Source organism: Rhizobium atlanticum (assembly GCF_030182485.1).
In the GTDB taxonomy this organism is placed as follows: Bacteria; Pseudomonadota; Alphaproteobacteria; order Rhizobiales; family Rhizobiaceae; genus Rhizobium.
Genome location: NZ_JAQJCJ010000015.1, coordinates 115,343 through 171,918, shown reverse-complemented (window position 1 = coordinate 171,918; position 56,576 = coordinate 115,343). Strand labels below are relative to the sequence as shown.

56 protein-coding genes and 2 pseudogenes (2 of these 58 running past the window's edge) are annotated in these 56,576 nt (G+C 59.0%); 31 read left to right on the top strand and 27 right to left on the bottom strand.

Going from position 1 to position 56,576, the window contains the following annotated elements; genetic code table 11:
- Window positions 1-70: the beginning of a LysR family transcriptional regulator gene (locus PH551_RS22055; protein WP_285194977.1), read on the bottom strand. Its footprint begins 854 nt before the window's first position; only the first 70 of its 924 coding nucleotides appear in the window; its start codon is at window positions 68-70; its stop codon lies off the left edge, out of view.
- 96 nt (window positions 71-166) lie between these two features.
- On the opposite strand from PH551_RS22055, the gene PH551_RS22050 reads away from it, so the two are divergent.
- Complete coding sequence (locus tag PH551_RS22050; RefSeq protein WP_285194976.1) at window positions 167-1,252, top strand: aldo/keto reductase; 1,086 nt, start codon at window positions 167-169, stop codon at window positions 1,250-1,252.
- Between the two features lie 603 nt (window positions 1,253-1,855).
- On the opposite strand, the gene PH551_RS22045 is transcribed toward PH551_RS22050, so the two are convergent.
- A complete protein-coding gene (locus tag PH551_RS22045; RefSeq protein WP_285194974.1) occupies window positions 1,856-2,503 on the bottom strand; it encodes a hypothetical protein in 648 nt (215 codons plus the stop codon).
- Window positions 2,504-2,699: 196 nt separating this feature from the next.
- Here PH551_RS22045 and PH551_RS22040 point away from each other — a divergent pair, with 196 nt between their 5' ends.
- A complete protein-coding gene (locus PH551_RS22040; RefSeq protein WP_285194973.1) occupies window positions 2,700-3,029 on the top strand; it encodes a hypothetical protein in 330 nt (109 codons plus the stop codon).
- Window positions 3,030-3,689: 660 nt separating this feature from the next.
- On the opposite strand, the gene PH551_RS22035 is transcribed toward PH551_RS22040, so the two are convergent.
- Window positions 3,690-3,857, bottom strand: a complete 168-nt coding sequence (locus PH551_RS22035) for a hypothetical protein (RefSeq protein ID WP_285194972.1) — start codon at window positions 3,855-3,857, stop codon at window positions 3,690-3,692.
- A gap of 271 nt (window positions 3,858-4,128) precedes the next feature.
- Here PH551_RS22035 and PH551_RS22030 point away from each other — a divergent pair, with 271 nt between their 5' ends.
- Window positions 4,129-4,584: a hypothetical protein gene (locus PH551_RS22030; protein ID WP_285195000.1), complete on the top strand. Its 456-nt coding sequence runs from the start codon at window positions 4,129-4,131 to the stop codon at window positions 4,582-4,584.
- Window positions 4,585-4,647: 63 nt separating this feature from the next.
- On the opposite strand, the gene PH551_RS22025 is transcribed toward PH551_RS22030, so the two are convergent.
- From PH551_RS22025 to PH551_RS33055, 5 genes and pseudogenes are all read right to left on the bottom strand, one after another.
- Window positions 4,648-4,965 carry a sunset domain-containing protein gene (locus PH551_RS22025; RefSeq protein ID WP_285194971.1) on the bottom strand — a complete coding sequence of 106 codons (318 nt, stop codon included), beginning with the start codon at window positions 4,963-4,965 and terminating at the stop codon, window positions 4,648-4,650.
- Between the two features lie 117 nt (window positions 4,966-5,082).
- Window positions 5,083-5,457 carry a thermonuclease family protein gene (locus PH551_RS22020; protein WP_285194999.1) on the bottom strand — a complete coding sequence of 125 codons (375 nt, stop codon included), beginning with the start codon at window positions 5,455-5,457 and terminating at the stop codon, window positions 5,083-5,085.
- A gap of 561 nt (window positions 5,458-6,018) precedes the next feature.
- Window positions 6,019-6,261: pseudogene (gene istB / locus PH551_RS22015) on the bottom strand (IS21-like element ISRel3 family helper ATPase IstB); the annotation flags it as partial.
- Window positions 6,262-6,743: 482 nt separating this feature from the next.
- On the bottom strand, window positions 6,744-6,983 hold the full coding sequence (locus PH551_RS22010) for a DUF2934 domain-containing protein (RefSeq protein ID WP_097597907.1): 240 nt from the start codon (window positions 6,981-6,983) through the stop codon (window positions 6,744-6,746).
- 25 nt (window positions 6,984-7,008) lie between these two features.
- Complete coding sequence (locus PH551_RS33055) at window positions 7,009-7,224, bottom strand: hypothetical protein (RefSeq protein ID WP_483315442.1); 216 nt, start codon at window positions 7,222-7,224, stop codon at window positions 7,009-7,011.
- A gap of 256 nt (window positions 7,225-7,480) precedes the next feature.
- Between PH551_RS33055 and PH551_RS22005 the strand changes: the two genes are divergently transcribed.
- The gene (locus PH551_RS22005; protein ID WP_097601403.1) at window positions 7,481-7,720 is read left to right on the top strand and encodes a DUF982 domain-containing protein; all 240 of its coding nucleotides are present in this window, start codon (window positions 7,481-7,483) and stop codon (window positions 7,718-7,720) included.
- 510 nt (window positions 7,721-8,230) lie between these two features.
- Here PH551_RS22005 and PH551_RS22000 read toward each other — a convergent pair.
- Entirely contained in the window at window positions 8,231-9,253 is a 1,023-nt protein-coding gene (locus PH551_RS22000; RefSeq protein WP_285194970.1) for a PAS domain S-box protein, read from the bottom strand.
- 87 nt (window positions 9,254-9,340) lie between these two features.
- On the bottom strand, window positions 9,341-9,574 hold the full coding sequence (locus tag PH551_RS21995) for a hypothetical protein (RefSeq protein WP_246721686.1): 234 nt from the start codon (window positions 9,572-9,574) through the stop codon (window positions 9,341-9,343).
- 351 nt (window positions 9,575-9,925) lie between these two features.
- Here PH551_RS21995 and PH551_RS21990 point away from each other — a divergent pair, with 351 nt between their 5' ends.
- On the top strand, window positions 9,926-10,102 hold the full coding sequence (locus PH551_RS21990) for an S-adenosylmethionine:tRNA ribosyltransferase-isomerase (protein ID WP_285194968.1): 177 nt from the start codon (window positions 9,926-9,928) through the stop codon (window positions 10,100-10,102).
- Here PH551_RS21990 and PH551_RS21985 read toward each other — a convergent pair.
- From PH551_RS21985 to PH551_RS21965, 5 genes are all read right to left on the bottom strand, one after another.
- A complete protein-coding gene (locus tag PH551_RS21985) occupies window positions 10,099-10,272 on the bottom strand; it encodes a hypothetical protein (RefSeq protein WP_285194967.1) in 174 nt (57 codons plus the stop codon). The genes PH551_RS21990 and PH551_RS21985 overlap by 4 nt on opposite strands.
- Before the next feature lie 210 nt (window positions 10,273-10,482).
- Window positions 10,483-10,698, bottom strand: coding sequence for a hypothetical protein (locus tag PH551_RS21980; RefSeq protein WP_285194966.1), 216 nt, complete (start codon window positions 10,696-10,698; stop codon window positions 10,483-10,485).
- A 271-nt stretch (window positions 10,699-10,969) separates the two neighbouring features.
- Window positions 10,970-11,596: a response regulator transcription factor gene (locus PH551_RS21975; protein ID WP_285194965.1), complete on the bottom strand. Its 627-nt coding sequence runs from the start codon at window positions 11,594-11,596 to the stop codon at window positions 10,970-10,972.
- Window positions 11,597-11,647: 51 nt separating this feature from the next.
- Window positions 11,648-17,596 (bottom strand): AAA family ATPase, encoded by a 5,949-nt coding sequence (locus PH551_RS21970; RefSeq protein ID WP_285194964.1) that lies wholly within the window; start codon window positions 17,594-17,596, stop codon window positions 11,648-11,650.
- Between the two features lie 728 nt (window positions 17,597-18,324).
- On the bottom strand, window positions 18,325-18,948 hold the full coding sequence (locus PH551_RS21965; protein ID WP_245362238.1) for a CGNR zinc finger domain-containing protein: 624 nt from the start codon (window positions 18,946-18,948) through the stop codon (window positions 18,325-18,327).
- Between the two features lie 65 nt (window positions 18,949-19,013).
- Here PH551_RS21965 and PH551_RS21960 point away from each other — a divergent pair, with 65 nt between their 5' ends.
- On the top strand, window positions 19,014-19,994 hold the full coding sequence (locus PH551_RS21960; protein WP_285194998.1) for a DMT family transporter: 981 nt from the start codon (window positions 19,014-19,016) through the stop codon (window positions 19,992-19,994).
- 9 nt (window positions 19,995-20,003) lie between these two features.
- Here the strand turns inward: PH551_RS21960 and PH551_RS21955 are convergent.
- The 3 genes and pseudogenes from PH551_RS21955 to PH551_RS21945 form a co-directional block, all read right to left on the bottom strand.
- Window positions 20,004-20,126: pseudogene (locus tag PH551_RS21955) on the bottom strand (aldehyde dehydrogenase family protein); the annotation flags it as partial.
- A gap of 40 nt (window positions 20,127-20,166) precedes the next feature.
- Entirely contained in the window at window positions 20,167-22,260 is a 2,094-nt protein-coding gene (locus PH551_RS21950; RefSeq protein WP_285194963.1) for an ATP-binding protein, read from the bottom strand.
- Complete coding sequence (locus PH551_RS21945; RefSeq protein ID WP_483315441.1) at window positions 22,257-23,015, bottom strand: response regulator; 759 nt, start codon at window positions 23,013-23,015, stop codon at window positions 22,257-22,259. The genes PH551_RS21950 and PH551_RS21945 overlap by 4 nt, the downstream gene beginning before the upstream one ends.
- A gap of 198 nt (window positions 23,016-23,213) precedes the next feature.
- Between PH551_RS21945 and PH551_RS21940 the strand changes: the two genes are divergently transcribed.
- The 9 genes from PH551_RS21940 (at window position 23,214) to PH551_RS21905 (ending at window position 33,270) form a co-directional block, all read left to right on the top strand.
- The gene (locus PH551_RS21940) at window positions 23,214-24,233 is read left to right on the top strand and encodes an ABC transporter substrate-binding protein (protein WP_285194961.1); all 1,020 of its coding nucleotides are present in this window, start codon (window positions 23,214-23,216) and stop codon (window positions 24,231-24,233) included.
- A gap of 120 nt (window positions 24,234-24,353) precedes the next feature.
- On the top strand, window positions 24,354-25,382 hold the full coding sequence (locus PH551_RS21935) for an ABC transporter substrate-binding protein (RefSeq protein WP_285194960.1): 1,029 nt from the start codon (window positions 24,354-24,356) through the stop codon (window positions 25,380-25,382).
- 68 nt (window positions 25,383-25,450) lie between these two features.
- Window positions 25,451-27,673 carry an ABC transporter permease gene (locus PH551_RS21930; RefSeq protein ID WP_285194959.1) on the top strand — a complete coding sequence of 741 codons (2,223 nt, stop codon included), beginning with the start codon at window positions 25,451-25,453 and terminating at the stop codon, window positions 27,671-27,673.
- Window positions 27,670-28,731 (top strand): ABC transporter ATP-binding protein, encoded by a 1,062-nt coding sequence (locus tag PH551_RS21925; protein WP_285194958.1) that lies wholly within the window; start codon window positions 27,670-27,672, stop codon window positions 28,729-28,731. Before PH551_RS21930 ends, PH551_RS21925 begins: the two co-directional genes overlap by 4 nt.
- Before the next feature lie 115 nt (window positions 28,732-28,846).
- Complete coding sequence (locus tag PH551_RS21920) at window positions 28,847-29,488, top strand: HAD family hydrolase (protein ID WP_285194957.1); 642 nt, start codon at window positions 28,847-28,849, stop codon at window positions 29,486-29,488.
- A 94-nt stretch (window positions 29,489-29,582) separates the two neighbouring features.
- Entirely contained in the window at window positions 29,583-30,377 is a 795-nt protein-coding gene (locus PH551_RS21915) for an inositol monophosphatase family protein (RefSeq protein ID WP_483315440.1), read from the top strand.
- 479 nt (window positions 30,378-30,856) lie between these two features.
- Window positions 30,857-31,069 (top strand): hypothetical protein, encoded by a 213-nt coding sequence (locus PH551_RS21910; RefSeq protein ID WP_285194956.1) that lies wholly within the window; start codon window positions 30,857-30,859, stop codon window positions 31,067-31,069.
- Window positions 31,069-31,650 carry a DUF6894 family protein gene (locus PH551_RS33050; RefSeq protein WP_483315439.1) on the top strand — a complete coding sequence of 194 codons (582 nt, stop codon included), beginning with the start codon at window positions 31,069-31,071 and terminating at the stop codon, window positions 31,648-31,650. The genes PH551_RS21910 and PH551_RS33050 overlap by 1 nt, the downstream gene beginning before the upstream one ends.
- 192 nt (window positions 31,651-31,842) lie before the next feature.
- The gene (locus PH551_RS21905; protein ID WP_285194955.1) at window positions 31,843-33,270 is read left to right on the top strand and encodes an aldehyde dehydrogenase family protein; all 1,428 of its coding nucleotides are present in this window, start codon (window positions 31,843-31,845) and stop codon (window positions 33,268-33,270) included.
- Here PH551_RS21905 and PH551_RS21900 read toward each other — a convergent pair.
- Window positions 33,264-34,193, bottom strand: a complete 930-nt coding sequence (locus PH551_RS21900) for a LysR family transcriptional regulator (RefSeq protein WP_285194954.1) — start codon at window positions 34,191-34,193, stop codon at window positions 33,264-33,266. The genes PH551_RS21905 and PH551_RS21900 overlap by 7 nt on opposite strands.
- Window positions 34,194-34,511: 318 nt before the next feature.
- Between PH551_RS21900 and argE the strand changes: the two genes are divergently transcribed.
- Genes argE through PH551_RS21885 form a run of 3 tightly spaced genes read left to right on the top strand, consistent with a single transcriptional unit; the run spans window position 34,512 to window position 36,952 of the window.
- Window positions 34,512-35,636, top strand: a complete 1,125-nt coding sequence (gene argE, locus PH551_RS21895) for an acetylornithine deacetylase (RefSeq protein WP_285194953.1) — start codon at window positions 34,512-34,514, stop codon at window positions 35,634-35,636.
- A 9-nt stretch (window positions 35,637-35,645) separates the two neighbouring features.
- Window positions 35,646-36,569 carry a 2-hydroxyacid dehydrogenase gene (locus PH551_RS21890; RefSeq protein ID WP_285194952.1) on the top strand — a complete coding sequence of 308 codons (924 nt, stop codon included), beginning with the start codon at window positions 35,646-35,648 and terminating at the stop codon, window positions 36,567-36,569.
- Window positions 36,570-36,598: 29 nt separating this feature from the next.
- Window positions 36,599-36,952 carry a cupin domain-containing protein gene (locus tag PH551_RS21885; protein ID WP_285194951.1) on the top strand — a complete coding sequence of 118 codons (354 nt, stop codon included), beginning with the start codon at window positions 36,599-36,601 and terminating at the stop codon, window positions 36,950-36,952.
- 386 nt (window positions 36,953-37,338) lie between these two features.
- Here PH551_RS21885 and PH551_RS21880 read toward each other — a convergent pair whose 3' ends face one another.
- The 7 genes from PH551_RS21880 to PH551_RS21850 form a co-directional block, all read right to left on the bottom strand.
- On the bottom strand, window positions 37,339-37,782 hold the full coding sequence (locus tag PH551_RS21880; RefSeq protein ID WP_285194950.1) for an Lrp/AsnC family transcriptional regulator: 444 nt from the start codon (window positions 37,780-37,782) through the stop codon (window positions 37,339-37,341).
- A 19-nt stretch (window positions 37,783-37,801) separates the two neighbouring features.
- The gene (locus PH551_RS21875; protein ID WP_285194949.1) at window positions 37,802-38,587 is read right to left on the bottom strand and encodes a homoserine kinase; all 786 of its coding nucleotides are present in this window, start codon (window positions 38,585-38,587) and stop codon (window positions 37,802-37,804) included.
- 28 nt (window positions 38,588-38,615) lie between these two features.
- A complete protein-coding gene (locus PH551_RS21870) occupies window positions 38,616-40,013 on the bottom strand; it encodes an aspartate ammonia-lyase (protein ID WP_285194948.1) in 1,398 nt (465 codons plus the stop codon).
- 11 nt (window positions 40,014-40,024) lie between these two features.
- A complete protein-coding gene (gene dapA / locus PH551_RS21865; protein ID WP_285194947.1) occupies window positions 40,025-40,903 on the bottom strand; it encodes a 4-hydroxy-tetrahydrodipicolinate synthase in 879 nt (292 codons plus the stop codon).
- A gap of 50 nt (window positions 40,904-40,953) precedes the next feature.
- Window positions 40,954-42,366 carry an aldehyde dehydrogenase family protein gene (locus PH551_RS21860; protein ID WP_285194946.1) on the bottom strand — a complete coding sequence of 471 codons (1,413 nt, stop codon included), beginning with the start codon at window positions 42,364-42,366 and terminating at the stop codon, window positions 40,954-40,956.
- Window positions 42,366-43,427: a homoserine dehydrogenase gene (locus PH551_RS21855; RefSeq protein ID WP_285194945.1), complete on the bottom strand. Its 1,062-nt coding sequence runs from the start codon at window positions 43,425-43,427 to the stop codon at window positions 42,366-42,368. Before PH551_RS21855 ends, PH551_RS21860 begins: the two co-directional genes overlap by 1 nt.
- A gap of 242 nt (window positions 43,428-43,669) precedes the next feature.
- A complete protein-coding gene (locus tag PH551_RS21850; protein ID WP_125846413.1) occupies window positions 43,670-44,146 on the bottom strand; it encodes an Lrp/AsnC family transcriptional regulator in 477 nt (158 codons plus the stop codon).
- A 172-nt stretch (window positions 44,147-44,318) separates the two neighbouring features.
- Between PH551_RS21850 and PH551_RS21845 the strand changes: the two genes are divergently transcribed.
- The 9 genes from PH551_RS21845 to PH551_RS21805 all read left to right on the top strand — a co-directional run bounded on the left by PH551_RS21845 (window position 44,319) and on the right by PH551_RS21805 (window position 52,690).
- Entirely contained in the window at window positions 44,319-45,719 is a 1,401-nt protein-coding gene (locus tag PH551_RS21845) for an aspartate aminotransferase family protein (protein WP_285194944.1), read from the top strand.
- Between the two features lie 29 nt (window positions 45,720-45,748).
- Window positions 45,749-46,525, top strand: a complete 777-nt coding sequence (locus tag PH551_RS21840) for an amino acid ABC transporter ATP-binding protein (RefSeq protein ID WP_285194943.1) — start codon at window positions 45,749-45,751, stop codon at window positions 46,523-46,525.
- A gap of 33 nt (window positions 46,526-46,558) precedes the next feature.
- Window positions 46,559-47,377 carry a transporter substrate-binding domain-containing protein gene (locus PH551_RS21835; protein WP_285194942.1) on the top strand — a complete coding sequence of 273 codons (819 nt, stop codon included), beginning with the start codon at window positions 46,559-46,561 and terminating at the stop codon, window positions 47,375-47,377.
- Window positions 47,378-47,437: 60 nt separating this feature from the next.
- Window positions 47,438-48,151: an ABC transporter permease subunit gene (locus PH551_RS21830; RefSeq protein ID WP_285194941.1), complete on the top strand. Its 714-nt coding sequence runs from the start codon at window positions 47,438-47,440 to the stop codon at window positions 48,149-48,151.
- 1 nt (window position 48,152) lies between these two features.
- Window positions 48,153-48,833 carry an ABC transporter permease gene (locus tag PH551_RS21825; RefSeq protein ID WP_285194940.1) on the top strand — a complete coding sequence of 227 codons (681 nt, stop codon included), beginning with the start codon at window positions 48,153-48,155 and terminating at the stop codon, window positions 48,831-48,833.
- Between the two features lie 23 nt (window positions 48,834-48,856).
- Window positions 48,857-49,210, top strand: a complete 354-nt coding sequence (locus PH551_RS21820; protein ID WP_092754245.1) for a cupin domain-containing protein — start codon at window positions 48,857-48,859, stop codon at window positions 49,208-49,210.
- A gap of 42 nt (window positions 49,211-49,252) precedes the next feature.
- Window positions 49,253-50,572: an NAD(P)/FAD-dependent oxidoreductase gene (locus PH551_RS21815; RefSeq protein ID WP_285194996.1), complete on the top strand. Its 1,320-nt coding sequence runs from the start codon at window positions 49,253-49,255 to the stop codon at window positions 50,570-50,572.
- A gap of 139 nt (window positions 50,573-50,711) precedes the next feature.
- Complete coding sequence (eutB, locus tag PH551_RS21810) at window positions 50,712-51,695, top strand: hydroxyectoine utilization dehydratase EutB (RefSeq protein WP_285194939.1); 984 nt, start codon at window positions 50,712-50,714, stop codon at window positions 51,693-51,695.
- Window positions 51,695-52,690, top strand: coding sequence for a cyclodeaminase (locus tag PH551_RS21805; protein WP_285194938.1), 996 nt, complete (start codon window positions 51,695-51,697; stop codon window positions 52,688-52,690). The genes eutB and PH551_RS21805 overlap by 1 nt, the downstream gene beginning before the upstream one ends.
- Window positions 52,691-52,716: 26 nt before the next feature.
- Here the strand turns inward: PH551_RS21805 and PH551_RS21800 are convergent, their stop codons facing one another.
- Complete coding sequence (locus tag PH551_RS21800) at window positions 52,717-53,601, bottom strand: LysR substrate-binding domain-containing protein (RefSeq protein ID WP_285194937.1); 885 nt, start codon at window positions 53,599-53,601, stop codon at window positions 52,717-52,719.
- Between the two features lie 412 nt (window positions 53,602-54,013).
- Here PH551_RS21800 and ltaE point away from each other — a divergent pair, with 412 nt between their 5' ends.
- From ltaE to PH551_RS21780, 4 genes are all read left to right on the top strand, one after another.
- On the top strand, window positions 54,014-55,051 hold the full coding sequence (ltaE, locus tag PH551_RS21795; RefSeq protein ID WP_285194936.1) for a low-specificity L-threonine aldolase: 1,038 nt from the start codon (window positions 54,014-54,016) through the stop codon (window positions 55,049-55,051).
- A gap of 273 nt (window positions 55,052-55,324) precedes the next feature.
- Window positions 55,325-55,516, top strand: coding sequence for a hypothetical protein (locus PH551_RS21790; protein WP_285194935.1), 192 nt, complete (start codon window positions 55,325-55,327; stop codon window positions 55,514-55,516).
- A gap of 189 nt (window positions 55,517-55,705) precedes the next feature.
- Window positions 55,706-56,176, top strand: a complete 471-nt coding sequence (locus tag PH551_RS21785) for an ATP-binding cassette domain-containing protein (protein ID WP_285194934.1) — start codon at window positions 55,706-55,708, stop codon at window positions 56,174-56,176.
- Window positions 56,177-56,232: 56 nt separating this feature from the next.
- Window positions 56,233-56,576, top strand: partial view of an NAD-dependent succinate-semialdehyde dehydrogenase gene (locus PH551_RS21780; protein WP_285194933.1) — the 5' portion only. Its footprint extends 1,159 nt past the window's final position; the window shows 344 of its 1,503 coding nt (coding positions 1-344); it begins with the start codon at window positions 56,233-56,235; its stop codon lies off the right edge, out of view.

The following is a 56,576-nucleotide window of genomic DNA, read 5'->3' as shown; positions in this document are numbered from 1 at the left end:
CGCGGGCAAAGTTGCCATGTTCGGCAACTGCCACGAAAGCCCTGAGTTCCGCATAATCGCTGCCGCGCATTATGCTATCTTCTCTAAAGAAGTCATGTCGATAATGTAGCATTGTGGCGAGTATCGGCAAGGCGCATCTTCTGTCTGCAACACAGGAGATTATCCAATGTCAGATAGAACAACGAACACCCTGTCCCTTGACCGCTATCGTCTCCTCGGCCGTTCCGGCCTGCGAGTCTCGCCGCTCTCGCTCGGCGCCATGACCTTCGGAACCGATTGGGGCTGGGGCGCCGACGAGCAGGAATCGCGTCGCATGTTCGACGCCTATGTCGATCGCGGCGGCAATTTCATCGATACTGCCAATCAGTATACAGGCGGAACCTCGGAAAGACTGATCGGTCGCTTTGCCGAAGGCCGCCGCGACGAGCTTGTCATTGCCACCAAATATACTATCACCTCACGCCCGAAGGATCCGAACTCCGGCGGCAATCACCGCCGCAGCATGGTTCGCTCTGTGGAAGACAGCCTGAAGCGGCTGAACACCGATTACATCGATCTTTTCTATCTGCATGCCTGGGACTTCACGACTTCGGTCGATGAGGTCATGAGGGGGATGGACGATCTCGTGCGTGCCGGCAAGATCGTCTATGCTGGCATTTCCGACACGCCGGCATGGCAGGTGGCGCGCATGCAGACGCTGGCGGATCTGCGCGGCTGGGCCCCTCTGGTAGCTCTGCAGATCGAGTATAGCCTGATTGAGCGCACGGTTGAGCGTGAGCTGATGCCGATGGCTCGTGAACTCGGCCTCGGCGTCATCCCCTGGTCACCGCTCGGCATGGGCGTTTTAACAGGGAAATACAGCCGTTCCGATCTTGACATCGGAGCCGGCACGGCAAGTGCCGTCGGCACCCGCAAGAATGTGGCTGCCGGCAACGGCTCGCTGAGCGAGCGCAGCCTCGGTATCGCAGATGTCGTGAAGCAGGTCGCGGCCGAGATCGGCAAGACGCCTGCGCAGGTGGCGATCGCCTGGACGCTTACCAATCCTGCCGTGACTTCTCCGATAATGGGTGTGAAGACGATGGCTCAGCTTGAAGACAATCTCGGTGCGCTCGATGTCGTATTGTCGGAGGAGCATCGCACCCGCCTCGCTGAGGCCAGCGCCGTCGTTCTCGGCTTCCCGCACGATTTCCTCGCCAAGCCACTGACGCGCGGCGTCATGTTCGGCGAAGCGACCATCGAGCCGCGACGCTGAGTACGATCGTTCGACGCAGAAAAACGCGGCGACGGTCGAAGAATCGAACGCCGCCGCCATACACCAGCGACTGAGTTCAGCGCCTTGTCGTAACGTCCGGCTCAGGCCAGTACGCCATGAATGTGGTGCAGCTCGCGCGACGATTCAACGCCGGAGGGCTACGATTGCTGCCGCTCCGATGTGATAGCTTACGACGCCAGTGATTGCTTTGGTGTGCGATGCCGGAGTTTGGAAGCTTGGTTGTTAAAGCAAGGTCGCTGCTGGCCGCCGTTACGATGTCGGCCGCAGTTGCTTCCGTGCCGAGGGTAACTGTCGCGCCGACCCGCTGACTGTTTGGCGCCTCCTGATGGCGCCGATGACTCTGGAGGCGAGGGGGCGGGACGACTGAACAGTATCCGCGACGAATACGTCCGCCGCTCCGATCTCGATGGCCAAATCACATCGGCTGGAATCCAGCATCAAGGATCTTCGCGAAGAGCACCGTGAGACGTCGAAGGAAACCACCCGACGGCTCGATGCCATCATTGCGTCACTGGCGAAAAACAACGCGTGAGTGTCGGGCGGCGACGCATCGCTTGGGCGGAAACGGGAAACTTCGACTGGTCAATGGACCGTGATTGGGCTCGGAGAGGTGAGATCAATGCAGATGGCTGGCGCAGTCTCCAGATCAAGGGTCCAACAGGGTGGGATTATCGGTTTCATTGCGTGGGTTCTGTCATAATCTATAATTTCCACAGCCACCTGAAATGGCAGATCTCCTGCACCCTGATCGTAGCGCCTGATTGTCTTGATGAATTTCCCGGAGGTCTTCGATATCCAGATTTCTATCGCCGCGCTCGATTCGTAGCGGTGCCAGTACGCGGAATAGTGAAGAGCAAGACCCACTTCGGTTTGCGCGTCTTCGAGCTCTTTACAAGACGTGAAGACTGGCAGTCCCGAATTTGCATCGAGTGGGGTAAGAATAGGCCGCCTTCCTTCACCCCAGCCGCCATTTTCGATTCTGTAATAGAGGAGATTGTCTATCGCTCGCGTCTCCATGTAAGGCCTGAGATGACCATCTTCTTGCAACTCCGATAAGGTATAGCTGTAGCGCCCGCTATTACGCGTATTTTCGTACGCGCGGTTGACGGCATAGCAGGATTTATCCTCCCCATTGAACGCCTGATGAGAAGAGCGACTATCTTCCGCGCCGTGAGCGGTTGCAATTTTGATCAGAAATAAACAAAAAGCGGCTGCAGCAATAATACGCATGGAAACCTGCGAATGAAATGACGGGTCGAGTCCCAATGATCTCACTTACCCGGAGCATTGATGTCTGCGCAATTTCATACCTTGGCGACGTCGACGTTAACCGCAAAATAGTTTCTACCACCAGGGTAAGGTGGTATGTTCATGACGCGCCACTGAAGACGGCTAATGCCTTAACAGAATCGCCAAGGGACTGAAGATGCGAAGATACGTTTTTAGTTTTCTAAGAATTTTGGTGATAAACGAAGAGAAATATGGCCTTTATGCTATAATAACTGGGCTTTTAATTTCCGTCCTTGCCTGGATTCCTCTTGTTGTCTTGGCGACCACTTTGTCATCTGAGTCATCGATCGGGCCAGGGCTCGCGATGTTGTGTGTGCTTTTTATATTTTCGCCCGTCGTTATTTTGTTTTACGCTTCATTTGCTTTGTTATCTGATGAGGTTTCTGGATATTTAACGGGGCGAACGCTGATTGGAAAAGAACCTGGTTCTCTTAAGCGCAAAATTCGGCAGATGGCGGGTATCTAAGACATGGGAACTAAAGCGGACGTCGCCGCGTAGCGCAGCTCCATCGATCCGGTGAGTTAACCTCATTGTCCCAATGTGGTTCCGGTACGATGCCGGACAAAAAGGCCCCGCCGAAGCGGGGCGAGTTTTAACAACAAAGAGGGACTGACCAAGTTCCACTACGGCGTTGGACATGGTTTAACTCAGCTTGGCAAACAAAGGTGTTATTTACTTCGCCAGGGAGGTTCTGACTGGATACACAGCAACATTGCTAAACCTCCCTGGCGTCCTCTCGACAAGGATGAAGAAAATCTAGCTTGAATCTTACCGAGAAAAAGACGGACTAAAGTCGGGCTATAGAGAGCGGTGGTTTGTAGTTCGCTTAAGTAGATGCCAGACAAAAAAGCCCCGCATTCTCGCGGGGTGAGCACCGTGGGGTTATTTTGTAGGCATTGCGCACTTAGGCGCCGCACAACTATGTTGCTCGAAATTCTGTCTAATAACAATAAGTATTACTTTATCATTTATGCTTATTGTACGATTTGGGACCAAGGCGGAAAACAACTGGATCTCGAAAGACCACTTCTTATTATTTATCATGCCGCTCAGCGCCGTTATTTGCTGACCCCAAGCAATTTGTCTCCTGTGTGTTGGGCGGCCCCTCGCGCTATATGAGTGACGTCAGATTCTCCGCCGAAGTTCTTTCTGAATACGTGTTGCTTGGCCGGCCGCGTAGGCTCGCGCGAATTCCTCTTTAATAAATTCTTTTTCCTGCGTTCCGCCGTGATCGACAATGGACACGACCCACACGCCGTGGCGTTCAAAGACGGTGACAGAATTCTCGATCATTGCCCGCTCCTCAACGCCTTTGACTGCTACCCACCGAGCCGGTTCTTTAAATTATAGGGGTTGACCGCGGTTGCTGTCGAATATCTCTAGATTGTGGAATTATCAGAATTTCTGCGCGCAGTAGCTGCGTCGATGGCGAGCCAATCGGCCCTGAATTTTGCAACAATAAACGTTCATTGGAGGTTCATCCGGCAGGTGTAACCGTAGCAGGGTTGGCGAACGTACCAAGGAGAGTGTCATGGTTTTCGTCGCATCGACTAAGTCATATCGCATCTCGCACAAACTTCTTCTCTCCGCTGCCGGCTCTCTGGTGGCTGCTTTCATGATGTCGTCGCCGGCGTATGCGCTGACGATGAAGGAATGCAGTACAAAATATCAGGCCGCCAAAGCCGACGGCTCTGCAAAAGACATGAAATGGAACGATTTCCGCGCGAAATTCTGCGGCGCGGACGCTGCAGCCGCCGATAAGGAAGACGAAGCGGATGTCGCAAAAACAACCGACAAAGAGCCGGAAAAGCCCACGACCGCGGCTCCGAAAAGCGTGAAGTTCCCGAAGGCAGTCGACAAGAAATACTCGAGCGAAACGCCTGCCAAGGGCCGGTTGCACACCTGCGTTGATGCCTATCACGCTGCCAAGGATGCCGGCACGCTCGGCGATCTGAAGTGGATCCAGAAGGGCGGCGGCTATTGGAGCCTCTGCAACACAAGTATTAAAAGCGCGGGCTGAACGGAGCCACGCTACTTCCAGAAATGGAGGCCGCTATGCAAGTGGCCTCTTTGTCTCCGTTCGCTAGGATTTCGATTTTCGCCAGCCGGCGGCCCAGGCTTCGAATTCCGAGCAGAACCACCGTTCTCCATACCTGGGGCTGATCTTCGTCTGCTCGTAGTATTTCTGCCCCGGCACGTGGAAGATGCGCTCGCCCGTGTCGATAGAGATGTTGCCCTTGATCCTGCACGATTGGCCGGAGCCGCCAGAAGCGCTCCATGAGGCCAGCATGTCGCTCGCGGTCCAGCCGCCGGCCGCACCAAACGCGACCGCGCCGATCACCAAACCCGGCGCCCTGAACAGCACCGGTCTCCTCTGCGGAAGGCGATAACCCTGACGCATGCCCCATCCCAGTCATTTCGCGCGAAGATGGTAACCGTGCTGGAGCACGACGAATATCTATCCAAAAGGCTTATGGGGACCTGCTGGCTCTGCGAGCGCTGGGGTAGGGCTCGCCAGCTAATCACACCAGTCGTTTCGTTGCTTCGGGCTCCATGCGCGCGCAAATCCTTCCCGAAGCAGCTTCTTCCCGATCTCTTCACCGTTCGTTCTGTAGATGTAAACGAGCCGCCGGTGCGATGGCGTACGATCCACCGCGCCGCTGAAGACGACCCTCAATCCCTTTTCAGCCAAAAGCTCGTTCAGCCTTCCCTTGGAGATCAGCGCCATCTTTCGTTCCTTGAGGCACTTCGCGTGGCTCCCGATCTCCGGCGTATCGATGCCCGAGACGAACGGAACACCTTCCGCCAGCAGTCGCATGTTCTGCCCATCGCATTTCACCGTGTCGCCGTCGACGGCCGTGAGCGAGGCGCAAAGGATCAGCCCAGCAATCATTTCAAATTGCTCCGGCTCTTGATCTCGTCCCAATAGGGGTAATGCTCGAAGCACCACCAGCGCGTTTCAACGGTCTTCGATTGGGAAAAGCCGAAGCTTCCCCACTTGGCGCAACCGGCGACACTGCAATAGTGCTCGGCGGACGTTCGCCCCCGGCGCCGTCGAATGTCCTTCAATGCTCGTTGCGGAATGATCCCCTCGTTCCATTTGGCTGCCGCCCGCCAGGCCTCGTGCTCACGTTGCCTGGCAAGATCCCGGAAGAAAGGCATTGTCTTCGCCGCAACTTCCGACCCACATTTCGTGCAAACGATCCGTGACGGGGCGTCGTAGACTACTTTCGCATTGCCGCCACATCCGCACTTGGTCAGCCGCGGCGTCGTATCTCCCTTCCGGTCCGGCTGCCACCGCATCAGTCACCCTCCACATAATAGCCGAACCTCAATTTCCCCGCCTTCGTGCCGCAGGTGGCGCATCTCAGATGCCGCTCGATCTCGCTGATCAGATGTTGCTGCATGCTCCGCGGCACAGCCTTACGATCGAATTCCCTCTGCTCTCCGCATGCAGGATCATCGCACCACGTTCATATCGCGCGTTGACGAGCTGAAAGAAGAGATTGCCGCCGCCCTGAACGACCAGCAGGTAGCCGATCTCGTCGACAATCAGCAAGCTTGGCCTGCAGAAGAAGCGAATGCGCTCCTGAAGCCTGCCTTCTCGTTCGGAACGGGCAAGCGAACCAATGAGGTCGGCGAGCGTCGTAAAATACACACTCTTTCCGGCCTTCACGGCTTCGACACCGAGCGCTGTGTTCTTGAGCGCGCCGGTCTTCCAATTGGCCGCGCTCAATAGTCAAACGGATTGAAGATTATCCTTCGTCGCTCCTGTGTCGCTTTGGAAATTGCCTCCGCACGACCCGATGGTGTGGTTCGCAAGAGTGCAAGGTCGACTGAACAGGATCCGCGACGAATACGTCAGTCGCTCCGATCTCGATGGCCAAATCACATCGGCTGGAATCCAGCATCAAGGATCTTCGCGAAGAGCACCGGGAGACGTCGAAGGAAACCACCCGACGGCTCGATGCCATCATTGCGTCACTGGCGAAAAACAACGCCTGAGAAACATCGAAAGTGTGGGGCCGCACGGAGACATGCTTGGAGAGCACTTCACTGGGAATTGCTGCACGACCCGACTCTTAGGTGGGCGGATTGCAAAGAGGAAGGCATTCCGCTGCCAACAAAGCGGCTGATCAATGTATCTGAGACCAGTGAGGCAAGCCGCTGGCCGTGGGATCAGCCGGCCTTGGCGGGCGGCGTGAGCCAGCCGTCGCGTGGCAGTTCCGGCCGTTGCGGCTTCGGACGGAACTTCACCAGCACCTCGCGCCCGTCGACGGAGGCCTGCGTGCGTTCCAGCGCGTCCCGCTCGGCGACTGCCTGGCGCCAATGTTCGCTGTCCCGGCCGTCAGGGCGGCCCTGTTCTTCCCAGATCGCATAGGCCCGTTTGCTGATCCACTCATGGCGTCTGTCGCTCATCTATCGAATCCGTTCGTGAAAGGCGTTATTCGGCAATTCTGTCCGGCAGAACAGGCGCGCGGCGCTTGGCTGCCATCAGCAAATCGAGTTCGATCGAGGAAGGCCCGAAACGGGTGAACAGGCTCTCGGCCTGGTCGCTGCGCAGTGACCTTCCTCCCGCGATCCGATGAGCTAACCTAGTTCTCTGCCTGCAGTTCCCGTCCGCTGGCGGACAAAAGAAGGGGGATAGGTGGAAGCTGATGGGGCTTGGAGGGTCAGGTATTGTTGAAATAGGGGCGTCGGCGCACACCTTCATCCTTACAAAGTTCGGCACGGCGGCAATGGGGTGGGCGACCGGAAAATAGCGGCGGCTGACCAAAAAGAGGCCCGCCGAGACGAGGCCAGTTGTGATGTGGGAAAGAAGGGATCATGACGCCCTTCAAAATTTCGGTAGGATCGTCCGCTTGGAACAGACTTTCCTAATATGCGTTGTAGGAAGCCTGCCCACGGAGGACGCCATGATCAGCATCTGGGACGCGAACGTCCAATTGAAGATAGATGATCGTGTTCACGTCATCAGGAACGCTAGAGAGGCGGTCGCATTCTTGAAGAAATACTGGCCCGACAAGAAAAACGCGAGCTATGCGACAGCGTGGAAGGTATGCCTGGACGCGGCGCATGGCGTTGTTCCCGATACGGAAGCGCGATCTGCGTTTGAGGCTGCGGCAAAGGAGGCGGGTATCCTTCAACAAACTTGAGGTCGCTTCGTTTGAAGTGAGAAACTGGATAATGCCGCCATCGGCCATCATGCGGCCTTGGGCCGTGCGAAGCACCTCCGAGAGAACTGGGAATTACCTCCGCACGGCCCAACTCTGGTTTGGATCTCTAAGAGGACGGGCACGTCGCGAGGACCTTCCTCGCGCGGTCCAGTGAGCTAACCTAATTCTTTCTCTGCTGTTCCCGTACGATGCCAGACAAAAAGGGCCCCGTCGAAGCGGGGGCCAAGGCGCGCGTACGGAAAGATCGGATCTAGATAGCTGTAAACGCAGTAACGCAACAAAGTTCCACGACCAACGCATGGTCGTGGGAGAGAAAGCCCCGCGCGGAAGCGGGGCAGAAAGGTAGGGGGTGTTTTGATGCGCCACTTGTGCGTCGCGCAAATAGCTTGCCTATTATTATCTTTTTGGCAATAAACTATGCTATTGACAAATACATAATTTAAGAGACGGACGTTCATTATTGTTCATGGCCCAGCATTGGTCCAGACATTACATGATCGCGAGGCGCGGAAGCAAAAGCTGAATGGATACTCCCCCTGGCTTCCATGATCGCTGGATATCAATTTTAAGGCTCCGTGCTATCCTTTGCTCCAGGATGCTTCCAAAGCCAGACGGAGCTTGGGTGGGGTCCGTAATCGACGGTCCGTTCGCTTCAAGCCAAACCAATTTGATGGTGTCCGGCGAAATTGCAGTGGCGATCTGGACGGTACCCTCGCTGACAGAGAGCGCGCCGTACTTAGCCGCGTTCGTCGCGAACTCGTGAAACAACAGCGCCAGAGAGCTGATCTTCGCTGGACCTACCTCGACGTCCCCGCCGCTCAGCGTCCATTGCCGGTTACCATAAGGTGCAAGGACATTCGAGAGAAGCTGAAACAGCGTGGCTGACTGAACCTCGACGGCCTGTTCGGTTAGACTTGGCAGCGTTATCTCGTGCGCTCGGGCCAGAGCCATGAGCTTCTCTTGGGTGCTGGCGGCGAGATCGCCGGGCGTTGCTGCGGTCCGGGCACCGAGAGTGATAATGCTGCTGATGATCGCGAACAGGTTTTTTACGCGGTGATGCATTTCCCGGAGGAGCAGTTCTCGGTGTTCGGCTGCCCGTCTCCGCTCCGAGACGTCGCGGGCAATCTTGGATGCTCCGATAATTTTGCCATTGCCGTCTCTGATCGGGGAGATTGTCAAAGAGATGTCGATGAGTTCGCCGTCTTTGCGGCGTCTTACGGTTTCAAAGTGATCGACGCGTTCACCGGTTTGGATTCTGGTAAGTATGGCGGGCTCTTCATCGAGGCGATTATCCGGGATAACAAGGGTGATGGGCTTTCCTATTGCCTCGTCTGCGGTATATCCGAAAATTCTCTCGGCGCCTTTGTTCCATGTCGTGACAATGCCGGACAAGCTCTTGCTGATGATGGCATCATCTGACGATTCGATAATGGCCGCAAGAAAGGCCGCCGCATCATAAGCAGGCGGTGCAGGCTCGGCGGTAGCCGGTTTTTCTCGATCACCCAAACCCATCTTCGCCCCTGTCTGATGTTTGATAAAGCCATCTCTCACGGTCGAAGATTATAGCATATCGCATTGCCGTTCGGTCGAAATGAATCCTCAAGCGCGGCTGCAAACCCGCGCGATCAGCAATGCAAGCTCATCACCAGAAATAATGTCATAAGATTTGTTGTTGCCGTGAACAAAGACCTCCAGGGCGTCGAGCTGGTCAGCGTGCTCGCTCGCATATTCGATAGCTTGCCTGAGAGAATCGAAGGTCTTGTTCGGAGTGTGGATTAACCAGCTATGAACCGTGCACGGAGTCGTCGTATAGACAGAGATTTTGTCCATCATTGAACACCGGTCCATCTGTGATGCAATTTAGGAGATTAATATATACCCCTGAGCAAATGAGCAGACCAACCGCAAGATGCAATTTGGTTGCTAATTAGTTAACGAAAAAGCCCCGCAGCCTTGCAGGCAATTCCTTCTCCCGATATCTCAGAACCAAAATGCCCCGCAGTGTCACCGTGGAGGCCGTCAGCGAGGCGCACAGGTCGATATGGACACCCGGCTGCACGCGTTGGCGCTCCCGGACGCTGATCCTTCGAGCTTGAAAGACCCGAAACTGGCCGCTGCCGAGATCCTCGAAACGATGATCGGGGCGTTGTCGGCTCACGCTGCGCTTACCGCCGGAGCCCACGCGTGATCGCCGCTGATCACCTCGATCGGCAATCGGCCAGGCTGTTCGTCGTTGAGGCGGAAGGCATGATGCGCGACCTGCCGCGGGCTCACCTCTGGACGTTATTCGATCCTGGCGATCTGGTTGTCGCCAACGACGCCGCGACCTTGCCTGCCAGTCTACACGGCACGCATCTCTAATGCGGAAAGGCGATCGAGATCCGCTTAGCCGGCTGGCTGTCAGCTTCCGCTCCAGTCCGCTTCATGGCGATTGCCTTCGGCTCCATTTCGAGCTGTTGCGCGCCTTTGCTGACGACGGCCTGCTCGCCAGCGCCTCCGCAGCTCTCACCGGATGCCGCTACCGCGCGCATGAATTCGGCGATTCTATGCTGCCCAATCGGCAACCACTGCTTTATCGGCGCGAACCTTCTCCCTCAGGCCACTGATCGTCGAGCATAGCTGCACATGCTTTTGGGGTTTTACTTCGACCACCGCTGATGCCCTCTAGAGTGTCAGCGCCCTCTATCGTCTTCTCGTCACAGTCTATAGGACGAGCGGTAGGCTAGATGGCGATCGAACAGTTACTGTCGTCTTCGATCGCGGTGCTCCCCGTGGGCAGGCGCAAGGATAGCATGGGATTCTGAACGGTTCAGCATGTTGACCAATTCTTCGCCCTCATCGGCGGTAAGCATGTCCATAACGAAGCCGTGGACGAGAGCTTTCCGGTCTGAAACCGTATCGATTACCGTCCAGTAGATGTTGAGGTTCTTCTGCAGGGCGTATCTCTGGTGTTGCATGGATGATACCTTTCCTCGATCTTTCGGTTACTCGCGTTGCATCAACATCGATGACGTCCGTCCATTGGTGGGGAGGCGCGGACCCGACGCAGATTCTTGCACCGAGACGCGATAACGTGCGTCCTGTCTCTGCATGTTTTTTCAGCTGGTAAGAGGATAGAGCCGACGGGCTTCGGAACGTATTGCCGAATGAGATAAGCGACCAGCCGAATTGGCACCCCGACTATCCACCCGTGGCAGACGCCCGATACTTTGGTCTAGATATGTGAGCCTACCTGACCCACGCCGGCTTCGTCGTCAATCCGAGGCTGTCCGCCATCCGGACCAGGTCAACGAGAGATCTCGCCTGCATCTTCTGCATGACGTGGCCGCGATGAACCTTGACGGTCACCTCGCTCAGGCCCACTTGAGCAGCGATTTGCTTGTTGACGCTGCCCGCGACCACCAGATTCATGATCTCGCGCTCGCGCGGCGTCAACGAATCATAGCGGGACCGAAGCTCGGCAATGAGCGCGACTTCCTGCCTGCGAGCGCAATCGCGCTCGATCCCGGCATAGGCGGCATCGAGCAATTCCTGCTCGCGCAGCGGCTTTGTCAGGAATTCGATAGCGCCGGCTTTCATCGCCCGCACAGAGATCGGAATGTCGCTGTGGGCACTGATAAAAATGACCGGAAGCTCAATTCCAAGGGAAGGGAGCATGCTCTGAAATTCCAGGCCGCTCCGCCCCGGCAGCCTTACATCGAGAATGATGCAGCCCGGAACGTCAGGGCGCTTACTATCCAAAAATTCCTGGCTGGACGCGAATGTCAGTACCTCAAGTCCAACCGAGCGCAGGAGATCGCCTAGGCCTTCGCGGACGGATGCGTCGTCATCAATGATGTAGACAATCTCCTTCATCCATGTCCCCAAGTTTTGCGCCGGTCAGGCGGCGCCCCGGACATGGATCAATTATTTCTCCTCGGTTGGCAATGTAAACTGAAAAATGGCACCGTGGGGCGCGTTTGGCGTGGCCCAGAGTTGGCCTTTGTGAGCCTCTATGATCGAACGACTGATCGTCAGGCCCATGCCCATACCCTTGGGTTTGGTACTAAAGAACGCCTCGAATATATCGCCGATCTTCGCCGGGTCGAGGATAGGGCCGCTATCGAGGACTGCCACTAAAACGGTGTTGGGTGCTGCCTTTTCAGTGCTTACGATGAGTTCGCGCGCTCCTTTTGGCATCGCCGCCATCGCGTCGTTGGCGTTCATGATAAGGTTCAGGATCACCTGCTGGATTTGCACTTGGTCCCCTACGATCTGGGGCAAGCCGTCGGAGAGGTTTGTACGAAGCGACACCGCACTGCGTTCAAGGTCCGTGGACACCAGGGCTATCGTCTCGGACACGATATCGTTGATGTTCAGCCGATCCCTGCGTTCGGGTGATTTCTTCGCCATTGCCCGAATCCGGTCGATGACCTCGGATGCACGAAAAGCGTCGCTGATCATGCGCTCGATGGCGCGACGGGCGGAGACGATGTCACGGGGATCCGCGTCGAGATAGCGAAGGCAGGCATTGCCGCTGCTGACCAGCCCGGTGAGCGGCTGTCTGACCTCGTGGGCGATGGAGGCTACAAGTTCCCCCATAGTGGTCAGCCTGCTTACATGGGCAAGTTCTGCTCGCGCAAGCTGAATGGCATCCTCGGCCTGCCTGCGGTCGGTGATGTCACGCGCCAGCGAAAGACGAAACCATTGCTCTTCCTGTCGGAATTTACCGACGCGAACCTCGACCGGAAACGTTGTTCCGTCCTTCCGCCGGTGGAGTGTTTCGAAAGTCATTGGGTGTCCTGCGTCGACGCGATCCACCAATGTCGCAAGCGCCTTTTCGTCGATAGCTCCGTCAAAGTCGCGCGGGTGCATGCCAATCAACTCCTCCCGGCTGTAACCGAGGCTTTCACAGGCTTGGCGGTTGACGTCTATGACGGTCAGATCGTCGGTATGGAGGAAAAAGGCATCGGTGGCATGGTCGACGAAGGTCCGAAAACGAGTTTCGCTTGCTCGCAGCCTCTCCTCTGCTCGCTTGCTCTCGGACAGGTCGAGCACGAAGGCCACGACCTGGCTCCCGGCCCCCTCGAAACTTGCCTCACCGATCATCACGGGTACGTGACCGCCGTCCTTTCGCTGGTACACCTTTTCAAAGGGGCGGACGCTGCCGGTCACTCTGAGCTCGGCCTCGGCCTCGGCGTCACGTTCGCGCCATTCCGGCGGTGTCAGCTCTTTATCGAGGAGCTGACCCGCCAAGAGTTCGTCACGGCTGTAGCCCACCATTTGCAGGAACGCCTCGTTGGCCTCGATTATCCGACCTTCGATGTCCCGGATAAAAATTCCGATGATGTTCGCTTCGACAAGCCGGCCTATTCGCGCTTCACGCTCTGCCAGGTCGTGGTAAAGTCCGGTGATTTCGAGCGTGCTGGCGGCTTGCGAGGCGATGAGCTTCAACACCGGAATGCGCCCCGGCGCGAAGACACGGCCCGCCAGAGTATTTTCCAGATACAGCGCACCGATCAGCTTCGCGTGATTGATCAGCGGCAAACAGAGAATGGATCTGGCCGCACGATGGCGGATATAGGGATCGGCCGCAAAGGCGTTTTCAGCCGACGCATCGTCGAGGCTGACGATTTCCCGCATACGCAGGACGTAATTGAGAACTGATTCCGGCATCACGCCGGCGACGGGCTCATTACGCAACTCTATGAGTACCGCTTCGCCGCGGATCGTCGCCTCAGCGGCAATCCGCGGTTCACCGCCGCGCGACAGGATCAGAAGGCCACGTTCGGCTCCCGCCTGCTCGACGGCCATTCGCAGCACCGTATCGATCAGCTTCTCGACAACGATTTCGCTGGAGACTGCTTGCGACACCTTGATAACGGTGGCGAGGTCGAGATGCTCGAGCGGCGCTTCGATCGTGCTTGTTGCAGCAGGTGCCGGTTGCCCATCCCGCAGTTGGGGATAGGCTTCTTCGAGCTGCCGGACCTTGCCGTCGGCTCCCCAACTGAGATAACAGCGACGGGCGCTTTCAAGATACAGGCGAGCAATCTGATCGAAGCCGCGCGCCCGGTAAAAGGCGGAAGCGCGCTCATACGCGATCGCTTCGTCGTGTGGGAGCGCGTGCGCACGCGCCAACTGGATCGCCTGTTCATAGAGGCGCTCGGCTTGCAACTCACGGCTTCCCAAGCGGGCGATCTCTGCGCCGAGCAATGTTGCGCGGCTTGCGAAATTCTCCGGGCTGTGCGCGGCCCAAGTGTCGAGTTGCCGGCGATGAGCGCGTAGGGCCTTGCGACAAAGAGCTGTTTCAGTCGTCGATCCTTGCAAAGCAGAGGCCAATGAAAGGCCGGTGTAAAAGTGATATTCCGCCCGCTCGAAAATAGCGGGAGTCATCCAGAGGAGGCTTTCTGCTTTCGCCGCTGCCGAAAGTGCTGTGAGGGTATCCCCGGCAAATACACATGCCTGTAGCTTGCGGATCCAGTACAGGCAACTGCCCGGCTTGCCGTCGGTCTTAAGTTCGAATTGCTGCTCGTCGAACCCTTCATCGTTGAAGCATCCGAAGATCGGCGTCAGCCCGCGAAGCGTTCGGATGAGTTGGAGCTGCCCGCTGATGAAACCGACGGCGACTCCGAAGCCGGCCTGACGCGCGAAGTCCAGGCCGGCTTCCGCATCGCGCTGGACCTGTGAGAGGGGCTCGCCAGCGGCCAGAAGATAGGTCACAAGGTTATTCCGGCTTAAGACGGCGTAGGTGAGATCGCCGACCTGCTGTGCCGTTTCGAATACGCGCTGCGCAAGCGCACGGCCGGTGCGGACATGACGCGATGATGATTTCGCAAGGTTACCGAAGGCGAGGTAGACTCGTGCCTTCAGGCGTTCCATTCCAGGCTTTTCCGTCAGGTCCAGACCGAGCAGGCCGAACCGAAAACCGGCTTCATAGTTGCCAAAATAGGGCCCGAGCACCGTGCCCACAGCAGTGAAGGCATAAGGCGATGTGTCGCTGTTGCCGTGCTTGAGGCTGATGTTGCCCATTCGCCCGATAACGAGACAGCGCAGATTCTCGTTGGTAAACAGGGCCGGAGTAACAAGTGAAGTCAGAACGTCCATGGTCGCGAGCGCGACCGGGTCCGCCATAGGGGGCGAGTTAAGCAGCGTTTCGATAGGGCGGCCCCCGAGTTGTCGCCAAAGCCGCGCGTATTCCTGGCGCACTTGGCTCCTGGTCGGGTGGGACGACCACGAAATGCCGACCCGGCGCAGGTAATCGAGGCCGAATATGATGGCCTGATCGCTCCGACCCAGGCTCATGAAAAGGTCGACGCGCAGGCGCGTGACGCGGGCAAGATCGGCGAGGCTGGCGGCTCGGCTTGCCAATTCCGCGAGGCGGGCCTGCGCCTCCGCCGGTGCCCCCGTCAAGAATTCGCATTCGGCCCTGTGGAGTTCCAGGGCGAAAGCGAGTTCGTATCGGCGCTCCCAGGCATCGTGTGGCAGGTAAGCCGCACCCGTGCCGGCATAAGCCAGCGCCGATTCGTATGCAGCCGACGCCTTGGCGCGGCGAGTGGCAAGAAGGTTCAAGTCCGCGAGACGCTCGCGCTCTTCACCGGGCGCGATGAGCGCGCCGCCGCAGTTGAGTTGGCCGACAATCTCGAAAATATTCTCCTCGAGTGCCTGCGGCGGTCTATGCTTCAGCAGGAGGCGGCCAATGGAAAGATGTGCTGCCGCCCGCTCATCTTCAGGGATCAGCCCATACGCGGCCTCCTGAACACGATCATGCAGGAAGCGGTAAGATGAGCCCTCTTCAAGCAGCACGAGTCCGGCCCGCGCCGCGGCCCAAAAGGCTTCATGAACCGCGTCGTGATTTTCGCTCCTGATCAGAGCCAAGGTATCAACCGCCGCGTGATTGCCGAGACACGCCAGCATGTTCAGGGCAGCCTGTGTGGTATCGGGCAGGCGCCGCAGCTTGCTTAGCATAAGATCCACGACGTTATCGGTATAGCCTTTCGCTCTTATGCGATCGAGATCCCAATCCCAGTGCGCCTGTTCGTGATTGAATTCGAGTAGGCCTTCGTCCGGCAGCGTGCTCAGGAACTGGAGCGCGAAGAAGGGATTGCCTCCGCTTTTCTTGTGCACTAGCCGCGCAAGCGGCTGGGCACGCTTGCTTCCGCAATGAAGAGCGTCGGCCAGCATCCGGGTCAGATCTTCCAGCCTGAGCGGTGTCAGTACGATTTCATGCACTTGGCCACCGGCCCTCCGGATCGCTGTCAGCCGGCGGATCAGCGGATGGGTGGACGATACTTCGTTGTCGCGATAGGCGCCAATGAGCAGCAGGTGACGCATATCCTGCTGGGTGCACAAATCTTCAAGCAGATCGAGCGTTGCTGCGTCCAACCATTGGAGATCGTCCAGAAACAGCGTAAGCGGATGTTCTGCTGTGGCAAACACGCGCAGCAGGCGCCTGATGTTCAAATGGAAGCGTCGTTTGGCATCCTGAGGCGGCAGATCCGCAACCGCCGGAAGCCGGCCGATGAGAGATTCAAGTTCCGGAATGAGCGTTACCAGCAGCCGACCGCCCGCGCCCAGCTCTTCGGTTAAAGCAGCGCGCCATGGCGCGAGTTCCGCTTCACTCTTGCCCAGCAGCACTCGGACGAGGGTTTGCAGGGCCTGCGCTAGGCTCGCATAAGGAATGTGACGCTGGTTCTGGTCGAATTTGCCGGAAGCAAACAGCCCACGTGACGGCACGAGCGCGCGGTGGAGCTCATTCACGACCATTGATTTGCCCACGCCGGCATGACCCGAAACCAGCACCAGCGTCGGACCAGCGCCCGCCACGGCCCGGTCGAATGCGGAGGTCAGGGCGGCGATCTCGCGTTCGCGACCGTAGGGCCGCTCGGGGATGACCAGTCTGTCCGGCACATCGCGCGTCCCGAGCGGAAATTCTGAGATCCTCCCATACTTCTCGCTCTCGACGAGGGCACGTCGCAGATCCGCCTCTAGCCCGGCGGCCGTCTGGTAGCGTTCCTCTGCGTTCTTGGCGAGCAGCTTCATCACGATTGCCGAGACAACGCCTGGTAGCTCTCTTGCACGCTCGGACGGCGGCACCGGTCGCCTGGCAACGTGGCAGTGCACCCATTCCATCGGCTCCGAAGCAGTGAACGGCAACTGGCCGGTAATCATTTCGTAGAGCGTGATGCCGACGGCGTAGAGGTCACTACGCGAGTCCACCGATCGGTTCATGCGGCCGGTCTGTTCGGGCGACATATATGCGAGGCTGCCAGCAATGACCTCAGGGGGCTCGGCGGCCTGGCGCTCACGAGAAAGATGCGATGCCACTCCGAAGCCCGTGAGTCGAACCCGTCCATCCGCCTCGTCCGCCAGTATATTCGCCGGCTTGATGTCCCTGTGAATGAGGCCGCATCCGTGAGCCTTGCCGACTGCCGCCGCAATGCCCCTGGCAAGGCGCAGAAAGACAGTGAGTTCGCCTGCCATGCCATGGCTGTGCCGTCCGATCAACTGCGGGAGGGGCACGCCGCCGCAATCTTCGAGGACGAGCACGCCACGACCATTTTCCGTGGTGAAATCCAGCGGTTTGGCTGCCCACTCCCGGTCGAGTTCGTCTTTCAGGCGATACTCGTGGGCCAGTCTGTCGAGGCTGGTTCGATTGGGATGTTCGGCTGCAAGCTGCACCCTCAGAACGGCTTTTGATGCGCCGTTGCCGCTCCGGATCAGCTCTCGTGTAAAGATGCGATCGCCGTCACTCCAGGAGGATTGTGGCTCGTGGTACCTAAGGTCGGTCGAAGTTTGCTGGCCGATGGAAGCGAGAGCGCGCTTCCGTCCGAACATGTTCTTCCTGGTCTTCTGCGCATCTTTGACCGTGTCGTCCATGGCACACCGCTCGCTTCGATGCTGCCCGCATACCATCGGAGGTGCAGGCATCGCAGATCCAATCAAGCTTCACCGACTTTCCTCTCATGTCAACGAGCCTATGCTTCGGATTATGAGGCGGTCGCAGCTCTGCTGATCTTCGCGACTGAGGTTCCAGTGCCTGTTGTTAAGCCAGTTCCGCGAAGAGCAAAGCTGCGGCAATGCGGTTTCATGCTATAAGAGGCGCCGCGCCGGCAGGGGTGAAGGTCTTACGGTCAAGCAAAACGCCGGCGCGGCAAGTCGGCCCGTGATGGGAGGGCGTTTCTTTTAGGGCCGTTGCAACAGTAACTCTGCCTGGAGCGCCCTCGCCATTATGCCAAAGTATATTTGTTTAGCCCTTTCGCACGATTTCCTAAACCAGACCAATTATGCCGTAAGTATCAGATCGCGGCCTTGAGAGCAGCACCGTCTCGATCCCGAGTTTTGACATCTTCTTCGCGGTCGCCGGCCCGACGCCGTGGAACCGGAGAGTGGCGGTGAGAAGGCGTTTGCCTGCCTACAGCCATGGAACCAAAGATACCGCCGTCGGCCGGCCGAACGGGAGCTCAACGCGCTTCAGATGGCGCGCAATATGCTCGAACGCGTCGGGGGAAGGCGCCGCAGCATGTTCCTGGTCACTCGCGCCTCCGTCAATCTGCCGATCTCCGGGGCGCTCAAGGCTTCCTATACTGATGAACTCACCGCCATCATCAACGGTCGTCGCCGTGCGCGCGAAAACGCTTCACTCGGCTGTGTACCCCGCAACTTGCCTCCGAGCACCATCGCCGCCGGCCACCCTTTGAACGATCAAGGAAGAGCCAACCGCAGTTATCGCCCTTACACTCACGCACGCGACGGCGGCCGCTCCGGTTGGTCAACAGATCAGTAGCAGCGATAGCGAATAGGTGAAAAATATCGGACAGATCGTCAAAGGGGAGTGCCCAGACGAAGTTCTGATTCGACTTTAGGAGGGTCTGTCTTGCGCGGCCTGCTCTCGCCATTTCTACCACTGTGCTCAATGCTGGCTCGGGATAAGGAGCATCGGTATCCTCGGCAATGAATAGGGTGTAGATAGTTTCTCTAAGCCTTATCAAATTCGCCAGGGCGTCTTCTGCCTTGCCGGGATCGACCGCCGCGCGTTCCCTCAAACTTGCCAATCCCCTTGCATCGATGAGCTGAAGCCTTTCAACGAACGCCAGCACGTCATCGAACGACCGCAGGAAATCGGGCCCCCAACGGCCGCGGCGGCTGTCGAGGGTGTTTACCAGTTCAAGGGCAGGATGGCCGCCGCTCAGACGCATGTCGAATATTGATGAGGCCATGGTGCGGAACAAAAAGCAGGTCGCCAGATTGTAACGATATAAATAATGTTTACTCGTTACAGAGCAAGGGCCCCTCTATGTCTCCTCGCAAGAACATGATCAAGTTCCTCATTGTTTGCCTCGTCTGGGGTCTGACGTGGATCGCCGTCAAGACCGGTATCGAAACCGTGCCGCCGATGATGTTCGCGGCGACAAGGTTTCTTTGCGCCGGCCTTCTGCTCTCAGGCTGGTCGCTGCGGTCCTGTCGCATATCGTTTGCGGCCGGTGAAGATTTGGTCAGGCTTGTCATTGCAAGCCTGTTGATGATCACACTCTGCTACGGTCCGCTGTTTTGGGGTATGCAGTTCGTTGCATCCGGGACAGCTGCCGTGATCGAAATGTCGCTTACGCCCTTGGCTCTGCTCGGGTTCGGAATGTTGCTGGGGGAGGAACGATGGAGTGGCGCCCGAGCCCTTGCGATGATCATCGGCATGATCGGCCTCTCATTCCTGTTTTCACCCACAGTCGAATTTTCCAGCCTCTCCGGCACAGCCGGCATTGTTGGACTTCTTGCGATCAGCTGGAGTGCAGTATCGTCGGCCTGGGGATCTGTTTTGGCCAGGCCGCTTATCACCCGTTACGGCAGTACCCTCGTATCCGGCTGCACGACACTCATCGGAGGTGGAGGTCTGTTTTTGAGTTCACTGGTCTTCGAGCCCGAAGCAACCGCAAGTCTGCAGACACCGTGGAATTGGCAGGCAGTCGCGAGTTGGCTGTTCCTCGTCCTCTTCGGATCGCTGATCGGTTACAGCATCTATCTTCAGCTTATTCGTGACATCGGGCCCGCCCGGGCGGGCAGCTTTGCGTTCGTGTCGCCCATCGTTGCTGTCGCCGTCGGCGTTATGATCGCTGGCGAGGCTTTGTCTGCGGCGGGAATGTTCGGAATGATCCTGATGCTAATGGCAGCAGCCATTTGTCTCTATGGGCACCAGGATTCCTCGAGAAGTGCCCGAATCGACAATGTCGAGTTGGCCGACGGGAGAGCCTTTAACCGTCGCTGTAGAACGTTGATGCGATAGGCAGCAATCGAAGACGGCCGCTGACAGCCCATGTTCGGTATCATTGGCAATCCGGATCGCTTCGTCCTCTCCGGAAACGCGAATGATCGGCTTTACCGGGGCGAAGGATTCTTCCGCGCAGACGCGCATTTTGGTGTAATTCCATTCCCGACAAGCTGGCGTAGAACGCAATTCACGCCGGAAACAGCAGTTCCACGACCGTTCCCTTACCCGGCGCCGAGGCAATGCGCGCGTCGCCACCGCTCTGGCGGACGAAGCCATATACCACGGCCAGGCCGAGACCTGCGCCGCCTTCAGCATCGCGGGTTGTGAAGTAGGGCTCGAACGCCTTATCGACCGCTTCGGCCGACATGCCGATACCGTCATCGATCACGCTGACGGTCACGCCGGCCTCGCTACGGGCGCAACGGATAAGGATCGTTCCGCCCGCCGGCATGGCTGCGGCGGCGTTAAGGCAGAGATTGAGGATTGATTGTTCGAAGAGCGCCGTATCGATAAGCACGGTGGGCAGGTCGCCACCTATTTCGAAGGAAAGCTGGCATTTTTCGCCGATCGCGATTTCCAGTACGTCAGCCATGCCGCGCAGCACGGTGCCGATTTCCACCGCGTCCGGATGGATCGGCTGCTGGCTGCCAATCGAAAGCATGCTCCCGGCCAAGGACCTGCCGCGGTCGGCCGCCTTGCGGATGCGAGCGAGGTGCCGCTTCTGCCGGTCGTTGAAGCCGGTCTCTCGTTCCAGCAGGCCGAGGCTGCCAGTGATGATGCCGATCATGTTGCCGACCTCGTGGCTCACCTGGTGGGTCATACGCATGATGCCATCGAGGCGTTGGATTTTTGCGGCCTCCGCCTCCTGCCGGTCCATATCGGTGATATCGCGCGCCAGCAGCACGATGCCGCCGTCGGGTTGGCGCGATAGCGACACTTCCGTCACCTGGCCGGCGTCGGAGCGGTGGCGTAGCACGGACCGGTCGGAGAGCAGGCCGGCGTCGTTCTCGGCCGGCAAGAGTGTCGGATCGATCTCCGGCAGCGGCGTCACGAAACTGCGGAGGGGCAGTTTCCTGGCCGAACCAGTCCAGCCGACCAGCTCGATAACGCGCCGGTTCATGGTGATTGGCCGGCCGCGCGGATCGAATAGCGCGATGCCCTCGTTCATGCTGCGGAAGGTGGAGCGGATGGTGCGCGCGGCCGCCTCCGCCGTGCGCCGCAGCCGCGTCACGCGCTCGACGCTCTCGCGGAACGCACGAAAGGCTTCGAGCAGGCGCACCAGCTCGGTTTCCGTGCCGTCATAGCGCGGCGCATCGACATCCTTGCGCCCTTCCGCCAGTGCGTTCATGCCGTTCGAAAGCGCGACAATGCCGCGTGAGACACGCATGACGGAGCGGATGGACACAATGGCCATTGCCAGGACCAGCAGCGAGGCGACGGCGACGATGACCAGGATGCGGCTCAAGGCGTCGGAAGTCGAGACGAGGTCGTCGCTGAGGCTACGGGCAACAGCCTCGCTTTGCGTTTCCGTCGCATGCGACAGATCGCGCGAGACCGTATGCAGGCGTGAGACGGCGGCGCGAATGGCAAACATTTCTAGGAGATAGCTTGTCTGTGCCTCGAACACCCGTTCGTAAGGCGCAAGCTCGGCGGCGGCTATCCGGATGTCCGGCGCGGCGGGTTCGAGGCGCGGCGCGGTTTCGGAGACGTAGCGCCGGCGCAACTCGCCGAGTTGGAAGAGGCTGTCCGAATTGGAGGCGGATTGCACGACGGCGTTCAGCCGACCGCGGAAGTCGGCATCCGCAATGCCGCTGCCGGTCGCGATCTCGCCGAGAGCTGCCGCAGCCTCCGCCTTGTGCTGCTGGGCGGATTCCGCGTCGCCTGCAAGCGCCGTCGTCTGCGTACGGATCGTTTCCAGCAGCTCGACGATACGGTTGCTCGCAAAACCCTTCACGACGGCCCCGTCGTTTTCAGGTTGCATGGCGCGCAGCAAAGTATCGACCTGCACGACGACCGAGCGGCTTTCGCTGGAGACCCGGTAGGGCGAGGTCGCATTCATCAGGAAGGGCGCGCTGGACACGAGATCGGAAACTTGCCGCGACACCAGCGAGGCCTTGGCAAGACTCGAAAACGCCTGCAGGCCATAGGCGGCCATCTCCTGGCGAGCCCGCTGCAGGCCATAGACGGCGATGGTCGCCAGGCTGAAGACGAGCACACAGATGAAAGCGATGGCGAAGGGCAGGCGAAAGGCGATGGAGGAAAGGAAGGGACGGCTGATCACGATGCGATCCCGCCATCGTCGGTGTCGAGAACATAGCCCTTGCCGCGGCGCGTCTTGATATGGCGCGGCAGGTCGGGATTGCGCTCTATCTTGCGACGCAAACGCAGCACCAGCACGTAGACATTGCGATCGATGTAGCGCTCGCTTTCGGCGCCCAGCCGGTCAAGGATGTGCGCGCGGCTGACGGGGGCGTTCGGCGTTTCGGCGAGGATTTCGAGCAGCGCGAATTCGGCGCTCGTCAGCGACTTGGCAGGATCGGTGCGGCAGGTGGCGCGGCGGCTCTTGAGATCGACCGACCAGTCGCCGAGCTTCAGGGACGTGGGCTCGTGCTCCCGTTCGCTTTCCCGCTCCGGCTTCAGCGAGGGGATGGTCCGGCGCAGCACGGCCTTGATGCGGGCCGTCAATTCGATCGGCTCGAAGGGTTTCACGACATAGTCGTCGGCCGCCGTTTCGAGGCCGAGCACCCGGTCTGCAGCGCTGCCGGCAGCCGTCACCATGACGATGCCGATATTGGTCTGAGCCCGCAGGCGCTGCGCGAAGGTACGTCCGGAGGTACCGGGTAGGTTATGATCGACGAGCACGAGATGCACTGTTTCGCGCGAAAGCACGATCGCCGCTTCCTCCGCCGACGGCGCGGTGAGCGGCGTCCACCCCTCCGCCTCCACGAGGTCGGAGATAAGCTCCGCCATGTCCGGATCGTCCTCGACGATCAGAATGCTGATCCTCTCATTCAACACATGCACGTCCTCCCGCATCCATTATAGGCAGGGCTGTCACGATCTTCAAAGCGGGCTCGTGTTATGCGCTTTGTCACATTTGTAACCTTTGTCATTTTTGAGGGGTACGTCGCGGGCAAAGCTGTAAGAACCGTAACCATTCTTCGATTGCGCAAGGCAGCAGATGTGACATCCTGACCGCGGAGATTGGAGCGCAAGGTCCAATGGGAGGAAATCGTGAGAGGCATCACCGCTTTCAGCGTCGCGGCTTTGTGGCTGGCGAGCACCGGCACCGGCACGGCTGCCCCGTCGCTCACTGTTTTGTGCGGTGTGGACGAGATGTGGTGCGCCGCGATGAAGACGGCCTATGAGGCAAAGAGCGGGCACGAAATCTCGGTAACCCGCAAGAGCACCGGCGATATCCTCAATGAGATCCGCGCGGAAAAAGATGCGCCGACCGTCGATGTCTGGTGGGGCGGCACGGGAGACACCCATCTGCAGGCCGGCTCTGAAAATCTTCTCGAAGCCTACCAGCCGGCCCATGAGCGCGACATGCTGCCCTGGGCGCAGAATTTTTTCGCCATGTCCGGCGGCCGCTCGGCGGGCATCTATGCCGGGGCGCTCGGCTTTGCCTACAATGCCGATCTCTTACGCGAGCTGAAGTTGCCGGCGCCGACTTGCTGGAAGGACCTGACGGATACCGCCTATCGCGGCCGTATCCAGAGCGGCAATCCGAATTCGTCCGGCACCGCCTTCACCACGCTTGCGACACTGGTGCAGCTCTTCGGCGAGGATGAGGCTTTCCGCTATCTCGCCGCGCTCAACCGCAATATCGAGCGGTACACCCCCTCCGGATCTGCACCTATCAAGGCGGCGGCGCGCGGAGAAACGCTCATCGGCATTTCCTTCATGCATGACGCCGTCACGCAGAAGCAGGCGGGCTTTCCGCTTGTGATCGTCGCACCCTGCGAAGGCACTGGCTACGAGATCGGTGCCGTGAGCATCATCAAGGGTGCGCGGAACATCGAGGAAGCAAAGCGCTTCGTCGATTTCGCGCTGAGCCCGGAAGGGCAGGGGACGGGAGCGGCGTCCGGCCAGAACCAGGTGCCATCCAACGCGAAATCCGGCCTGCCGCTCGCAGCCCCTGACATTTCGATGATCAAGATGGTGGACTATGACTTCGCCACCTTCGGCTCGCCGGAAGAACGAAGTCGACTGCTCCGCAGGTTCGATGCGGAAACCGCCGCGACGAACTGATCGAGCCCTTAGACAAACAGCAAATCCGAAATCGTGAACGCGCCGCCGCGGGCAGGCCGAAGGCCCCGCTGTGTCTCGTTCATGGGAATAATCAAACCCAGGCAACAGGAGGATGCCCGCATGAAAATCAACACCCTTTCCCTCATGCTCTTCGCCGGCACGGCGCTCGGGGCGCTGCCGGCGCAGGCAGCCGGCGAACTCAACCTCATCTGCTCGGCCGACGTCGTCATCTGCGAGCAGATGAAGGGCGATTTCGAGAAGGCGCATGGCGACATCAAGGTAAACATGGTGCGTCTCTCGTCCGGCGAGACCTATGCCAAGGTGCGCGCGGAGGCCCGCAACCCGAAGACCGACATCTGGTGGGCCGGCACGGGCGACCCGCATCTACAGGCGGCATCGGAAAATCTGACGCTGGAATACAAGTCGCCGAAGCTCGATGAACTCAACGACTGGGCGAAGAAGCAGGCGGAAAGCTCCGGTTACAAGACGGTCGGCGTCTATGCCGGCGCGCTCGGCTGGGGTTACAATACGGAAATCTTCAAAACCAAGGGCTACAAGGAGCCGGTCTGCTGGGCCGACCTTCTGGCACCGGAATTGAAGGGCGAAATCCAGATCGCCAACCCGAATTCTTCCGGCACCGCCTATACGGCGCTCGCCTCTCTCGTGCAGATCATGGGCGAGGACCAGGCCTTCGACTACCTGAAGAAGCTGAACGGCAACATCTCGCAATATACCAAGTCCGGCTCGGCGCCCGTCAAGGCGGCTGCACGGGGCGAGACGGCACTCGGTATCGTCTTCGTGCATGACGCGGTGGCGCAGACGGCGGAAGGCTTCCCAGTCAAGTCGATCACGCCTTGCGAAGGCACCGGCTATGAGATCGGCTCCATGTCGATCATCAAGGGTGCGCGCAACCTCGACAATGCTAAAATCTGGTACGACTGGGCGCTGACAGCGGATGTCCAATCGCGCATGAAGGATGCAAAATCCTTCCAGCTGCCTTCCAACAAGAGCGCGACCATTCCGAAGGAGGCGCCGCGCTTCGAGGACATCAAGCTGATCGACTATGACTTCAAGACCTATGGCGAACCGGCAAAGCGGAAGGCATTGCTGGAACGCTGGGATCACGAAATCGGCGCCGCCGCCAACTGATGTCCTGACGGGCGGCGCCTGCCTCCACAGGCGCCGCCTTCTTACACTCAAAAATAGCGAGGTCAGCCATGAGACATGGCAATCGCAGGCTGGACGTGGTCCTGCTCCTGGGCGTGGTCGCATTGACCCTGTTGCCCTGGTATCGGATCGAGAACGGCTTCTTCGGGCTCGGTTGGCTGGCCGGCTTCCCCCTTTCCACGGAGGCCGCACCCGGTCTCGTGCAGATCTTCGCGCATGGCCGGCTGTGGCTTGCCGCTGTGCTCGTGCTTGTTCTCCTGGCAGTCGCGGCTCGCGGCATGGCGGACCCGATGCGCCGCGGCGCCGTGCTCGCCTGGACCGGGGCGATCGGCGTTCTCTTCCTCTCGCTCCAGGGCCTCGCCATCGGCTTTTCCGGCTGGAACTGGACGGTGAGCGACACGCTCTTCGGCCCGCTCTCGAACGGTCAGCCCGCTATGGGGGCGGGTGCGGTCCTCTCTTCCATCACGTTCGTGCTGCTCTTCGCCCTCGGCCTTGCCGAGCGCGGCGTGATGAAAGGCGATGCCTTCGTCCTCAGCGCAATCGCGCTGCTGGTCTTCCTCGTCGCCGTCTTCGTCTTCTACCCGATCGGCAGCATGTTCGTCGGTTCGGTGCAGGATTTCGACGGCTCGTTCAATGCGGATAACTTCATCCGCGATATCCAGGATCCAAGCATCTGGAGCGTCAACTGTGTAATTGGCGCCGGCCGCTGCGGCGTCGCCTGGCGCACCCTATGGCTGGCCATCATGACCGGCCTCGGCTCGACCCTGCTCGGCCTTGCCTTCGCGCTCGTCGCCACCCGCACGCGCTTTCCCTTCAAGAAGGGGCTGCGGCTGCTGACGATCCTGCCGATCATTACGCCGCCCTTCGTCATCGGTCTGGCGCTGACGCTGCTCTTCGGCCGCGCCGGTGTCGTCACGCAGGGCCTGTCGCAACTGTTCGGCCTAGAGCCCGGCCGCTGGCTCTACGGCCTCACCGGCATCTGGATCGCGCAGGTGCTGTCCTTCACGCCGATCTCCTTCCTCGTGCTGATCGGCGTCGTCGAAGGCGTCAGCCCGTCGATGGAGGAGGCCTCCACGACGCTGCGCGCCGACCGTTGGCGCACCTTCTGGCGGGTGTCGCTGCCGCTGATGAGGCCCGGCCTCGCCAACGCCTTTCTCATCGGCTTCATCGAAAGCATGGCCGATTTCGGCAACCCGCTGGTGCTCGGCGGCAGCCATGGCGTGCTCTCGACGGAAATCTTCTTCGCCGTCGTCGGTTCGCAGAATGATCCATCACGCGCGGCCGTGCTCGCCATGGTGCTGCTCGCCTTCACGCTCTCCGCCTTCCTCACCCAGCGCGTCTGGCTGTCGGGCAAGAATTTTGCCACCGTCACCGGCAAGGGCGACAGTGGATCGCATATCGCCTTGCCGCGCGGGCTGTCGCTCGGCGTTCACGCCGTCGTCATCCCCTGGATCCTCTTCACCCTCGTCATTTACGGCATGATCCTGATCGGCGGCTTCGTGAAGACCTGGGGCCTCGACAATTCACTGACGCTCGACCACTACGCCAAGGCCTTCTCGATCAGCTTCGAAAACGGGATCGCCTGGACGGGTGTCGCCTGGAACTCGTTTTGGACAACGATGGAGATCGCGTTGATCTCCGCCCCGCTGACCGCCGCCGTCGGTCTGCTGACTGCCTACATCATCGTGCGCCAGAAATTCGCCGGCAAGAATGCCTTCGAGTTCGCCCTGATGATGAGCTTTGCCATCCCCGGGACGGTCATCGGCGTAAGCTACATCATGGCCTTCAACCTGCCGCCGCTGGAGATGACCGGCTCGGCGCTGATCCTGATCGCCTGCTTCGTATTCCGCAACATGCCGGTCGGTGTGCGCGGCGGCATTGCGGCGATGAGCCAGCTCGACAAGAGCTTGGATGAGGCCTCGCTGACACTTCGGGCCAACAGCTTCCGCACAATCCGCAAGGTCATTCTGCCGCTCTTGCGTCCTGCCATCACCGCCGCGCTGGTCTATTCCTTCGTACGCGCCATCACCTCCATCAGCGCCGTCATCTTCCTCGTCAGCGCCGAGTACAACATGGCGACCTCCTACATCGTCGGCCTCGTCGAGAATGGCGAATACGGAGTGGCGATTGCCTATTCCTCCATGCTGATCGTCGTGATGATCACCGTCATCGCCGGCTTCCAGCTCATCGTGGGCGAACGGCGCCTGCGCCGTGAAAACCGCGTCGCTGGCCTCGCCACCTCCGCTTCCTCTCGTCAGGAGAAAATCGCATGATCAACCAGAAAGCCGGTTCCGTCGTCTTCCAGAACGTGCGCAAGACGTTCGGCGCCTTCACCGCCATTGCCGACCTGTCGCTCACCATCGAGCCCGGCACCCTCGTCACCCTGCTTGGCCCTTCCGGCTGCGGCAAGACGACGACGCTGCGCATGCTTGCCGGCCTCGAACATCCTACGGCCGGAAAAATCCTGATCGGCGGCAAGGACGTCACCATGCTGCCGGCCAACGAGCGCGATGTCTCGATGGTCTTCCAGTCCTATGCGCTGTTTCCGCATATGAATGCGCGCGACAATGTCGCCTATGGCCTGGAATCCTCCGGGCTCAGCCGCAGGCAAGCGCGCGAGAAGGCGGAGGAGGGGCTGGCGCTCGTCGGCCTTGCCGGCATGGGTCATCGCCTTCCCGCCGAACTCTCCGGCGGCCAGCAGCAGCGCGTCGCCGTCGCCCGCGCGCTGGTGCTGGAGCCGCAGGTGCTGCTGCTCGATGAGCCGCTCTCAAATCTCGATGCACGCCTGCGCCGCAAGGTGCGCACGGATATCCGCCAACTCCAGCAGCGCCTCGGCTTCACGGCCGTCTATGTTACGCACGATCAGGACGAAGCGCTTGCCGTGTCCGACCGCATCATCGTAATGAAGGATGGCGAAATCGCCCAGTCCGGCGCCCCGCGCGACCTCTATGAAGCGCCGGCTTCCGCCTTCATCGCCGATTTCATGGGGGAAGCGAATGTCATCCCATGTGAGGTGGTCGGCATCGATGGCGACGATGCTGAAATCCGCATTGGTAGCTTCACGCATCGCGTGCCGGCGGGCGCGGCGACGCCGGGCGCGGCAAGGCTTGCCGTTCGACCCGGCGCGATCGCGCTTTCGGAAGGACGTGGGCAGGGACTTGGCGGCCGCATCCTGCACTCGGCCTATCTCGGAGATCATGTCGAATACGAGGTAGAAACCGACATCGGCACGCTCTTCATCGTCGATCATGCCGTCGACCGCATCCTGCCGGTCGCTTCCGACACCACGCTCGGCTTCCGAAGTCGCGGCATTGCTCTTATCAGCGCGTGAGAGCTCTCAGGCGAAGCTGTGAGGCGACCGGCGTTCGATCCCGCTCTACCAAACTGAACCCGCCTTCGGGAATCTCCGCTTCAAATCAATGTCCCACCCGTCTGAAGGAATAGGAATGATTGATATTCTGTCGCTCGAAAATGATTTCGAGGCTGTTATTTTTGATTGCGACGGTACACTCGTTGACACGCCGCCTATTTATGCGGACGCATGGGCGGCCGGCCTTTCACTTTCCGGCAAGCCGATGAACCGGGATTGGTATTTGCTCCAGGCAGGAATGTCCGAAGGCGTTCTCATGGACGCCTTCGAGCGAGATTTCGACGTCGTGCTTGATCGCGAATCCGTCATCACCGCCATGCGATCGCATTTTCTCCAGAATGTGCACAAGGTGCTCGAAGTTGGTGCAGTTGCTGCAACCGTTCGCCGGTTGGCGGGCTTGCTTCCAATGGCCGTTGCATCGGGCGGTTCTCGTGAGATTGTAACGGCGACGCTGGAAGGGACGGGTCTGTGGACGCATTTCGACCACATTGTCACGATCGATGACGTGGCGCATCCAAAGCCGGCGCCAGACCTGTTTTTGCACGCGGCCGGTTTATTGGGAGTAAACCCGGACCGGTGCGTCGTGTTCGAAGATAGCGAACAAGGCCTTGAATCGGCCCGACGGGCGGGTATGAGCGCCATTGACGTGAACTGCATCGATGCCCATGAGCGGCAATGCGGCACGAACAGAGGCGACAGCTTGCAGATCAATGCCTGAAAATTCAGTTGTACGCTCGCTTCGCTAGCCTTCGCCTGCGGCGCCTCGTCTGAAACAGCCAACGACAAGAACCATCACATGGAGTACCAGCATTATGTCGTACGAGACGGAACTTGATACACGCTTCGCCCTCGCCAAAGCCATTGCGCAGGAGGCGGGCGCCATGGCGCTCGATTATTTCACCGGCCGCGAGACGCTGGTGATCGAGACGAAGCGGGATTTGCAGGATGTCGTGTCAATTGCCGACCGCGATGTCGAGACGCTCCTGCGACAGCGCGTGGCAGAAGCCTTTCCTGCAGATGGATTTCTTGGTGAGGAATACGGCTTTCAGCAAGGGCAGTCGGGATTGACATGGGTGGTTGATCCGATCGACGGAACGGCTCCCTTCGTGAATGGCATGCCAACTTGGTGTGTATCGATTGCCGTTCTGCACCGCGGCGTGCCGGTAATCGGCGTGATCCACGCGCCCTGCGATGGCGAACTCTATGCAGCGGCAGCGGGCATGGGAGCGAGCCTGAATGGCAAAACCCTGAGCCTCGACCCATCGCGGACTTTACAGAATGCGATGACCGGCATCGGCTGCAACTCCTATGTCACCCCGGAGAGGGTAGGCGCGATTGTCGCTGCTGTGCTTGACAAGGGCGGGAATTTCATCCGCAACGGTTCCGGTGCCCTGATGCTCGCCTATGTGGCCGCTGGCCGGCTTGTTGGCTATTACGAGCCCCATATGCGTGCCTGGGACTGCATGGCCGGATACTGCCTCGTCAAGGAGGCCGGTGGAACCCATCTAGCCTTCCCGGCTGAAGGCGAAGCTTTGCTGCATGGCCATCCGGTGCTGGCGAGCAATCAGACAGTCTATGCTGATTTGCTGGCAATCCACACCGGCTGACCCCTCAGACATCCCTCAATGCCGATGTTATAAGCCGACATACCCTCCAGGCCAGAATAGTTATGCAGCGCCTAGATGCGCAATGCCTAAGAAACGCGCCACCTATTAATCCCCGCGAAAGCGGGGATTTCTTGCCGCAAGAACGGCAGCTGGAAATATCGTGGTCAACTGCACTTATGCGCATGGGACTGCCACACCTCTGCTATTCCGATCATGCGGCCCCCGTTTTTGTAAAGACCGGGAACTGCGGCGAGGCAATAAGGTTTTTTCAGTGGACGCCGGGTGCCTTTCCACCTAGCGATCCACCTATCCCAGAGTTGGGTCGTGCGGAGGCAGGTTTTCGGTCTGCTCCCAAGCGACGCTCCGCGCGGCCCGACGCCTCGAAGAATTGACGGCGGCCGCAGGCCCAAACGCAAGCCGTGAGACGGGTTGAACCATCGCGCTTGCGCCCTACCCTTCGTAAAGGGGGTGAGGGCGTTATGATCCTGTCCCAGGTATTCCAAACCCAAGGCGTGCTGAATGATGACGAAGTTGCCCTTTGTCAGAGGGTGTTCGATCACGTCACATTGGTGAAGAAGATCACTGCGGACGCGGAGCGCCAGGACCTAGCCTCTCGAATTATTCAGTCATATCAGCACGGCGTGAAGGATGAGGATGGATTGTTGAGGCTGCTCCTTAATCCTAATTGCTGATGTATTCTACCTCGGCGGAAGCTGCAGGTGAATATGTGGTTTGGCGACACACTGCAGGGAATTGTCCCCTGCGAAAGCCTGTCCTGGAAGCCTCCTTCTCAGTCGCCAACGTGCAGGTGATTGCCAGGCACGGGAACGACCGGAGATGGGGAGTGCAGGCCGTTGCCCACCTATTATTTTTACATAAACACGCTGATTACGTCGTGCCCGACTCGGACGGTGAGACATTCCTGGACTTGGGCGCAGCAAGCGAAGAGGCCGGCGAAGCCCTCAGAGAACTGGTTGCCACGGCCATTTTATCCAATCAGAAAGAACTCCCGCAGGCAATCGAGATTCCGGACGTCCACGGTCATCTGGCTGCCGAAGTTCATATGCGGCGATACCCCAGATTACGCATCGAAACCGAGAGAGATAGCGCTGGTAGCCCCCGTCATCAGTCTACTGTCGGATGTCGCGATGATGGGGCAGACCTATGCCGAGCATGGAGTCCGCACCCTAAGACGACCGCGCGTCTTCCGGTTCTCAACGGCCGCAGCCGCGGTGGTAAATACATCTCGTCCAGCACGTCGTGGAAAGGTTGAAGAGCCGCGCATCTGGGTGGCCTGCGCGGCCTTTGAGGAAGGAACTTAACCGCCTTCGCCACGCCGGAAATCCACGTTTGTTAACCTGCTCCTTAAGCAACCATTCACGCCACGTAAATTGTCACCCGTACGTCTTTCCGGGCATCGTTCTCAAGGCAGCTCGGAATGACCGCAATGTTGTGAGGTGAAATTATGCTGAGCGAATGCGAGAACCAGTTCTATTTTGGCGGGAAGTGGCAGAAAGCTATGGATGCAGCCCGACTGCCTGTCGTCAATCCCGCCTCGGAGCAGGTTGTTGGGCATATCGCTGCGGGCGGGGCTAACGACGTCGATCTCGCGGTTGCAGCAGCGCGGCAGGCCTTCGCCGCCTTTTCTCAAACTTCTGTGTCGGAGAGACTTGGTCTGCTCGGCAGGATGCATTCTCTGCTGAAAGAAAGAGCCGATACGTTCGCGGAAGCGCTCGTTCTGGAGATGGGGGCGGCGATCAGCTTCGCGCGGGCTTCTCAGGTTCCGTTTGCCGCCGAGCACATTCGTGTCCAGATGGAGGTTCTCAAGCAGTACCAATTCACGACAGTTGATCGGCGCACCGCAACCGTCAAGGAAGCGATCGGAGTTTGCGCGCTGATCACACCTTGGAACTGGCCACTTTACCAGATCACGGCTAAGGTCGCTCCGGCCATCGCAGCAGGCTGCACCATCGTCCTCAAGCCCAGTGAGCTGTCACCTTATAGCGCTCTGCTCTTTGCCCAACTGATGCATGATGCCGGCACTCCGCCGGGCGTTTTCAATCTGGTCAACGGCACTGGCGAGAGCGTAGGCGCAGCGCTTGCCAGCCATCCGGAAGTCGACATGATCTCGATCACCGGGTCCACACGCGCAGGGGTGCTCGTCGCTCAGGCGGCAGCACCGACTGTGAAGCGGGTGGTGCAGGAACTGGGCGGCAAGTCACCGAACATTTTGCTCGCCGATGCAGATTTCAGAGAGGCGGTAGCAAAGGGCGTATTGGCGGGCATGCGCAACGTCGGCCAGTCGTGCAGCGCCCCGACGCGCATGCTTGTGCCCGCAGATCGGCTCGGTGAGGTCGAGGAATTGGCTAGCGCCACTGCGCGTGCCATCCGCGTCGGCGCGCCGCTTGATCCGGCGACGGAAATGGGCCCCATCGCCAATCGTGCTCAGTTCGAGCGGGTACAGGTCATGATTCAGGCCGGTATCGATGACGGCGCCAAACTGCTGTGCGGCGGGTTGGGTCGGCCGGCCGGCCTTGATAGCGGCTTTTTCACGCAACCGACAATCTTTTCCGAGGTGACGCCCCACATGCGGATTGCTCGTGAAGAAATCTTCGGTCCTGTCCTTTCGATCATGCCCTACAAGGACGAGGAAGAGGCAATCGCGATTGCTAACGACACCATCTATGGATTGGGCGCCCATGTTCAGTCTTCAGACCCGGAGCGGGCACGCCGCGTCGCCACTCGCATTCGTGCCGGTCAGGTCCATATCAACTATCCGGCTTGGGACGGAGCGGCCGCCTTCGGTGGCTACAAACGGTCGGGCAACGGCCGCGAATATGGCGTATACGGGCTTGAAGAGTATCTCGAGACGAAATCGATCCTCGGTTATTGACCAGCCTTCTCCGGAGGATCGGCTCTCCAGGGCAGTGGTTTGAGCGACTGACGAAGCATTGTCAGGAAAGCGGCGGTGCGGGCACTTCGTCCGTGCCGTGATCCGAGGATGGCGACGATATCGGCCGACGGCAGCTTCCAATTGGGAAGTACCTGCCTCAGCCGTCCCTCAGCCAGGTCTTCTGCAACGGCCCATTCGGAGCGCATCATGATGCCTTGACCCGCCAGCGCCCAATGCCGAATAACGGCGCCATCATTGCTCGACATGACCGGGTTGACGCGCACTGTCGCAGTTTCCTGCCGCAATCCCTTGAACCGCCAGAGCGTTACGTCCTCCTCATTTTCGCGAACCACAAGACAGCGATGTTGCGCCAGATCGGCGGGCGTAGAAATGGGCGCAGCCGAAGCGAGGTATTCGGGGCTTGCGCAGAGAATTCGCTTGTTCGGCGCCAGCGTCGTCACCACTTGATCCAGATGCGCGGACGTCCCGATGTGAACAACCACCTCATAACTGTCAACGATCAATGCAGTGGGATGGTCGGACAGTTGCAGGGTAGCGGTGGCACCACGATGCTCTCGAGCAAACGCCTCCACGACCGGGGCCACGTAGATCCTGCCAAAACCGTGAGGTGCTGCGACCCTGAGGTGCCCGCGGACCGCACCCTTGCGATCAGCCAAGGCTTCGGCAAGCGAGTCTATGGCATCGCTGACGATGACGCTGTGAGAAGCGACCAATGAGCCCTCTTCGGTAAGACGCAGGTGGCGTCCGGAGCGGTCGATCAGCCTCACCCCGACTTTCTCTTCAAGCGCGCGAAGGCGCTGGGTCACCGCCGGAGGGGTGACGTTGAGCTTTCTCGCGCTTTCAGCCAGGGATTTGGAGGCTGTGAGGACCGAAAAAAAGGCAAGATCGTCGGACGTGAGCATTAATCTGTACCTGAAGTGAACATTCATGGATGATTAATTGCCATCTTTATGGCTTGGCGACAAGGTGAGATCAGGTTGGTTATCGGATTCAATGAGGCTGGCGACGTTGGTTTATCCGCCTGAAGGGCTGGACTCGGCAGTATTCAGCGGGTGCCAGTTGGAAACTGTATGAGGGAATGCGTCGGCCGATTTGGCTGCTCTTGGACCGGAAGGGATCCTCCCAACGACGACCGCGCGACCGCTGCTCCGAACGGAGCTGTCTTGCGGGCAGAGGTCGCAAGTACCGCGTTTTGCCCTAGACATGATGGAGAACCTGAGGTGAATGCCAAGAACATACTGGAGCAGCTGGTTGGCTTTCCGTCCGTCGTCGGGGCTGCGAACGGCGACATCGTCACATGGGTGAAGACCTATCTCGAAAGTCATGGCGCCACCGTGACTGTCTTGCCGGGGCCGGAAGGGGATAGGGCAAACCTGTTCGCCACGATCGGCCCCAAAGATGAGCCCGGCTATATTCTTTCCGGGCATATGGATGTCGTTTCGGCCTCCGAACGGACTTGGACGTCGGATCCCTTCCGACTGCGGGCTGAGGGAGATCGGCTTTTTGGCAGGGGTGCCTCCGACATGAAGGGGTTTCTCGCCGCCGCGCTTGCCTGCCTTCCCACTATAGCGAAAATGCCATTGAGGCGCCCGATTCACTTCGCCTTTTCGTATGACGAGGAAGCTGGCTGCCGCGGCGTACCGCATATGTTGCAGCAGATCGGGAACCTGTGCGCTCCTCCTTTGGGAGCAATTATCGGTGAACCAAGCAGTATGGTGGCGATCCGCGGCCACAAGGGGAAGGCCGCCGCCCGCATCGAAATCCATGGCACGGCCGGTCATTCGTCGCGCCCTGATAAGGGCCTGAACGCGATCCACGCCATGACTGCGGTGATGAGTGCGACGCTGAAGACCGTTGATGCCCTGCGAGACAGCGGGTTGGATCAGAATTTTGAGCCGCCCTATTCTACGCTGCAGATCGGAACGATCACAGGCGGACGCAGCGTCAACATCATCCCGGATGTCTGCATCATGGAATTGGAAGCCCGCGCCGTGCCTGGCGTGTCGCCAATAGTTCTCCTGGAACAGATCAAGGCAACGGCCGAGGCCTTGGCGAAAGACGGTTTCCGCGTCACGTGGGAAACCAGCAGCACCTATCCCGCGCTTTCGCTTGGTGCGGACACGCCGCTCGCTCGGCTGATGGAGGAGCTGACCTCAGCTCAGACCTTGGCTGCCGTCAGCTACGGCACCGAGGCCGGACTCTATCAGGCAGCCGGCATCGACGCGATCATCTGTGGTCCCGGGGACATCTCCCGCGCCCACCGCGCTGACGAGTTCATCCGCCTGGACGAACTCGCTGCCTGCGAAGAGATGATCCTGCGGCTTGCCAAGACGCTGCAACAGTAGGAGAGCTTCATGGTTTTCTGGTTCAACTCAGATCGAGAAAGAGGCCGCGTCTTCGCCGAGGCTTTTGCACGCGACCTTCCCGAGCTGCCCTTCGTGATGGATATTTCGGAGCGCGATCCGGACGAAATCCGGTACATTCTCACGTGGACTGCGCCGCCCGATCTCCATCGTTTCAGGAACTTGAAGGTTGTCTTCTCGATCGGGGCCGGCGTCGATCAATTCAAGCCAGAGACCCTTCCGCCAAACGTCATGCTCGTCCGCATGGTCGAGGATGGTATCGTGCGGATGATGCAAGAATATGTCACGCTCGCCGTGCTCGCCCTGCACCGCAAGTTGAAGGCCTATGTCGAACAGCAGGCCGACGCCGCCTGGCTTCCGCTTCCTGTGCGGCAAGCTGGTGATCAGCGGATCGGTATCCTTGGCCTTGGCATGCTCGCCCAGGCCGTTATTGAGCGACTGAAACCGTTCGGCTTTCCACTTGCCGCGTGGAGCCGCTCAAAACGACAAGTGGATAGCCTTGATTGCTATCACGGCCCGGACGGGCTCATGCCGTTCCTTGCGCGCACCGATATCCTGATCTGTCTCCTGCCGCTGACCCAGGAGACGCAAGGACTACTCGACGCCGGGGTCTTCGCGACCCTTCCAGCGGGCGCGGCGCTCGTCCACGTGGGGCGCGGTGCGCAACTCGATCATGACGCGCTGATTGCGGCTCTCGATGACGGACATCTGTCGGGTGCGGTCATCGATGTCACTGAACCTGAGCCCTTGCCCCCAGAACATCGTTTCTGGAGGCATCCGAAGATCATCCTGACGCCGCACATCGCAAGCGTCACGCAAGCAGAGACGGCGGCCGGCGCCGTCATCGACAACATCAAACGGCTTCGCGACGGTCTCGACCCGATCGGGCTCATAGACCGTGAGCGCGGTTATTGAAGCTGCAACCAGGAGAGCAAGGAGAAAAAATGTCCCTCCTCAAGACCATAGTACCCAACAGCACGGAAAAACCGCGTGAGTCAAAGCCCGGGCCGGAACGCCTGATCTCCGGCAATCCTTCTTTCAAGAGCTGGCCCCAGGACGTTGCGCGAGACGACATGATTCACACCGGCGTCTGGGAGGCGACACCGGGCCTGACGCGCTCCGTCAAGGGAGAGACATTCGAATTCTGCCACATCCTTCAAGGCGTCGTGGAAATCACCCCGGATGGCGGTGAACCGGTGACCTACAAAGCAGGCGATAGTTTCGTGATGAAACCGGGATTCATCGGCACCTGGCGCACCGTGGAGACGGTCCGCAAGATCTACGTCACTGTCAACTAACCAGCGCCGCCTCGGGTATGCGAGCGTAGCGACCGACCTGCCTGGACAACAACGAGCGGTAAAACGGCGGAGAAGTTACTCTCCGCCGTGTGAGGGCGACGACACGAACTCAGGAGCCAAAGACGCCGGCTTCAATTCCTGATCCACAAGGAAAAGTCCGCTTGACGATGTCAAGCCGTGCGCCGTCTAGCTAGGAGCGTCTTCATTCGAACTTCACCAAGTAAGCAACAGCTCGGATGGGCCTTCCCGCCGGACCGATCACAATGCGCTCGCATAGAGCGGATGGCGGGCTATTTTGCTGATGTTCGTCAAGGAGCGGCATGGTCCGCCAATCGAGTTCCTACCGGCGGTCGGACACCTGCCCGCGCTTACCCAGTCACGCGTGATTATCTCCGGATTACCGAGGAGAGGGCGAACGCAGTTAGTGTATCGCGCACGCCGGGCATCTCGGCAATCAACTGCCAAATCTGGCGGATGCGGTCGGCCTCGGGGGACTCGACCCGCACGAGGAGATCGAAATCACCGGTCATAACGTCGCAAGCAACGACTTCTGGGATCTTCCGCAGCGCCTGAATGACTTCGCCGCCCCGCATGCGATCGTGCCGATAGACGAAAATCAATGCGGTTGTGACGTTTTGGCTATTTCCTCCATCGCCGGTGACGATTGTATATCCCTTGATGAAGCCTTCTCGTTCGAGACGTTCGATTCGCACCCTCACGGCGTTGCGAGAAAGGTTTACCTTCGCCGACAACTCCGCATGCGAGATCCGGGCATTGGCCTTCAATTCGACAAGTATCTGTTCGTCAGTTCGATCGAGAAGATATTTCATGGATATTGAGCCGGGCCGCTTAGCCTAGAATGTCGGGAGTTACGGACCGATAAGCTAACACGGCGATTTCCGGTAGTAATGTTCTTTCCTGCTTGCTCGCAAATCGCTTTGACGTCGAGGCCATTATGAACCCTGGCAGCGCCGTCCTTTCCGCATCGGTCAGGCCGCGGACTCCCTGATAACCCTGCAGCAGCGCTCGCGCCCGCTCTTTGTTCAGCTCTCCGCTGATTTCGCCCGCCCAACCGACAAGCGCATCAGCAAGCTCCGACACGAGGGCGTCCTCGTGCCGAAGCCTGAAGTTGATGACTCCGCTGACTTCCTCTCCGAGGAAAAAGACGTTCTCCAGGACCAATGCGCCATGAATTGCGCCAGTGGGAAGATCCGTCGCTTTGCTCTTCGCTTTTCGTTCCAGGACGGTGTGCATTTCAGCCATGACACGGCCCAGGCTGAGACATTTTGCCGGGTTTGCAAATGTGGGTGAGGCGCCGGGTACGAAGCTGACGATGGCAACCAATCGATCGGCGGCCCGAGACGTGGCGTGGCCGTCGACAGTGCGGAGCGGCTTCGGGCAGGGGACGCCATGTCGATAAAGCGCCTCCATGGTTTCGAAGGCCCTTTCCAGATCTGAAGGTTGGGCTCCGTTCTCAAAAAGCGTGACGATGAATTCGCCTTCTGTAGTCCGAAACAGATAGGTCGTTTCGGAGTCGCCGTCTGCAATGCCAATCACCGACAGAAGCGACGTAAAGCCATAGGCGGCCGCAATGAGTTGGCGATCTTCGTCAGAAAGCTCGGTAAAAACAGCCATTTCTTACCCTTATGCGGCCGATGAACCATTAGGAATTTGCGAAGGCTGCGCTACCTTCAAAGATCTCTTCCACTTGACTGGAGGCTAGGATCCCTTCTTCTTCAACGACCTGCCGCAGCCCCCGCTTTTCGGCCAGCGCCTTGTTGGAAAGCTGCGCCGCCTTATTGTAGCCGATAAGCATCGCCAACGGCGTTGCAAGGACAAGAGACTGGTCGAGGAGGTCCTTGCAACGGTCGACGTCAACCTCAATGCCAGCGACGCACCGCTGCTTGAAAATTTCCATGCCCCGCGTCAACATCCGCATGGACTGAAGGATGTTGAGGATGATCACCGGTTCCATCGCATTGAGTTGCAACTGCCCCGCGCTTGCCGCCAAGGTGACAGTGAGATCATTTCCGATAACCTGAAATGCGATTTGGTTCATCATTTCCGGAATGACGGCGTTGACTTTGCCGGGCATGATCGAGGAGCCAGCCTGGACGGGCGGAAGTCGGATTTCCCCCAGGCCGCCCCTAGGGCCACTGCTCAGGAGCCGCAGATCGTTGCAGACCTTTGTCAGCTTCACAGCAATTCGCTTGAGGACACTGGAGATGGAAACGAAACCACCGGTGTCTGAGGTGGCCTCAATCAGATTTCGAGCTCGGATGAGCTGGATACCAGAAATCTGTGTGAGGTGGATGCACGCCGCGGCTGGAAAGCCGCGGGGGACGTTGATCGATGTTCCAATTGCAGATCCGCCGAGATTAACCTCTTTCAACAACCTGGAGGCGGACTGGAGCTGGTTGATGTCTTCGTCGATCAGCTCGGCGAACGCATCAAATTCCTGCCCGACTGTCATTGGGACGGCGTCCTGCAACTGAGTGCGGCCGACCTTCAACGCAGTCGCATACTCACGTGCCTTGGCGCGGAATGCGTCGCGCAGCCCGACCTGGGACTCGATCAGCCCTTCGCAAGCACGAAGAATGGTCAGACGCAGTGCGGTCGGATAGACATCGTTTGTCGATTGGGAGAGGTTCACGTCATCATTCGGATGAAGCTTGTCATAGTCGCCCACATTCGCACCGAGCTTCAAGAGCGCCAGGTTCGCAACAACCTCATTGACGTTCATGTTGGTGGACGTTCCGGCGCCACCCTGCATCATATCGACAGGGAAGTTCTCATCAACGCATTTCAGCTCGATGAGCTCATCGCAAGCCTCTGAGATCGCCGACGCTTTCTCCGCTGACAGCAGGCCAAGCTCGGCGTTTGCATACGCCGCCGCTTTCTTGACCATAGCCATAGACTGAATGAGTTCTGGGAAGTCCTTCAGGCGAAGGCCTGAAACGGTGAAGTTAAGCTCGGCTCGACGCGTATGGACACCGTAGAGAACGTCACCGGGGACAGGGAGGGGGCCGATCAAATCGGTCTCTATTCGTTCAATTCCCATTCACCACTCCCCTAGTCCAGAATTCCGGCGTGGCCCATGGCATAAGTAATAACCTCTTTAACAGGATGGCTCACCTCCACGAGAGGAAGGCGCAGGTCACCGCGGATCTTCGAGAGGTGCGCTAGCGCGAACTTCACCCCAGCCGGGCTGGTCTCGAGGAATAGCGCGTGATGCAGGGGCATCAGTCGATCCTGAAGAGCCAGTGCCGCTGCGAAGTCGCCTTTCTGGCATGCCCGCTGGAAGTCTGCACACAGCCGGGGAGCAACGTTCGCGGTCACGGAAATGCAACCGTGGCCGCCATGGGCCATGTAACCCAGCGCTGTGCCGTCTTCGCCGGTCAGAAGATTGAACTCATTGCCGCAGGCCATACGCTCCAGCGACGGTCGCAGGAGATTGCCCGTCGCATCTTTGACACCCTTGACGTTCGGACAATCCCTGAAAATTTGGGCAAGCGTTGCGACTTCAATGTCGATTACACTCCGACCCGGGATGTTGTAGACAATGATCGGAACCGTAGCTTCAGCGTCGATGGCCTTGAAGTGCTGATAGATTCCCTCTTGGGTGGGTTTATTGTAGTAGGGCGCAACGATCAGCAAACCGTCCGCGCCGGCCTCCTGTGCGTGCCGCACGAAGCCGATCGCTTCCTCGGTGCTGTTGGAGCCGGCGCCGGCAATGACCGGAACCCGACCATTCGCTGCCGCGATCGCGAGTTCCACGACTCGCTTATGTTCGGCATGGCTGAGGGTCGGGCTTTCCCCCGTTGTTCCACAGGGGACAAGCCCTGACGTGCCTTCGGCGATCTGCCATTCAATGAGGTTGCGGAGGGCAATCTCATCGACTTCCCCATCGGCAAAAGGGGTGACAAGGGCAGTGATGGATCCTTTGAACATCTTGACTTCCAATGACGACGATGGGTTCAAACTGGCGCCGGCGTCGGCGATCAGTGCTGCAGTGACGTGATGCAGACGACCTTCGGCTGGGTCATGTCCTCATAAGCAAAGCGCACGCCTTCGCGTCCCATGCTGCCATATTTGAATCCGCCAAACGGCATTGCGTCGAACCGATAGTCGGACGACTGGTTGATCATGACGCCGCCGGCATCGATCCGCTTGGCGGCCTCGAGGGCATTGGCAAGATCGTTGGTAAAGATTCCGGCATGGAGGCTGTATTCCAGCTTGTTGGCCAGCTCTATTGCCTCTTCAAGTTCATCGAACGGCTGCAGCATGACCACCGGGGCGAAGACTTCCTCGTTCAGTACGTCGCACGTGGCCGGCACATTTTCCAGGACGGTCGGGGGATAGAGTGTGCCGGCCGGCTTGTGACCGCAGAGCAGCGTCGCGCCGGCAGCGATTGCTCGTTCCACCAAGGCGGCGGCGCGGTTCACCGCGCTTTCGGAGATCATGGGGCCCATATCGGTCTCAGAATTCATCGGATCGCCGGTCTTCATCCGGACGGTTCGGGCCACGAACTCGGTCTTGAATCGTTCATAGACCGAGCGCTGAACCAGAATCCGCTGCGTTCCGATGCAATTCTGGCCAGCCGCCCAGAAGGCGCCTGACACGCAATCTTCCACGGCGGCCTGAACATCGCTATTTTCCATCACGATAACCGGCGCATTGCCACCGAGATCCATTGCGAGCTTCTTGATGCCCGCAGATCTTGCAATGGCCTCGCCCGTGACGAATCCCCCTGTAAAGGAGATCATGCGAACGTCTTTGGCCGAAACAAGTGCCTTGCCCAGGTCGGCGCCGCCGACAGCGACCGTGATGATCTCCTCCGGCAAGCCGCTTTCGATCAGGACCTCCACCAGCTTGATCGCCGATAGAGGCGTAAGCTCCGATGGCTTCAGCAGTACCGCGTTTGCGCCGGCGATGGCAGGGCCAAGCTTGTGCGCCACGAGATTGAGCGGGTCGTTGTAGGGCGTGATTGCCGCGATGATTCCTAGCGGCTCCCGGGTGTACCAGCCCTGACGCGATTCAGAGCCTGCATAGGCATCAAACGGAATGACTTCGCCAGCATTGCGCTTGGCTTCTTCGGCGGAGAGTTTCAGTGTGTTGACACAACGTGTCGCCTCCTTGCGGGCCTGGGCAATCGTCTTCCCCGCCTCCCGTACGATCAGGAGCGCGAACTCCTCCTTGCGTTCTTCGACGGTGGCTGCGGCCCTTTCGAGAATAGCAGAGCGCTGGTGGCGGGGGAGCGACCGGGCAATCTGCGCGCCGCGCCTGGCGCGTTCGAGCAACAGGTCCACAGCCTCGGCACTGGTCTCTCCGATGGCGCCGACAAAACTGCCGTCGAACGGATTAGTGACGATGATCTCGTTGGAAGAGGCGGGTTTCAAGGCGAGACCGGGCATCACGCTGCCTCCTTGGCGAAATTTGCCGACTGCGCATTATGTATAGCCACGATGTCGGACAGCAGTGCGTAGGCGGTTTCTATTCGACCGGCGCCCGGGCCGCTCACGGTGACGGGACCGAGAAGCTCTGTGTTCAACGATACTGCGTTGGTAGCGCCGTTGACGCCGGCGAGCGGATGTTCGAGGGCAAGCTGTTTGGGCGCGACACTGCCGGTTATCGTCCCGTCGGCATTGCGAACTGCTGACCCGACCAGTTTCCAACGGCTTTTGGCCTTGGCAGCTGCTTGTATGTCGGAGGGAGAAAGCTTGGAGATACCGTTGCAGGAGACATCCTCCGGCTTGAGATTTGCTCCCAGCAGCTCATTTGCCAGGATCACGACTTTCAGGCGAACGTCTAAACCTTCGACGTCAGCGGTCGGATCGGCTTCGGCATAGCCCAGCGCCTGCGCTTCCGTGATAGCGCTGGCGAAGTCGAGACCCTCCTCCATGCGGCCGAGGACGAAGTTCGATGTGCCGTTGAGGATTCCTTCGAACCCTTTGATCTCGGCACCAGCGAGGGTCTTCTCTGCCATCCTTATGACGGGCGTGCCGCTCATGACGGAGCCCTCATACTCGAAATGAACGCTGTTCGCCTCGGCAAGGGCCTTCAGTTCCCGAGCAGCGATTGCAACAGGTCCTTTGTTCGTAGTGACGACGTGCTTGCCCGAGTTCAAAGCCCAACGGCAGTGCGAAACCGCCGGCTCGCCGTCGGCCGGATTCGTATATGTCGCCTCCACAATGATGTCGGCAGGCGCCGTCTTGATGATGGCTTCGTTGTCAGCCTCGGCGCTGCCGCCGGAGAGCCGAGCGAACCCGCCCTTCGCGAAATTCGCCTCCACGAGGGTCTTGGCATCCAGGCCGTTGGGCGAAATGACGGAGCCCAGATTGAGATCGGTGACCGCAACGATGTTCAGGCGGAAACCAAGGTCCCGTTCCCAAAGCGGGCCCTTTGTCGCGATGAGCTCGGTCAAGGCACGGTTGACGCCGCCAAATCCGATTAGGGCAATATTGTAGATCTTCATGTGGTTTCCTCCGATGAAGCGATTTGTGCGCATACGATGCGATGCAAATCGCTCAGTCGGAACGGCACAAACAGACCAATCTGCCGTACATTTTGCTCATGATGCTGACCGCTTGCCGCTTCCGTCCGGCCCGCACTCGGGCGGACAACTGGTCGGGCGAGAAGCCCACTCGCCCATGCAATCCGTCGATGTATCAATCTTTGCGCAAAGTCGACGCGTCTGAGCGTCCGTCGGCGGAAACCTCAGGAGAAGTGATCAAAGTCGATCGGAACTGAAAAGCCTGTCTTGACCCGGTCCATGACCACCATTGTCTTGAACCCCTTGATGTCGGGATTTTCATAGAAGAACTTGCGGGTGAAAACCTCATAGTCCTCCATGCTCTCGGCAGTGACAATCAGGACGAAATCCGCATCTCCTGTTACATAGTAGCCGTTCATCACTTCTGGCGTCTGCCGAATCGATTGCTTGAACCGGTCGACGATGTCGGCTCTTTCGCGCTCCAGCGTGACCAGTACCAGCATTGCGATTGGCCGGCCGACAGATTTGGGTTTCACAACCGCAACCTCCGCCTCAATCACTCCGGCCTCACGCAGCCGCTTCAGGCGGCGCTGCACCGCAGTGGCCGAAAGACCAACCATCGCGCCGAGCTCCTCGCTGCTGTGCCTGTTATGAACCTGCACGATACTGAGAAGACGCGCATCTAGGCGATCGAGCTGCATGGGAAACTCCGCAGGTTTTCCTCGTTTCATACCCATAAAAAGCAGGAATTCCTCGCCAAGGCAACACTTACGCCGGAATTCATCGTCTCAATACTTCTACGCTTCACGGACAAGACAGAGGCGGCAGAAACGTTCAGCCCGACGATGACCTCGCTGCATGAGGAATTGAGAAATGACCAACATTGTTGAAATAGCTGACATGGACCGCAGGACCGTTCTGCATCCGTTCACATACCTTAAGAATTACGCCGCCGGAGAGACCGATCCTACCATCGTCGAGACTGGAAAAGGCGTTCGTATCCGCGACGCATCCGGCCGGGAATACCTGGACGGGTTTGCGGGCCTCTATTGCGTGAATGTCGGCTACGGTCGCACCGAAGTCGCCGAAGCGATCGCCCGGCAGGCCTACAAGCTCGCCTATTACCATTCCTACGCCGCCCACACGACCGAGGAACTCGCGCGACTTTCGGATCGACTGGTGCGGATGGCGCCAGGCAACATGTCCAAGGTCTTCTACGGACTGTCCGGTTCGGACGCGAACGAGACGCAGGCGAAGATCGTCTGGTATTACAACAATCTTCGCGGGAAAGCGCAAAAGAAGAAGATCATCTCGCGTGAGCGTGGCTATCATGGATGTTCCGTGGTTTCCGGTTCCATGACAGGCTTGAGCTTTTACCACGATCATATGGACCTACCGGTTTCGGGGATTCTGCGTACCGGCGTCCCGCATTTCTATCGCGGTGCGATGCCTGGCGAGACCGAAGAAGCCTTTTCACAGCGTCGCGCTGATGAACTGGAAGGGCTCATTCTCGCCGAAGGACAGGACACTGTCGGCGCCTTGATAGCGGAGCCGGTCCTTGGAACGGGAGGCATCACACCGCCGCCGGCAGGATACTGGCCGAAAATCCAAGCTGTGCTGAAGAAGTACGACGTGCTGCTGATTGCCGACGAGGTGGTGTGCGGGTTTGGCCGCACCGGTGCAATGTTCGGTTCGGATCTATACGGTATGGATCCCGATCTGATCACCGTCGCCAAGGGCTTGACATCAGCCTATGTGCCGCTGTCGGCGGCCATCGTTTCGCAGAAAGTCTACGAGGTGATGGAGCAGGCGACGCCGCGTGTGGGCTCCTTCTCACACGGTTACACCTATTCCGGTCATCCGATCGGCGCCGCGGCGGCGAACGCAGTGCTTGATATCGTCGAGCGCGAAAATCTTGCCGGACAGTCCGCGACGAAAGGCGCTTATCTTTTGCAACGGTTGAAAGCAGAGTTCGAGCAGAACCCGATCGTCGGGGAAGTTCGTGGTGTCGGCATGCTTGCCGCCATCGAGTTCGTTTCCGATCGCGGTAGCCGGGCTTCGTTCGATCCAGGCCTGAAGGTCGGCGCGCGCATCTCCCAAGCCGCCCGAAATCGCAACCTCATTGCGCGCGCAATGCCGCATGGAGACATTCTGGGCTTTGCACCGCCGCTTGTGATGACGGAAGCGGAAATCGACGAAATGGTTGCGATCGCAAGGGCTGCCGTTGACGAGGTGCTGCGGGAGCTGGACTCCCAAGGACTGGTGGCGGGATAACGGATGGGCAATCGTCTGAGGCTTTGCCAATGAACGCAATTCTAAAGGTTCACGAACTCACAAAGACGTTTGGATCGACGAAGGTGCTGGATGGTATCAGCTTCGACATGAGAGAAGGTGAGGTCATTTCTCTGATCGGGTCGTCCGGATGTGGAAAAAGCACCGCACTTCGCTGTATCAATTTTCTGGAGACGCCGACATCAGGTCGGATCGAGTGCATCGGTCAGTCCGTCTCAGTCGTCAATGACGAGCGCGGCCGAAGCCAGATCGTCAACGGTCGCGATATCAGGAACCTTCGCAGACAGATCGGCATGGTGTTCCAGAACTTCAATCTCTGGCCTCATCTGAGCGTCCTGTCCAACGTGACCGAGGCACTCGTTTGGGTGCTGAAACTCGGGAAGAAAGACGCCGAAGAGGTTGCGCTCTCGGCCTTGTCGAAAGTCGGCATGGCGAGTTTCCGTGACCGCTACCCGCAACAGCTGTCGGGCGGGCAGCAACAACGCGTCGCAATCGCGCGTGTTCTGGCAATGAAGCCAAAACTCATGCTGTGCGATGAGCCGACATCCGCACTGGACCCCGAGCTCGTGGGTGAAGTGCTAAAAGTCATAAGGGCGCTGGCGGAAGCGGGGGCTACGATCCTCCTCGTCACGCATGAAATGCGGTTCGCACGCGATGTGTCGAACCGGATGATATTCCTGCAAAACGGCCGCCTTGAGCAGGATGACGAGCCGAAGGAACTGTTTCGAAATCCCGCAACGGAAGGGGTGAAGCGGTTTCTTTCTACAGTAATGGCGGCCAACGCCTGAAAAGCGCAACGAAAACCAAAAGGGGTAACAATCATGATCAACAGCAATCTCATCAAGTCAGCATTCGCAACCAGCCTTCTCGTCTGCGCACTGGCGACGGGCGCGTCGGCAAAGGACGGCGTTCTGCGCATCGGGACGGAGGGCGATGCGCCGAAGTTCAGCATGGCCGATCCGAGCGGCAAGGTAACCGGGTTCGACGCCGATATCGCCAACGGCATCTGCGCCGAGCTGAAACTGAAGTGTGAATTCGTCGTGCAGACATTCAGCTCGCTGGTGCCATCCATGGATAAGGATCGCTTTGACGTCATCATTTCCGGCCTTGGTATCACCGCCGAACGTCAGAAGAAGATCGACTACTCCATCCCCTATGCGACAACACCCCTCTATTTCGCTGTCGCCAAGGACTCCCCGCTTGCAGGCCTCAAGAGCCTCGCCGAAATCGAAAAGGCCCTCCAGGGCAAGAGTGTCGGCGTCGTCACGGGGACGACCTACGCCAGGTTCATGGAGAAGCGGATGCACGGCGCCGATCTCAAGACATACGACGCCGTCACGCAGCTCACCGCCGATCTCGCGAGCGGCCGTATCGACGTCGCCTTCGCGGATTCGCCGACATGGATGGATTTTTTCGCAACGCCCGACGGAGCCAACTTCACCAGGATCGACCTGAAGATCATGGCGATGGATGACCCAGACGTTCTTGGCCATGGCATGGGAGTCGGCATGCGCAAGGGCAATGCCGAACTCAAGACCAAGGTCGATGCCGCCCTCTGCAAGATGATCAACGATGGCAAGGTCAGGGAAGCCTCGATGCATTGGTTCCAGGACGACTACACGATTCCCTGCAAGAAGTGATCGTTTCGAACATGAAGCCTGCCTTGGCACGGCCCAGGGCAGGTCACGGGGATTGTGTCCATGTTGGGTGACCTTTGGGTGTTGATGGTGGAGCAGAGTTGGGCGCTGGCTCTGCTGAAAGGAAGTGTCGTCACGATCGTGATCGGTTTGATCGGAATGGCACTCGGTTTTCTCGTTGCAACCCCCTTGGCCATCATGCGCTGGCGGAAGGTCGTGTTCGTCTCGCAACTTGTCGACGGGTACAGCATTCTTGTTCGTGGCGTTCCGGGCTTGCTGGTCATCTATCTCCTGTTTTTCGGGTCCATCGAGTGGGTGAAGGCGATTACGGCTGCGTTCGGCTACCAGGACTCGGCTGATGACGCATACCCCTACATCGTCGGGGTGATCGCGATTGCCGTCATCTCGTGCGCCTATTCGATCGAAGTCATCCGGGGTGCGCTTCAGGCGGTGCCGTACGGTCTGCTGGAAGCCGCTCAGTCGCTCGCCTTGCCGAGAGGTGTAACGTTTATGCGCATCACGTTCCCACTGGCACTGCGGCTGGCGCTTGGCGGGATCAACAACGTCTGGCAGATGACGATCAAGGATACTTCGCTCGTCTCGGTCGTCGGCTTACAGGAATTGATGAGGACGGCTGCCATCGGTGCAGGAATCACGCGATCTCCGTTGCTTTTCTACTGCATCGCTGCGGCGCTCTTCTTCTGCATGACCGCAGTCAGTCAAACCGCGTTTTCCAGCGCCGAACGTGCGCTCGACCGCGGCTTCCGAGGAAGATGACATGGATCTTGGAATAATTGCATATGCCGTTCCCTTCCTTGTCATAGGTGCCAAGACGACGTTGCTGATCGCCGTATTCGGCGTCGGTATGGGGCTTCCCTTTGGTGTCGCCGTCGGGCTCGCGCGCTGCTCGAGAAGCCGGGTGTTGCGCCGCGTATGCGACGCCTACTGCGCGATCTTCCGCGGCACGCCTATGCTGGTCCAGGTCTTCGTCATCTATTACGGCTTGGCCCAGGTGAGTTTTATTCGTCAGAACCCCATTTTATGGTGGATGATCGGAGATGGGCTGAACGCTGCAATCCTTGCCGTGGTGCTCAACACCGGTGCCTACACGGCGGAGATTTTCCGCACGGCTTTCCTCTCCCTGCCGAAAGGACTTATCGAAGCGGCAGAAGCCTGTGGCATGCACCCGTGGCACGTCTTCAGGAGGGTGAAGTTCCCGCTTGCCGTGCGGCAGGCGCTTCCCGCTTATAGCAGCGAGGCGGCGATCATCGTGAAGGAATCCAGCCTCGCGTCAACGATTACCGTTCTGGAAATCACCGGATATGCGAAGCGGCTCATGAGCGAGACTTTCGCGATCATGGACATCTTCATGGTCACCGCAGCGTTCTATCTCACCATCAACGTCGTCGTTCTGACGGGTTTGAAACTTCTCGAACGGCGCCTGTCGTTTGCCCGATAAACAGATCCAGGAAAGGTCTTCCAATGTCCAAACTCACTTTCGTCGACTACAACAATCTGCCTGAACCGCGTAAAGGCCAGCCCGCGCCTGAAAGGCTGGTCGAGGGAAATCCGCAGTTTCTCTCCTGGGACATCGCGCAGACTGCCGACGGCGTCGTTCGCTCCGGCGTCTGGGAAGCGACGCCCGGCGCCTACCGCTCGATCAAGGGCGAAACTTTCGAATTCTGTGTCATTCTGTCGGGTGTGTCCGAATTGATTGAGGATGGCTGTGAGCCGCGACGCATCGTTGCCGGCGACGCTTTCGCCATGCATCCGGGTTTCGTCGGAACCTGGAGAGTGATCGAAACGACGCGAAAGCTTTGGGTCTGCCGAGACTAAGCCAATAATCGATTGAAACCATTTTTCCGGAACTTAGCTCTCATGGCCCAAGCTCAAGCGCATTCCATTAAATCCACGCCCTACTGGTGGGAGGACAGCACATTTCCTTCCCTGCCAGCGCGGAACGTCGAGAAGACATGCGACGTGGCGGTCGTTGGGGGAGGGTATACGGGTTTGTCGGCAGCGCTCGAACTTGCCCGTGCGGGCAAGCATGTCCAGCTGTTTGACCGTCAGGCCCTTGGCCTTGCGGCATCGGGCCGTAATGGGGGCATGGCCAGCGGAAGCATCCGTCCGGGGCGGAAGGATCTGGTCAGGCGGTTCGGGCAGGAGAGGGCGCAAGCCATTCTCCTGGAAGGTAAGGCGGCGCGAGAGGATCTCTGGCGCTTCCTCAGAGAGGAGAATATCGAATGTGACTTCTCACTATCTGGCGCCTTCAACGGGGCCATGACGGCTGATCAAGCCGACGAACTCCATCGTCAGGCAGACTTTCTGCATCGGAATCTCGGCATCGAGGCATATCCGGTGGAAAGGGCCGATGTTCCGAAGTTCATCGGAACTGACCTTTATGTCGGAGGCCTTGTGCGCAAAGACATCGGTGGGCTGCAGCCGGCCAAGCTTCTTGCGGCCATGATCGATCTGGCAAGTTCATCGACGGCGGTCATACATGAAAATACCGCAGTCCTTGGATCGACTAGCGAGGCCGGAGGCGTGCGAATTCAAACGCAGCGCGGAGAGGTTTTCGCCAGAAAGCTTCTTGTCTGCACTGATGGCTACACCGACGGTTTCGACCCGTGGCTGCGTCGCCGGCTTGTTCCTGTCCGTAGCAGGATAATTGCAACCGAGCCGCTCGACAGGGAGGTGATGGATCGGCTGATGCCGCCACGCATGATGTATGGCGACCTGCGTAAGCTCAGCTACTATTATCGGCCGTCGCACGATGGATCTCGGATCTTGTTCGGCGGGCGCGACGGGACGACTGAAGGTGACTCCGCTGCTCCGATTGCACATCTGCAAAGCGAAATTGCTCGGCTCTTTCCCGAACTTGCAGGAATAGGTCTTACACACAGCTGGTTCGGCTATGTCGCCATGAACCGCGACATGATCCCGCGCATGTTCACCCGCGGAAATACAGTCTATGCGACCGGCTATTGCGGCTCCGGTGTCGTATGGGCCAGGTGGCTGGGCAAGAAGGCGGCGTTCAAGATCCTCGGTGACGGGGAACAATCGCGCTCTGCGTTCGATTTCGATGCCGCTCCGAGCGCCGTCCCATTCTTCAACGGCAAACCCTGGTTCATTCCTATCGTTTACTCGATGTATGCGCGCCACGACAGAAAGATTCTCCTCAGACGCCTTAAGGGCTGAGGTTCAGATGCCATCTCGTTTCTGCAAGTCCGCCACGGCGCCGAAAAAAGTTCGTGTCGTCCGCTTGCAACCAAGCCCTGCGTTGGCGCTACGCGCAGCAGACAACAACTGGCAAAGGCCGGAGCTAAGGTGAACAGGCATGATTAGTCTGGAAACGATCGAGCAGGCGCGCGAGCGCATCAGCAAGCACATCCGGATCACGCCTGTCGTCATGTCGGCGACACTGTCCGAACTGGCCGGGACGCAAGTCAGCCTGAAGCTGGAGCATCGCCAGTTGACCGGAAGCTTCAAGCTCCGTGGAGCAACCAATGCCGTGTTGCAGCTCACCCAATCCGAGCGAGATAGAGGCGTTGTTGCGGCTTCCACCGGCAATCACGGACGCGCGCTGTCCTATGCCGCCGGCGCGATTGGCTCCCGAGCGACCATTTGCATGTCTCACCTCGTGCCGGAAAACAAGGTGTCCGAAATCCGCCGGCTCGGCGCTCGCGTACGGATCGTCGGGTCATCCCAAGATGAAGCGCAGGCTGAGGTTGATCGTCTCGTCGCGGAGGAGGGCCTCAGCATGATCCCGCCCTTTGATCACCCCTGGATCATCGCCGGTCAGGGCACCGTCGGACTTGAAATCGTCGAGGCGATGCCTGACGTCGCCGCGGTTCTCGTTCCCCTGTCCGGCGGCGGTTTGGCAGCAGGTGTCGCGGCAGCGGTCAAGGCGGTGCGCCCGGTTGCCAAGGTAATCGGTATAACTATGGAAAGGGGAGCGGCGATGAAGGCTAGCATCGACGCGGGGCACCCGGTCCAGGTCGAAGAGCATCGAAGTTTCGCCGACTCGCTCGGCGGCGGCATCGGTTTGGCCAATGCCTGGACGTACCCGATGTGCAAAACCCTTCTCGACGACGTGGTGCTCGTCAGCGAGCGCGAGATAGCCGCCGGCATACGTCACGCCTATGCGTATGAGCGCGAGATAATCGAGGGTGCTGGGGCAGTCGGTATTGCTGCGCTGCTCTCAGGCAAACTGGCGCAGGTTGAAGGCCCGATCGTCGCCATTCTTTCAGGCGGGAACATCGACATGTCGTTGCACATGAAGGTGGCTAGCGGCCTTGACACAATTGATGAGGGAAGCTGATGCCAAAAATAAGGATATTGACCGAATCAGAGCTTCGAACCATCGTTCCGCTCGACATGGATGCGGTGAATTGCGTTGAAAACGCCTTCCGCGCATTGGCCCTGGAAAACGCGGTTCAGATGCCGCCGGTTTTGCGCCTCGATGTGCCCGACAGCAGGGGCGAAGTCGATGTGAAGACGGCTTATATTCATGGTTTGAGCAGCTTTGCCATCAAGGTCAGCCCTGGTTTCTTTGATAATCCGAAGATCGGACTTCGCAGCACCAACGGTCTGATGGTCTTGCTGTCGAGCAAAACGGGCTTGGTGCAGGCGCTCTTGCTGGACAATGGCTACCTCACCGACGTTCGCACGGCGGCCGCCGGCGCTGTCGCGGCAAACCATCTGGCACGGAAGGACGCGTCGATTGCAACGGTCTTCGGGGCGGGCGTTCAGGCCAGGCTGCAACTCGAGGCCCTCATGCTGGTGAGACCTATTCGAGAGATCCGCGTTTGGGCGCGTGATTATCGACGGGCGCAAGCGCTTGTTGAGCAGCTCGGAGCAAGACAAAATCTTTCCATTTCCGCATTTGAGGATCCGCGAAGCGCGATCGCCGGGTCAAAGATCGTTGTCACGACGACACCTGCCGACCGACCCATTGTCGATGCCTCGTGGCTCGAACCCGGACAGCATCTGACCGCCATGGGTTCGGACGCAGAACATAAGAACGAGATTGACCCCATTGCTATCAAAGCGGCAGATGTTTACGTGGCTGACAGCCTCAAACAAACGCGAAGACTGGGTGAATTGCGCCATGCCATCGACGCAGGTCTCGTCGCAAGCGATGCTGATTTTCCGGAACTAGGTCAGGTCGTTGTAGGTGCCAGACCGGGCCGCAGAAGTGCCTCGGACATCACCATAGCCGATCTTACGGGGACCGGTGTTCAGGATACCGCTATCGCCACCCTGGCGTTTGCGCGCGCCGAAGAACGAAGTGCCGGCACGTTCTTTGAAAGTTGATGCTTGTCGGCTGTTTGCCTCCGACCTCATGACGCAGCATGAAAATCTTCTTGAATGGCGGCGAGAAGCCAAGAGACGAATTGATCGATTCCAGCCGTCCTCCTCGCCGATGCCGAACGAATAACGCCGTAATGTGAACCATCAGGGTGAAAGCCGAATGGTGCGGTCAGGCGGCCTTTGCGGATATCGTCAATGGCAATGATCTTTGGGCACATGGCCACACCAAGGCCGCCGGCTGCGGCCTCCACCATCAGGAAATGATGGTCAAGAAAGCGCGTCGAGCGCGGCTTCGGCGCGTCCGGATGAGCGGTGGACCACTTCTGCCATCCATCCGGACGGGTCTTTGCAGCAAGCGCGACATAATCGCCGGCAGCAAACCGATCCGTCATGGCAGGATGCATGACAGGACCGACTTCCTCCTCGATCAACCGTTCGACCTGCCAATTCGCATCGATCGCGAAATCAAGCCTACGGATTGCAAGGGTGATACGGTCGCGCGCAAAATCGAAACCCCCGCCACCGACAGAAAGGTGAAAATCGATTTCGGGATGGCGATCCTGAAATTCCGACAGGCGCGGGATCAGCCATCGCATGGCGACGGATCGTTCGCATGAAACGACGATCGGCGGTGACTGATCGACTTTGCGGATATCCTCCAGCGCCGCCGAAACGAGGGACAAAGCGTCTGTCGTCGCCTGCGCGAGCCGTGAACCCTCTCCCGTCAGCCTTAGGCCACGCCCATCAACTTCCAGCAGACGAATGTCGAGGTGTTCGGAAAGTTTCGAAACGCGCCGGCTGACAGCACCGTGCGTCAAATTTAACTCAGCCGCAGCCGCACGCACGGAACCAAGGCGCGCAACGACCTCAAAGGCACGCAGATCATCGAGGGATGGAATGTCCGACCGCTTCATTGGTGACAAACTATCACCGGTAGATTTGAAATCATATCAATTTCCATCTCGACGTACGAAGGAACAATCGAGGCGGGCGCTCTTGTGAAGCGCGGCTCCTCGAATTTGCAGAGTAGGACAGGACGGCAACGTTTCGCACGTTGTCTCCATCGAAGAGGGTAGCCGCATGCTGTGACAACGATGCAGCTTATGTGATCGTCACAGGGCGGCAGCCGCTTGCAGATAGGCCGCGAAAGATCAAACCAAAGTTCGATGTCGCAGGCGGGGGTCAAAGGCAGTTGCAGCGCGACATTGATATGGCGTCGCATGATTGGTGATCGACGATCACCATAATCCGTCAGTTTATATCGATAGTCCGAGCCTATCCTTTCGCTAGTATGACCGATACAGCCAAACCGATAGGGTCTCGATCATGCAAGCCAATGCTGCTATCCGCCTGGACTTCCGCTCTGATACGGTTACCCGTCCAACCGCGCAGATGCGCGCGGTGATGGCGGCCGCCGAGGTCGGCGACGATGTCCTTGGTGACGACCCCACGGTCAAGGCGCTCGAGGCCCGACTTGCCGCACTATTCGGCAAGGAAGCGGGACTGTTCGTGCCAACCGGCACCATGTCCAATCTCGCTGCGATCATGAGCCATTGCCAGCGCGGCGAGGAATTTCTCTGCGCAACCGGAGCTCACACCTATCTGTGGGAAGCCGGAGGCGCTGCGGTGCTGGGCTCGGTCCAGCCGCAGCCATTGCCGGTGCGCGCCGACGGCACGATCCCCATCGAGGAGCTTCACGCCGCGGTGAAGGACGATGATCCGCATTTTGCGATCACGCGACTGGTCACCATCGAGAACACCTTCGCCGGGCGGGTCCTGCCGCGCGATCATCTGGCCGAGGTCGTCGAATTTGCGCGGGAGCGGAAGCTCGCCACCCATCTCGATGGTGCGCGGTTGTTCAACGCGGCTGCGGCGCTCGGCGTTGATGTCGGGTACCTGGCAGAGGGCTTCGATAGCGTGTCGCTGTGCCTTTCAAAGGGGCTGGGGGCGCCGCTCGGATCAGTGCTGGTCGGCGATGCCCCATTGATCGCCCGTGCGCGCCGGTGGCGCAAGATGCTCGGCGGCGGAATGCGGCAGGCAGGGATAATTGCAGCGGCTGGGCTGTACGCGCTCGACCATCACGTCGACCGGCTGGTCGAGGACCACGCCAATGCTCGGGTGCTCGCGCAAGCATTTGCGGGAATAGAGGGGCTGAAGGTGACCCCGCCGCAATCAAACGTGGTCTTTGTCGAGCTCTCGACCGATCTGGCGACCCGGCTGTCCAAGGCGCTACGTGAACTCGGCATCGCGGCGAGTTTCTGGCCCGGTGGGCGAATGCGCTGGGTCACCCATCTCGATGTCAACCGTGCCGCTGTCGACGAGGCCATCGCGGCAGTGCGCGAGATCACCGAGGGCCGGACATGAGAGGCGTCATCGATCGACAATTGATCATCAGAATAACAAACCGACTGCCGCACCAAACAGCCCTTGCGCCGCAATAGCCCAATGACTGCGGCGGTGGGCGGTCGGAACTGGCGGAAAGACTGCCAAGGCAGGGGCGCTTCCCATATTCACCTGAAGAAGCGCCGATATTGCAGGTGGGGCCTGGTGGAGATGCGGTAGGTGGCAGAGACCCTCGCCACGTTTTGGACTGGTAAACGACGCTGGTTACGCGTCGAACAAGCAAGGAAGCAGGGCATGCATCTGTTCGCACGCAAGGACCTCGAGGAAGCCGCCGCACTCGTCTACCGGCATATGTCCCCTACACCGCAATACGTGTGGCCGCAGATCTCCGAAAAGGCAGGGGCCGTGGTCTGGATCAAGCACGAGAATCATACGCCGGCCGGCGCTTTCAAGGTCCGCGGCGGAATCACGGCCTTTGGCGGCTAGGTCATCGAGTACGGCCCGACTTCGACGAGGGTGGGGAGGACACCACCGGTGGCGACGGTAAGCAAGTGACAGTAAGCGGCACGAGAGCTTAAGGCAGCGATTACTGCCCATATGCTCATCAATTTTGAGTAACTTTCGGCGGCCGGAGAAAACCGCACCCCTGGCGTACAATCCCAGCCAGGCAAAGCGATGGTTTCCATCGACCCACTCACCATGTCCTTCGGCGCCTATGTGGCTGTCCAGGATGCCGATCTCAGTGTCTCCGATGGCGAGTTCCTCGCTATCGTCGGACCCACCGTATGCGGCAAGAGCACCATACTCAATGCGATCGGCGGCCTCCTGAAACCCGCAAGTGGCATCGTTTCCATCGATGGTCAGCCTGTGCGCGCAGAACGACATCGGTTACTTGTTCCAGGATGCATCTCTTCCGTGGAAGATCGCGATCAGAATGTGGAGCTCGGTCCCATGTTCAAGGGTGTCGGCGCTGCCGAACGCCGCAAGCGGTCGATGAGATGGCTCGCTAAAGTTGGGCTAAAAGGTTTCGAGCATCGCACTCCGCATCAGCTTTCCGGCGGTGCAAATGGCGCAGTCCCTGATTACAGGGCACCGGGATTTCGGAAGATCGAAAATAATCCGCGAGACCAATTTGATCTATATTGACACCAATGGCTAAACCAATTCTATATTGATCGCACAACGATCCTGATTGGTAGCGAATGGTGGTGAACGTGAAAGCAACTCCGACACTTGAAGCAAGCCGTGCGCCTTCGCAGGCGGCTGTAGCATGCGAAGCTCCCACGCAACTGTTCATCGGCGGCGAATGGGTTTCGGCAAAAGGTGGCCGGACCTTCGATGTGATCGATCCTTCGACTGCCGAAGCAATCGCCACAGTTTGTGACGGCGACATCCCGGATGCAATAGCGGCCGTCGACGCGGCAGAAAAGGCGGCTGCGGCCTGGAAGGCAACGTCGCCGCGGCGGCGCGCAGATGTCCTGATGAAGTGTTTTCACCTCCTTCTCGAACAAGCAGAGTGGTTGGCGCAACTGATCACGGTGGAAAA

Bases quoted from the DNA above. Each gene is read 5' to 3' on its own strand.
- PH551_RS21825 (WP_285194940.1), top strand. From the start codon at position 48,153: ATGGATCTTGGAATAATTGCATATGCCGTTCCCTTCCTTGTCATAGGT.
- PH551_RS21880 (WP_285194950.1), bottom strand. From the start codon at position 37,782: ATGAAATATCTTCTCGATCGAACTGACGAACAGATACTTGTCGAATTG.
- PH551_RS21905 (WP_285194955.1), top strand. From the start codon at position 31,843: ATGCTGAGCGAATGCGAGAACCAGTTCTATTTTGGCGGGAAGTGGCAG.
- PH551_RS21890 (WP_285194952.1), top strand. From the start codon at position 35,646: ATGGTTTTCTGGTTCAACTCAGATCGAGAAAGAGGCCGCGTCTTCGCC.
- PH551_RS21785 (WP_285194934.1), top strand. From the start codon at position 55,706: ATGGTTTCCATCGACCCACTCACCATGTCCTTCGGCGCCTATGTGGCT.
- PH551_RS22050 (WP_285194976.1), top strand. From the start codon at position 167: ATGTCAGATAGAACAACGAACACCCTGTCCCTTGACCGCTATCGTCTC.
- PH551_RS21900 (WP_285194954.1), bottom strand. From the start codon at position 34,193: ATGCTCACGTCCGACGATCTTGCCTTTTTTTCGGTCCTCACAGCCTCC.
- PH551_RS21960 (WP_285194998.1), top strand. From the start codon at position 19,014: ATGTCTCCTCGCAAGAACATGATCAAGTTCCTCATTGTTTGCCTCGTC.
- PH551_RS21995 (WP_246721686.1), bottom strand. From the start codon at position 9,574: ATGATGGACAAAATCTCTGTCTATACGACGACTCCGTGCACGGTTCAT.
- PH551_RS22025 (WP_285194971.1), bottom strand. From the start codon at position 4,965: ATGCGTCAGGGTTATCGCCTTCCGCAGAGGAGACCGGTGCTGTTCAGG.
- PH551_RS22010 (WP_097597907.1), bottom strand. From the start codon at position 6,983: ATGAGCGACAGACGCCATGAGTGGATCAGCAAACGGGCCTATGCGATC.
- PH551_RS21945 (WP_483315441.1), bottom strand. From the start codon at position 23,015: ATGCGGGAGGACGTGCATGTGTTGAATGAGAGGATCAGCATTCTGATC.
- PH551_RS21975 (WP_285194965.1), bottom strand. From the start codon at position 11,596: ATGAAGGAGATTGTCTACATCATTGATGACGACGCATCCGTCCGCGAA.
- PH551_RS21915 (WP_483315440.1), top strand. From the start codon at position 29,583: ATGTCGTACGAGACGGAACTTGATACACGCTTCGCCCTCGCCAAAGCC.
- PH551_RS21805 (WP_285194938.1), top strand. From the start codon at position 51,695: ATGCCAAAAATAAGGATATTGACCGAATCAGAGCTTCGAACCATCGTT.
- PH551_RS33050 (WP_483315439.1), top strand. From the start codon at position 31,069: ATGTATTCTACCTCGGCGGAAGCTGCAGGTGAATATGTGGTTTGGCGA.
- PH551_RS21800 (WP_285194937.1), bottom strand. From the start codon at position 53,601: ATGAAGCGGTCGGACATTCCATCCCTCGATGATCTGCGTGCCTTTGAG.
- PH551_RS21980 (WP_285194966.1), bottom strand. From the start codon at position 10,698: ATGCAACACCAGAGATACGCCCTGCAGAAGAACCTCAACATCTACTGG.
- PH551_RS21875 (WP_285194949.1), bottom strand. From the start codon at position 38,587: ATGGCTGTTTTTACCGAGCTTTCTGACGAAGATCGCCAACTCATTGCG.
- eutB (WP_285194939.1), top strand. From the start codon at position 50,712: ATGATTAGTCTGGAAACGATCGAGCAGGCGCGCGAGCGCATCAGCAAG.
- PH551_RS21925 (WP_285194958.1), top strand. From the start codon at position 27,670: ATGATCAACCAGAAAGCCGGTTCCGTCGTCTTCCAGAACGTGCGCAAG.
- PH551_RS21840 (WP_285194943.1), top strand. From the start codon at position 45,749: ATGAACGCAATTCTAAAGGTTCACGAACTCACAAAGACGTTTGGATCG.
- PH551_RS21935 (WP_285194960.1), top strand. From the start codon at position 24,354: ATGAAAATCAACACCCTTTCCCTCATGCTCTTCGCCGGCACGGCGCTC.
- ltaE (WP_285194936.1), top strand. From the start codon at position 54,014: ATGCAAGCCAATGCTGCTATCCGCCTGGACTTCCGCTCTGATACGGTT.
- PH551_RS21920 (WP_285194957.1), top strand. From the start codon at position 28,847: ATGATTGATATTCTGTCGCTCGAAAATGATTTCGAGGCTGTTATTTTT.
- PH551_RS21910 (WP_285194956.1), top strand. From the start codon at position 30,857: ATGATCCTGTCCCAGGTATTCCAAACCCAAGGCGTGCTGAATGATGAC.
- PH551_RS21855 (WP_285194945.1), bottom strand. From the start codon at position 43,427: ATGAAGATCTACAATATTGCCCTAATCGGATTTGGCGGCGTCAACCGT.
- PH551_RS21845 (WP_285194944.1), top strand. From the start codon at position 44,319: ATGACCAACATTGTTGAAATAGCTGACATGGACCGCAGGACCGTTCTG.
- PH551_RS21970 (WP_285194964.1), bottom strand. From the start codon at position 17,596: ATGGACGACACGGTCAAAGATGCGCAGAAGACCAGGAAGAACATGTTC.
- PH551_RS22000 (WP_285194970.1), bottom strand. From the start codon at position 9,253: ATGGGTTTGGGTGATCGAGAAAAACCGGCTACCGCCGAGCCTGCACCG.
- PH551_RS22040 (WP_285194973.1), top strand. From the start codon at position 2,700: ATGCGAAGATACGTTTTTAGTTTTCTAAGAATTTTGGTGATAAACGAA.
- PH551_RS22020 (WP_285194999.1), bottom strand. From the start codon at position 5,457: ATGATTGCTGGGCTGATCCTTTGCGCCTCGCTCACGGCCGTCGACGGC.
- PH551_RS21985 (WP_285194967.1), bottom strand. From the start codon at position 10,272: ATGCGCGCGGTAGCGGCATCCGGTGAGAGCTGCGGAGGCGCTGGCGAG.
- PH551_RS21885 (WP_285194951.1), top strand. From the start codon at position 36,599: ATGTCCCTCCTCAAGACCATAGTACCCAACAGCACGGAAAAACCGCGT.
- PH551_RS21830 (WP_285194941.1), top strand. From the start codon at position 47,438: ATGTTGGGTGACCTTTGGGTGTTGATGGTGGAGCAGAGTTGGGCGCTG.
- PH551_RS21815 (WP_285194996.1), top strand. From the start codon at position 49,253: ATGGCCCAAGCTCAAGCGCATTCCATTAAATCCACGCCCTACTGGTGG.
- PH551_RS22005 (WP_097601403.1), top strand. From the start codon at position 7,481: ATGATCAGCATCTGGGACGCGAACGTCCAATTGAAGATAGATGATCGT.
- PH551_RS21850 (WP_125846413.1), bottom strand. From the start codon at position 44,146: ATGCAGCTCGATCGCCTAGATGCGCGTCTTCTCAGTATCGTGCAGGTT.
- PH551_RS21860 (WP_285194946.1), bottom strand. From the start codon at position 42,366: ATGCCCGGTCTCGCCTTGAAACCCGCCTCTTCCAACGAGATCATCGTC.
- PH551_RS21870 (WP_285194948.1), bottom strand. From the start codon at position 40,013: ATGGGAATTGAACGAATAGAGACCGATTTGATCGGCCCCCTCCCTGTC.
- PH551_RS22035 (WP_285194972.1), bottom strand. From the start codon at position 3,857: ATGATCGAGAATTCTGTCACCGTCTTTGAACGCCACGGCGTGTGGGTC.
- dapA (WP_285194947.1), bottom strand. From the start codon at position 40,903: ATGTTCAAAGGATCCATCACTGCCCTTGTCACCCCTTTTGCCGATGGG.
- PH551_RS22045 (WP_285194974.1), bottom strand. From the start codon at position 2,503: ATGCGTATTATTGCTGCAGCCGCTTTTTGTTTATTTCTGATCAAAATT.
- PH551_RS21930 (WP_285194959.1), top strand. From the start codon at position 25,451: ATGAGACATGGCAATCGCAGGCTGGACGTGGTCCTGCTCCTGGGCGTG.
- PH551_RS21790 (WP_285194935.1), top strand. From the start codon at position 55,325: ATGCATCTGTTCGCACGCAAGGACCTCGAGGAAGCCGCCGCACTCGTC.
- PH551_RS21835 (WP_285194942.1), top strand. From the start codon at position 46,559: ATGATCAACAGCAATCTCATCAAGTCAGCATTCGCAACCAGCCTTCTC.
- PH551_RS21820 (WP_092754245.1), top strand. From the start codon at position 48,857: ATGTCCAAACTCACTTTCGTCGACTACAACAATCTGCCTGAACCGCGT.